Consider the following 47,473-nt stretch of genomic DNA (forward strand, 5'->3'; position numbering starts at 1 on the left):
ATCGAAAGGGGCAGGTCGGGTACCTGCCAGGCGGAGGAGGCCGGGCCGATGACCTGCTCGGCCACAGACAACAGGCTCGAGTCGGAGGGCGTCCCGCCCCCGAGCACGTCCTGGATCATGGCGTCGGCAGTTGGATCGCCAAGCAGCCCACCGTGGAACGCGGGCACCACCGCGGTGGGGATACCAAGGGGCTTGGCGTTGCCGGAAGCGACGGCGTCGGCCAATGGCAGCAGCGCGTACTGGCGTACGCCCGCCACGGGACACGAGAGCACCGAGCGCAGGGCCGGCGCGTCCTGGACGATCGATCTGAGGAACGGTTGGCTGGGAGCCAGGTCGACGGTTGTCTCAGTTCCCACCGTGTCGCTCAAGGCCTGGAGGCCCAGCCCTCCGACGACACCCCATCCAGCGACGCCGGACGGCGGGTAGTAGACGCGCGCCGGTTGCACCAGCGGGCTGACCATGATCAAGGTGCTGACGGGAGCGTGCGGGGAAGCGGTGAGGTAGGTCTTGGCCACTAGCGAGCCCTCGCTCTCGGCCACGATGCTCACCGGCTGGCCCGTCTGGTGGTAGAGAGCGTCGACCTGATCGGACATCAGCCGCTCGAGCTGCGACAGCGGCTGCTGCGTATCGGACGACTGGTAGGGCAACGGCCGTCCAGCGGCGTCGACGCCGCGATAGGAGAAGCGTTGCTCGGTGTAGTGCCCCGTGAATGGGGGAGCGGTCCTGCCGTTCCAGCTGCTCCAGAATCCGCTGGCCACCAGCACGGGCTTGCCGGTTGCACCCGACGGACCGCCGTCGTTGCCTGGGTCAGAGCCGCTGGTGGACGCGTCGGCCCGCGTCGAGCTCGCCGGGTGGCTCACCGTCGCGAAGCCGATGGCCGATCCACCAACCACCACCCCGAGCAACAGGGCCAGCCCTGCGGGAGCCAGCGGCAGGAATCGGTGCGAGCGCGCCGTGCCGGTGACCGCGTGCACCATTCCGAACCATGCCCAGGCGTTGAAGACTCCGGTGAGGGCGGCGATGGGCACCCACAGCCCTCTCGGGGACACCGCCGTCAGCCCCGCGGCGACGGTCAGGACGAGGAAGGTCAGGGCGATCCAGCCCAGCGCCCGCGGCGCCGGCGCCCGCCGCCACCAGCCGCTCGTGATGGCCCCGTGATGAACGAGAAAGGCGAGCAGCAGCACGGTCGGCACGGCGGCGAAGAACAGCCACGACACGGAGACCACCGCCAAACCGAACAGCAGGATCGTCCACGGCATCAACAACAGCGCGGCGAGGAACGTGAAGGCGATGCTGCGGGTCAGCAGCACGCGCGGTGCGGGCCGCGGGATGTCGTCGGGCCACGCTTCGCGAACGGTGAGTGCGGTCAACAATCCCCGAGCGAAGAGGACAGCGCCCGCCTCGGCCAGAAAGCCCGGCCAGCTGTTGTGGTAGACGATCAGCCATCGGAGGTCGTGGAAGACGCCGAATGGCACCGGGGCGTTCACCTGGGGAGCGAGACCCATTCCCGACTGCACGCCGAGCTGGGTCAGCAGGGCGGCCTCGAGGGCGCCGGCGCCCGAACATAGGGCGATAAGCCGCCAACGGGACAGGAAACGGGACCGACTGGGTTGTGGTGGCGCCTCACGTCGCATCGAAAGCTCCCCGTCTCGGGGCCCAAGCGTATCGACCCGGCCTGTCGGCGCACGCACCCTCTAACCTCTCATTGAGGCACTCATCATGGTTCTAGACAACCGATGAACAGGGGTGGGGGATTCCAGGGGCGTTGCCCGGACCGGCGCCAAAGGTTCGCAAGGTGCCAGGGGTTGTGCTCACCGTGAGAGGTGGGGTGCTGAGTCGCGGCGGCTTTCGCACGCTCCTCATCGGCCAGGGAGTGTCGTCGCTCGGCGACTGGATGGCCACGATCGCCTTCATGGCCTTGGCCCTGGCGCTGACGGGCGACTCGGCTGCCGTCGCTGGCATTCTCGTACTGCGCCTGGCGCCAGCGGCGATCGCGGGTCCTCTCACGGCTCGGATCGTGCCCCGATGGAACCGCCGCAACACCATGCTCGCCATGGACGCCCTGCGGGCTGGTGCGATCGCCCTGGTCCCGTTCGTCCACGCTCTCTGGTGGATCTACCTCTGGGCCTTCGTGGTGGAGGCGGCCAGCCTGGTGTTCCTGCCAGCGCGCGATGCGTCGATCCCCGACCTCGTCGAGGATGAGGACCTGCCCCTGGCCAACGGCCTGATCCTCGGGTCGTCCTACGGGACCATCCCGCTCGGCGCGGCGGCGTTCGCCCTCGTATCGCTGTTGGCGGCCGGTAGCGTCAGCACCTCTTCGCCCCGGGGGGTGGGGCCGACATTCTGGGTGGATGCCGCCACCTACGTCGTCTCGTTCGCCCTGCTGAGCCGGATCCGGGGACTGGGCGCGGCACCGTCCCGTGCCGTTCGACCGCTCGAGGACGACCTGCCGAGAGGGTTCCTCTCGGCCTTTCGGATCCCACTCGTGCGGGCGGTGGCGCCAGCTGCGCTGTCCGTCGCCTTGGGCGTGGGCGCCCTCTTCTCCCTCGGGATCGTCTTCGTGCGCGGCGTGCTGCACGCCACCGACATCCAGTTCGGTGTGCTCATCGCCCTGTTCGGGGCGGGCGCGGCCATCGGCCTGGTCGTGCTTCGCCGACTCCGTTTCCACGGCATGACATCGGTGCTCTGGTGTGTCGCCGGCCAGGGAGTCGTCATCGCCGCGATGAGCCTGTCCCCGGGTGTGCCGCTCGCGTACCTCGGCGCCACTGCCTTCGGGGGGTTCACCGCCGCCTGCCTGGCGGGCGCCATGAGCCTGCTCCAGGAGAGCCTCGACGGCGAGCAGCGGGTCCTCGCCTTCGCCGCCTTCCACGTGGTGATACGGGTGGGTTTGACCGTTGCCGCCCTCGGTGCTGGGGTGGCCGCGGATCGGCTCGAGGGTGTGAGGTGGCCGGTCCTCGGCATGCTGCCGCCCGCCCGGGTGGTGCTGATGTGCTCGGGTCTGTTCGTCGTCGCCTCGGCTGTCGTCACCTGGTTCAGGTTGCGACAGCGGCCGGTCGACATCGGTCGGAGCGAAGAGGTCGCGGGCGTCGCGGTGGCTCTGCCCGACTACCCGCTCGCTGGCCCCGGGCCCACCCCAGCGTTCTCCGACAAAGATCCCTCCGAAGCGACCTCCTTCGTGCCACCCCGTCGGCCGCCGGGCGTGTGAGACATGCTCGGCGGTGTGCTGAACACTAAATAGTCGTCGGAGATACTCTGGCGTTGTGTCCGAGCGGGTCGCGTCGCTTCGTAGCCTCGTACTGATCAGGCCGGAGCTGGAGCAGATCCACTTGGACGGCTCGGTCGAGGACACTGTGCTCCTGACCGCCGACGGTGTGCACCTGAGTGCCCGCTGGTGGCGACGTCCGGGCCGGGCGCGGGCGGCAGTCGTCCTGGTTCACGGCTTTGGCGCGTCGAAGGAGGACGGCGGGATACGGGCGCTCGCAGCCGATCTGCACGGGGCCGGCTTCGATGTGCTCACCTACGACGCGCGTGGCCATGGCGCCTCGGAGGGCAACTGCTCTGTGGGGGGTGACGAGCGCCTGGACGTCGCCGCCGCCGTAGCCTTGGCCGCCGACGGTGGCCAGCCCGTGGTGCTGGTGGGTGTCTCCATGGGCGCCATCGCTGTCTTCTGCTATGTCGGTTCGATGGCTGCCGAGGATCGGTCGTCGCGGGTGGCGCCGGCAGGCGGTGGCGAGTCGCCGATCGCCGGTGTGGTCGCGGTCAGCGCCCCGGCGCGGTGGCGAATGTCGCCCAGCCTCGTCGGACTCGCGATCCTCGGCCTAACCAGGACCAAGGTCGGGCGCTGGTTCATGCTCCACCGACTCGGGGTGCGGATCAACATCGGCTGGGCGCTTCCCGACCCCCCGCTCTCGGCCATCGGCCAGGTCGGCGTGCCGGTGGCGGTGGTCCACGGCCGCCGTGACCGTCTGATCCGGGCGGGGGAGGCCCGTCTGCTGTTCGACGGGGCCGCCGAGCCCCGCCGCCTCGATGTGGTCGCCCGCATGGGCCACGGGATCGACGATGCGGCCCGTGAGGCCGTGGTCAGCGCGATCGACTGGGTGATGGGCATCCCGAGCGGCGAGGTTCCCGCCGTCAACGGCTAGGGCCGGCGACGGTCAGCGCCGGCTATCCCCACCACCACGCCAACCCCGTGAGCGGGCCGGTGTGGACGATCATCACGGGCCCGAAGGAGCCGACGAAGGCTGTCGCCGGCTCAACCTCGGAGCGCACCACGTCCATCATGCGCTGCGCGGACTCGGGCTCGGCGGCGTGCAGGGCGGCGACGTGCAGCGGGGCACCTCGGACCTTGGACCGCCGCCAGTGGTTCAACAACTGCTCGAGGGCGGCGTCACGGCTGAGGGAGGGCCGCAGCGGGCGGATGCCGCCGTGCTGGAACTCGAACAGGGGCCGCAGGCCCAGGTAGGTGCCGGCCCGTCCGGCGATGTCGGGGAGGCGCCCGCTGCGAACGAGGTACTTGAGCGTGTCGACAGCGGCGACGAGACGGACCCGGCTGCTCACGAGGCGGGCTCTCGTCACCACCTCGTCGAGGGGCTCCCCGTTCCGGGCGGCCTCCGCCGCGGCCAGCACGACCAGGCCCTCGGCGCCGGCGGCCGTGGCGGTGTCGATGACCTGCACCTGCCCGCCGGACGACTCGGCCGCCAGCAGGGCGGCCTTGTGGGTGCCGCTCATACGCTCGGAGACCGTGAGCACCACCACGCCGTCACCTGACTGGCGCGTTTCGATGGCCTCGCCGAAGGCTCCCGGTGCCGGCCCCGAGGTGTGCACACCTTCGTCGATCCGGCGCACGACCTCCTCGAGGGTGACCTGATTGTCGGGGTAGGTGGTGCCCCCGATGGTCAGCTGCATCGGCACCACGGTGATATCGAGCCGCTCGACCAGGCCCTTGTCCAGGGCAGCGGCACTGTCGGTGATGACGGCTACGGCCATGACCTCTCGGTTCGTGCGACGAGCGCGGACGTGGGGGCTGGCATTTAAGCGGTTAGGAGATCACCTCAGTATGTCCCGGTCAAGAACCAGGCGACAGAGGTAGGTACCAAGTCGCGAACGGCCCTCGGGTGGCCCGTTGCCGAGGAGGCGCTTGGCCAGGAGTGGGATGACGATTGCCACACCCATCCAAGCTCCCCTTCGACCCCGGGTCGCGGCCAACACCGGGGCTAGCCCCAGCATCGCCAGAAAACTCCCCAGCGCCGTGTGCCCGCTCAGCCTACCGCCTGCCAGCCCGGCTCCCAGAACTGCCGCGCCCTCGGGCGCCATCACCAGGAGACCGCCCAGCGCCGGGGAGATTCCGCGGCCGCCGGCACCAGCCAGGAAGGGCGACCAGTTGTGGCCGGCCACGCCGAGCCCGGCTGCCCCGGCCCCGAGCTCGGGGCGGCGGCTCCCGGCGAGGACCGGTCCTACGGCGCCCTTGGCAAGCTCGAGGCAACCGACGACGGCGAGCGGACCGAAGCCCGCCACGCGGTAGAGCGAGGTGCCCGAGACGGTGCCGGAGCCGGTGGTCCGCAGGTCGACTCCCCGGAGTCGGCGGGCGGCGAGATTGGAGAACGGGACGGATCCGGCCAGGAAGGCCGCAGCGACGACGGACCAGGGGGGGAAGTCGTCCCGGCGCACCCCATCAGCATTCCCGGCCACGGCGGCGACAGACAAGCCGCCTGGCTGCAGCCTCAGGAGGGTAGCCCCACCGTCGTCGGCTTGGTCCGCGACGACCAGTGGAGGCTGAATCCCTCGCCGTGCATGGCTCGCCGGAACCACATCGTCGACACCAGGATGGCCGTGACGATGGCGATCAACGACGCTGCCGTCTTCAGCAGGACGAAGGACTTCACCGAGTAGGTGAGCAGCAGCCAGAGCGTCAGAGTGGCGTTGCTCAGGAACACGAACGTCCACAGGAGCGACACCCGCAGGAAGAACTTGCGGACGAAAGGCTGACGCAACAGGGCGGGGTCCAGGGGGCAGAAGTCCTGGGCCAGGCGCTCGGCCAGCGGGCGTCCGGCCGGGACCGAGACGAGGAAGGCGCCGGCGACCAGGAAGGTCCCCAGGGTCGGCTGTAGGAAGTAGACAAAGGCGCTGCCGGTGGCCATGGCCAGCGCTGTTCGCATGGTGAGCAGTGCACAGGCCATCACGAGCAGCCCCGGTATGGGCCGACCTGTCACAACCCGCCGGCCCAGTGCGACGTAGGAAAAGGCCACCGTGGCCAGCAGTGCGCCGCGCAGGCCGAGCAGCGAGAGCATCACGTAGAACAACGCCACCGGGCCCACCGTGCTCTCCACCAAGCCCGGCAACGCGTGACGGGCGAAGGCTCGTGGGGCTGGAAGGTGAATGGTGTTCGTTGCGAGGGGCAAGGAGTGGTCTTCCGACTGCGTTGAGCCAGGTCGCCAAACTGGCCGGGCAGGCGTGTCACCCGAGGGCGTTATCTCTTTGGCCAACGGTACACCCATATGGTCGTGAAGGTTCGACGGCGTAGATACCCACTCCTGCGCCTGTTATTCCCACGGGCGTTAGGTTGGATGGGTGCGTTTCTCCGTCGAGCAGTCGATCGCCGCGCCCCGCGACGCCGTGGAGGCCGCCTTCCTCGACCCTGGCTTCTACGCCGCGCTCGGTGAGCTCTCCGGCATTCGGCCCCCGGAGGTCGTGGAGCGCCGCGTCGAAGGACCAGACAGCAAGCTCGTGCATCTCCGGGTGCAGTACGCCTTTGCGGGCAACCTCTCGGGTCCCGCACGAGCCGTGCTCGACCCCGACCGCCTCACATGGGTCGACCATTCGACGTTCGATCGGGCCGCGCACCGCATCGAGTTCGAGATCGTGCCCGATCACTACGAGGACCGTCTGCAGTGTGCAGGTTGGTACCAGTTCGAGCCGAGTGGCGAGCACGCCACCCGCCAACTGATCGGGGGCGATCTGCGGGTGCGGTACCCGATCGTGGGTGGGCTGGTCGAGCGGGCGATCATCGTCGGGATGCGCCAGCACCTCGATGAAGAGGCCCGGATCCTCGAACGCTGGCTGCGGGACAGCGGCGCCATCGCCAGCGATACCGGATAGTCGCCAAGGGCAGCGGGTTGCCCTGCAGCATCCGCGGCGTGGCGGCGGGTCGCCACTACCGTCGTTGATCGGTGACTTGGCATCTCGACTCGTTCTCGCGTTCGCTCACCGGGGCCGCACCCGGCACCGTCGAGGCCTATGGCAGGGACCTGGCCGCGTTCGTGACCTGGGCCGAGCGAGGAGGCCTTCGCGGCCCCGACGTGATCGATCGCCTGCTGCTTCGGCGGTACCTCGCCTACCTCTCCACCCGCGGGTACGCCCGCAACACGATCGCCCGCAAGGCGGCAGCCCTGCGTCGCTACTTCGGCTGGCTCCGCCGGAGCGGCTCGTTGCCGTCGGATCCCGCCCGGCGACTGTCGGCACCGGCCGGCGAGGACCGGCTCCCCCGGGTGCTGACCCGCACGGAGGTCGAGGCCATGCTGGACACGCCGGTAGCCCGGGCCGACGCCGTCCCCGAGGCCGTGCGGCGTCGCGACGACGCCGTGCTCGAGCTTCTCTACGGCAGCGGGCTTCGGGTCTCGGAGCTGACGGGCCTCGACCTCGGCGACGTCGACCTGCCCTCGGGGATCGTCGTGGTCTGGGGAAAGGGGTCCAAGCAGCGACGGGTGCCCATGCACGCCGCCTGCGTCGAAGCCCTCCGGGCCTGGTTGGAGCAGGGCCGTGAGGCGTTGGTCCGCCCCAGCTCTCCGGCCGATGCCATCTTCCTCAACGCCAGGGGGAACCGCCTGGGACCGCGTGACGTCCGGCGCATCCTGGACCGCCGGTCGAGGGTTCCGACCCATCCCCATGCCCTCCGGCACAGCTTCGCGACCCACCTGCTCGACGGGGGCGCGGATCTTCGGGTCGTCCAGGAGCTGCTCGGCCACGCCACCCTGGAGACGACCCAGGTGTACACCCACGTGAGCAAGGATCACCTGGTCACCGTGTACGAGAAGACCCACCCCCGAGCGTGATCCGGCGGTGGCACCTCGGGGGCCGAGCGGGGCGCCACCCCTCCGTTCGGTAAGCTCCACGGGTCGGGTCGGTTCTCCGCCCGGCGAGACCATCACCCGTGCGCTCCCACGGTCGCCCTTCGGGGCGCTGCGCGCGGGGTCGGACAACCGATGGGAAGGAGCCAGCAGTGGCCGTCGTGACCATGAAGCAGTTGCTAGAGGCCGGGGTGCACTTCGGCCACCAGACCCGGCGCTGGAACCCGAAGATGCGTCGTTTCATCTTCGGCGAGCGCAACGGCATCTACATCATCGACCTCAATCAGACGCTGAAGCGCATCGAGGTCGCCTATTCCTATGTCCGGGACCTCGTGGCCGGCGACGGGACGGTGTTGTTCGTCGGGACGAAGAAGCAGACCCAGGACGCCATCTCGTCGTACGCCAACGAGTGCGGGATGCCGTACATCAACGAGCGGTGGCTCGGCGGCATGCTCACCAACTTCGCCACCATCAGCGGGCGGGTGAAGAAGATGCAGGAGTACGAGCGCATGAAGGCGGCCGGTGATTTCGACGCCATGCCGAAGAAGGAGGCCCTCATCCTCAGCCGGGAGCTCGACAAGCTCCAGCGCAACCTGGGCGGCATCCGCACCATGAGCCGGCTGCCCGACGCCATCTTCGTCATCGACACCAAGAAGGAGCACATCGCCGTCACCGAGGCGAACAAGCTCGGCCTGCCGATCCTCGCGGTCGTCGACACCAACTGCGACCCCGACATCATCCAGTACGTCATCCCGGGCAACGACGACGCCATCAGGGCCGGCACCCTCATGTGCCGGATCGTGGCCGACGCCGTCAAGGAGGGCAGCTTCATCGCCTCTCGGGGCGGCGCGGCGGCCGCGGGCGGATCCCCTCCCGCGCCCGACCCGGCGGCGGAGGATCGGCGAGCCCGCGAGCAGGTGGAGGCGCGCCGCCAGGCCGCGGTGCAGCAACAGGAGCGCGAGGCCCGGCTGGCCGAGCAGGGTCGCAGCCGCTCCCGGAGCCCCGAGCCGGCCCCCAGCCCCGCGCCGGCCCCCGGCCCCGCGCCAGCGCCCAGCCCCGCGCCGGCCCCCAGCCCGGCGCCGGCAGCCAGCCCCGCCGACACCTCCCAGGCCAGCGCACCATCAGCGCCCGATGGAGCGGCGTCCGAGGCGCCGGCCCAGTCTCCAGCCCCCCAGTCCACAGCGACTCAGTCCGCCGGCACCCCGGCCCAGGAGCAGTAGCGATGCCCGAATTCACAGCCAAGGACGTGCAAGCCCTCCGTCGGGCGACCGGCGCCGGCATGCTCGATGCCAGGCGCGCCCTGGAGGAGACCGACGGGGACGCCGAGAGAGCCAGGCGCTGGCTGCGGGAGCAGGGTCTGGCCAGCTCCGGCCGCCGGAGCGACCGTCCCAGCTCCCAGGGCGCCGTATCAGTGGTGGTCGACGGGCCTGGCGCGATCGTCGAGCTGCGGTGCGAGACGGACTTCGTGGCCAAGTCGGCCGAGTTCGTGCGCCTGGTCGAGGAGCTCACCCAGGCAGTGGCGACCAAGGGTGAAGAGGCTGCGGGCGAGCGACAGGGCGACGTCGACGAGCTCAACGTGACGCTCAAGGAGAACATCAGCGTCGGCCGGGTCGTGCGCTTCCTCCCCGCAGAAGGGGCGATCCTGGACAGCTACCTCCACCTCCAGAACGGGAGGGGGGTCAATGCCGTCCTGGTGGAGATGGAGGGTGGCACGAAGGAGCTCGCCCACGAGGTCGCCGTCCACGTCGCCTTCGCCCGACCCACGTACCTGGCCCGCGAGGATGTCCCAGCGAGCGAGGTCGAGACCGAGCGCGCGACCATCGAGAGCATCAGCCGCAAGGAGGGAAAGCCCGAGGCGGCTCTGCCCAAGATCGTGGAGGGTCGGCTCACGGGCTGGTTCAAGGAGCGGTGCCTGCTGGAGCAGCCCTATGTACGGGACGAGAAGCGCACGGTCGCCCAGCTGGTCGGCGAGGCGAGGGTGACCCGCTTCGCCCAGGTGGAGGTCGGGGCCTGAGTGCTCCACTCCCGCCAGCAGCCCGCCTCTCCGCGCTGGCGACGTGTGGTACTGAAGATCTCCGGGGAGGCGCTGGCCAGCTCGGCGTCCGACGAGACGATCGACGGCGTGGTCGTCGAGCGCATCGCGACCGAGATCGCCGCCGCCCGCGCTGACCTCCAGGTCGAGCTGGCGGTGGTGGTCGGGGGCGGCAACATCTGGCGAGGGACAACCGGCGCCGGCACGGGGATGGACCGCGCCACTTCCGACTACATGGGCATGCTGGCCACGGTGATCAACGCCCTGGCCCTCCAGGACGCCATCGAGCGACAGGGCCAACCGACGAGGGTCCTCTCGGCCATCGAGATGGCCGAGGTCGCCGAGCCCTATATCCGCCGGCGGGCCATGCGGCACCTGGAGAAGGGACGGGTCGTCATCTTTGCGGCCGGGATGGGGAACCCGTACTTCACGACCGACACCCCGGCGGCCCTCAGGGCCGCCGAGATCGAGGCTGACGCCATACTCAAGGGCACCCACTCCGGCGTCGACGGCGTCTACAGCGCCGACCCCAAGGTCGACCAGGATGCCGTCCGCTTCGACCGGATCTCGTTCATGGACGTGATCTCTCGTGACCTCAAGATCATGGATCTCACCGCCGTGACCTTCTGCAAGGACAACGGTCTGCCCATCCTCGTCTTCGACCTCATGAGCGAGGGAAACATCGGTCGCGCCCTTTCGGGGGAGCCGATCGGTACGCTTATCACGTGATGGACGATTCACTCGTCGGTGCCGCTCTGGACGAGGCCCGGGAGAAGATGGGCAAGGCGGTGGGCCACACGCAGACCGAGTTCGGCGGCGTTCGCACCGGGCGGGCGACGCCGACGCTGGTGGAGAAGCTCAAGGTCGAGTACTACGGCTCCGAGGTCCCCCTTCAGCAGCTGGCGGGATTCAGCGTGCCCGACGCCCGACTGCTCGTCATCTCGCCCTACGACAAGGGCTCTCTCAAGGCCATCGAGAAGGCCATCCTCCACTCGGATCTCGGGATCACCCCCTCGAGCGACGGGCAGGTGATCCGTCTGGCGTTCCCTCCGCTTACCGAGGAGCGGCGCAGAGATCTGGTCAAGGTCGTGCGCCACAAGGCCGAGGAGGGCAAGGTCGCGACCCGCAACCTGCGACGAGCGGTCCGCCACGAGTTGGAAGCGCTGGAGCATGATGGGGACATCTCCTCTGACGAACTCGACCGGGCCGAGAAGGAGCTCGAGAAGGTCACGCATCACTATGTGGCGGAGATCGACCGCGTTCTGCAGCACAAGGAGCAGGAGCTCCTCGACATCTGACCGTCTCGCGGCGGGACGTCGGAGCACTTCCGGCCCACGGGCCGGCCCGATGACAGGAGAGCCACCATGGACCAGAGCGACGAGACACAGGGCCGAGCGGCGAGACCGGGTCCCGGCGACAGCATCCGTATCATCGGCGCCGAGGAAGCGGGCTCCGCGGCGGGTGTCGACCTCACCCAGCCGCTGTTGTCGACGGTGGACTCGGCCGATCGCGACTCCGGGGGTCAGGGGGAGAGACCGGGCGGGGGAGCCGAGGACGAGCTCAACGACTGGCCGAGCCCGCCGCCGCGAGACGACCGGGCGTTCGATCTCAGCGATCTCGACGACCCCGAGGAAACAGGTCGCTTCAAGAGCCAGCCACCGCCGAAGGCGCCGCCCTCGAGGACGGGCCGGCAGACGCCCTCGACGCCGGCGTCGCCCCGGAAGGATCATCCTCAGCGCGGCGATCTGACGACGCGGGTCCTGACCGGGCTGGGCATCGGGCTGGCCGCCATCATCCTGTTCAGGCTGGGCTCGCTCACGGCGCTGGTCCTTGTGGTGCTCGTCGTCACCGTGGCCGCGGCCGAGCTGTTCGGCGTCCTCCGCCGCGCCGGGTACCGTCCCGCCACCCTGGTGGCGCTGGTGGCGACGGTCGGGATACTGATCGGCGCCTACATGAAGGGCGAGGCTGCCATCCCCCTTGTACTGGGCCTGGTGGTGGTGTTCACCCTCCTCTGGTACCTCGTGGGCGTGGTGAGAGATCGGCCCACGGTCAACGTGGCAGTGACCTTCCTCGGCTTCATGTGGGTCGGGTTCCTCGGGTCGTTCGCCGCCCTCCTCCTGGACCCGAGAATGTTCCCCAACCGCCACGGCGTGGCGCTGCTCCTGGGCGCGGCGGTGACGACCGTCGCCTACGACGTGGGTAGCTTCCTCGTGGGTAAGAGGTTCGGCCGCCACCATCTCGCCCCCGCGATCAGCCCCAACAAGACCTGGGAGGGCTTGATCGGTGGCACCCTCGCCAGCGTGCTCGTGGGCGCCGTGGTCGTGAGCCAGATCAGCCCGTGGACAACGACGAGAGGCATCGCCCTGGGGCTGGTCGTGGCCGTGGCGGCGCCGCTGGGCGACCTGTGCGTGTCGTTGCTCAAGCGCGACATCGGGGTCAAGGACATGGGTTGGATCCTGCCCGGGCACGGCGGGGTGCTGGACCGGGTCGACGCGCTGCTCTTCGTCGTTCCCGCGACCTATTATCTGGTGCGCCTCATCAACTTCGGCGGGTAACGACCGCATGACCACCGTCAGCCTCGTCGGCTCAACGGGTTCTATCGGCACCCAGGCGATCGACGTCGTCCACGCCGATCCGGGTGCCTTTGAGATCATCGCCCTGGGTGCCAACCGATCCGTCGACCAGCTCGCGGCCCAGGCCCGCCAGCTCCGGCCCCGGCAGGTCGCCGTCGCTGACGCGAGCCTGGAGCCCCGTCTGCGCGAGCTGGTTCCCTCGGGCATCGAGGTCCTGGCCGGACCGGAGTCGCTGCCTGCCATCGCCGCCGCCGCCGAGGTGGTGGTCAACGGGGTCGTGGGGTTCGCCGGGCTGCCGGTGACGCTCGCCGCCCTCGAGGCCGGTCGCCGCCTCGCCCTGGCCAACAAGGAGTCGCTCATCGCCGCCGCGCCCGTCGTCGAGCGGGCGCGGGTGACACCCGGGGCGGAGATCCTGCCCGTCGACTCCGAGCACTGCGCCCTCCATCAGTGCCTGCGGGCCGGCTCGGGCGCGGTCAGCGAGCTCGCCCGCATCGTGCTGACCGCCAGTGGGGGACCGTTCCGCGGTCGCAAACGGGCCGATCTGTCGGCCGTGACGCTCGAAGAGGCGCTGGCCCACCCGACGTGGAGCATGGGACCGAAGATCACCGTCGACTCGTCGACCCTCATGAACAAGGGCCTCGAGGTGATCGAGGCCCATGCGCTCTTTGGCGTCGAGTACGAACGCATCGAGGTGATCGTGCACCCGCAGTCGGTGGTGCACTCGATGGTGGAGTTCTGCGACGGGGCCACTGTCGCCCAGCTCTCACGGCCGGACATGCGCCTGCCGATCGGTTACGCCCTCCACTATCCGGCGCGACTCCGGCAGCCCTTCGGCGTGCTCGACTGGACCCGCCTCGACAAGCTCGACTTCGAGCCGCCTGATCTGGAGGCTTTCGCCTGCCTCGGGCTCGCCTACGAGGCCGGCCGGCTGGGAGGGGCGGCGCCGGCCTGGCTGAACGCCTCCAACGAGGTGGCGGTCTCGGCGTTCCTCGAGGGCAGCCTGCCCTGGCTCGGTATCGCCGAGGTGGTGCAGGACGCGCTGCATGCCTATTCGCCTGTGGAGCTGCATAACGTGGACGACGTGCTCGAGGTTGATCGAATGGCGCGCCGGGCCGCGGGTCTCGCCGTGCAGCGCAGGTGTCAGGCGGCGTGAGCGACGACGGCCCCGATTCGCCATCCCCGGGACCGGGACCGCCGCCCACACCGCCTGGAGCGTCGGAAGCGTCGGAAGCGCCCCCGGGGTCGTCGCCCGGGGCGACTCCGACGGGGCGTCGACCTCCAGTGCCGTTGAACGACCCGGCCGAGCAGCGACGGGCGGCAGTGCGGCTGCTGCTCGTGGTGGGGGCGGGCGTGGCGGCGGCGGTCCTGACGGGCACGACGGGCACCCTCGTCGTGGTGCTGGCCATCGTGATCATGATCATGCTCCATGAGCTGGGCCATTTCGCCACCGCCAAGTGGGGCCACATGAAGGTGACCGAGTACTTCCTCGGGTTCGGCCCCCGCCTGTGGTCGATCCACCGGGGCGAGACGGAGTACGGGGTCAAGGCCATCCCCGCTGGTGGCTACGTGAAGATCCTCGGGATGAGCAACCTCGAGGAGGTCGACCCCGCCGACGAGCCCCGCACCTACCGCGAGCAACCCTTCGGGCGCCGGCTGTCGGTGGCCGTGGCGGGCTCGGCCGTCCACTTCATCCTGGCCTTTCTCATCCTGTGGGTGCTCTTCTCGTTCGTGGGCGTGCCCAGCGGCAACCAGGTCGCGGTCGGCGGCTTCTCGACGATCGAGGGAACTGCCAGCCCCGCCAAGCAGGCGGGCCTCCAGCCCGGCGACGTGTTCGTCTCCGTCGACGGCCGGGCTCTCTCCTCCTCCGACCAGCTGGTGTCCTACATCCAGTCTCACGCCGGCCAGCCCGTGACCGTGGTGGTCAAGCGCCGTGGTGACACGCAGACGATCAGGGTGACGCCGCTCGACGAGCGGACGGTCAAGGTGCAGGGCCAGCCGGCGCCGCCACCGTCCTCAACCCCGTATGGGATCATCGGCGTCCAGCTGACGTCGCCGGTCGAGACGACCAACCCGATCGCCGCCGTGGGCCGGTCGACCGTCGACCTCGGCCGCTTCTCCTGGGACACGCTCGCTGCCCTCGGGAGCGTGTTCTCCCCCCACGGCATCAGCAACTACACCCACGAGGTGACCAGTCCGACGGGGAACACGGGGAATCAGAGCCAAGCGACGACGTCCAACAGCAACAGCCCCCGGTTCGAGTCCCCGATCGGGATCGTGCGGCTGGCGTCGGAGGCGTCACACGCCGGCCTGCGTGAAGTCCTCCTCCTGCTGTTCAGCATCAACGTGTTCGTGGGCCTGTTCAACCTGTTCCCTATGCTGCCCCTCGATGGCGGTCACGTCGCCATCGCCGTGTACGAGAAGGCCCGCTCGCGGCGCGGCCGCCGCTACCACGTGGACGTGGCCAAGCTGCTGCCCGCCACCTACCTGGTGTTCCTCGTCCTGGTCGTGCTCGGGGTGACCGCCATCTACATGGACGTCACCCATCCGCTTGCCAACCCCTTCCAGTGAGGATCCGATGACCCGTCCCCCTGTCATCGCCGCCGCCCGCCGGCCCACCCGCAGGATCACCGTGGGTGACGTGGCCGTCGGAGGCGGCGCCCCCGTCAGCGTGCAGTCGATGACGATCACCAAGACCGCCGACGTGGAGGGCACGCTCTCGCAGATCTACGCCCTGGCCGGGGCCGGAGCCGACATCGTGCGCTGCACGTGCAACGAGGCCGAGGCGGCCGAGGGGTTGGCCCGCATCGTCCCCCGCTCGCCGGTGCCGATCGTGGCCGACGTCCACTTCCACTACGAGATGGCCATGGCGGCGCTCGAGGCGGGCGTCCAGTGCCTCCGGCTCAACCCCGGCAACCTCCGCAAGCCGGAGGAGATCAAGCTCGTGGCCAACGAGGCCAAGGACCGGGGCGTGCCGATCCGCATCGGCGTGAACGCGGGGTCGCTGCACCCCCAGCTCTACAAGAAGCACGGCGGGGCCACGCCCGAGGCGTTGGTCGAGTCCGCCCTGATGGAGCTGGCGTACTTCGACGAGGTCGACTTCCACGACGTCAAGATCTCGGTCAAGGCGTCGAACGTCCCGCTCATGATCGAGGCCTACCGTCAGCTAGCCGACACGGTCGACCATCCGCTGCACCTCGGCGTCACGGAGGCCGGACCCCCGCCGGCTGGCCTGCTGAAGGCCACCGCCGGCATCGCCACGCTCCTCGCCGAGGGGATCGGCGACACCATCAGGTACTCGCTCACTGCCGATCCGGTCGAGGAGGCTCGGGCCGGTCGTCAGCTGCTGGAGGCGCTCGGGCTCAGGGAGCGCAAGGGCCTGGACCTGATCGCCTGTCCGTCATGCGGGCGGGCCGAGATCGATGTGATCGGCGTGGCCAAGACCGCCCAGGAGGCACTGATGGGCCGCAACCTGCCCATCCAGGTGGCCGTCATGGGCTGCGTGGTCAACGGACCGGGCGAAGCCAGAGAGGCCGACCTCGGCATCGCCGCCGGCCGCCGCCGGGGACACCTGTTCATCAAGGGCAAGATCATCCGCGTGGTGCCCGAGGACGAGATGGTCGAGGCGCTCGTCGCCGAGGCCGAGCAGCTCGTGGCCCAGGGGATCGAAGCGCGGCTGGCGGCGGCCGACGCCGGAGCCGAGGCGGCGGCCGAGGCCGACCGCCGGGCTCTCGTGGACGACCGGGGCGACGACGTCAACCAGAGCGAGACGAAGGTGGACCTCATCCGTAAACAGCTCTCACACGACGAGGACGCGCACTAGACAGGGGCGGTGGACTTCGACCTGCGTCCCGTGGCCCGGGAGGAGGTCCCCGGGTTCCTGCGGTGCTCGGAGGGGGCCTTCGGTGTCCAGGCGGACGACGAGGCAGTCGAGGTGGAGGCGGCTGCGGTCGAGGACGACCGCAGCCTGGCCGTGTTCGACGGCGACGACATGGTGGCCACTGCCGGCGCCTTCAGCTTCGAGCTGACGTTGCCGGGGCTCACCAGTGCTCGCGCAGCCGGTGTGTCGTACGTCGGCGTCCAACCGACGCATCGCCGGCTCGGGCTCCTGCGGGCGATGATGCGCCGTCAGCTCGACGACGTGCGCGATCGGGGCGAGGCCCTGGCCGTGCTCACCGCCAGCGAGGGCGGCATCTACGGTCGCTTCGGGTACGGACCGGCGACGTTCGTGGCCTCCTACGAGATCGACCGGCCGGCCGGGCTGGCCCGAGGGCCCCAAGGCACCATCCACCTGGTCTCGGGCGAGGTGGCGGCCGGCGCCTATCCGGCCGTGTACGACGACGCCCGCCGCCGACAGCCGGGCGAGGTCGGCCGGTCGCAGCCGTGGTGGGACAGCTTCTTCTTCGACTACGAGGGCCGTCGTAGCGGTGCCGGACCGCTCTTCCACGCCGTTCGTGCCGGTCCGGGAGGCGAGCTCGACGGCTACGTGTCCTACCGGTTCGACCGGAGGGCCGAGGGCGGGGATCTCGATCGGGCCACGGTGCGGGTGGAGGAGCTGTGCGCCACGAGCGGGACGGCCTACGTCGACCTGTGGGCGTTCGTGTGCGACATCGACCTCACCCGTGGCGCCCAGCTCAGCGGCCGCCCCCTCGACGAGCCCGTGCGCTGGTTGCTGCGGAACCCTCGCAGCCTCCGCCTCACCGCGATGCAGGACCACTTGTGGGTGCGCCTGGTCGACCTGGCCGCGTCGCTCGAGGCCCGGCGCTACCTGGTGGACGGCTCGCTCGTCCTCGAGGTCGACGATCCCTTCTGCCCTTGGAACGAGGGGACGTGGCGGCTGGAAGCGGGTCCGTCGGGAGCCGAGGCCCGGTCCGTCAGCGGGCAGGATGCCGACCTCTCGCTCGGCGCCCGCGAGCTGGGCTCCACCCTGCTCGGCGGGCTGGCGTTCTCCGAGCTGGTCCGGTCGGGCCGGGTGGTGGAGCGGGTGGCGGGGGCTGCAGCGAGGGCGGACGCCATGTTCGGTTGCGACCCGCCGCCATTCTGCGCGACCGAGTTCTGAGCACGGACCGCCCGTCGGGCGCTCAGTAGGCCCGGCCGACGATGGCCACGTCGTCGTCCAGCAGGCAGCGGACGGAGACGCCGGCGGCGGCCAGCTCAGCCTCTCCGTCGACCCCCACGTTGCGCCAGGGCACCCGGGCGAAGCCGTCCTGGGCCGCCTCCCTGGCCTCGGCGACGGTCGAGACCTCGGCGGTCCGCTCGTCGCGCCGGGCCTCGGCCTCGGCCAGCAGGGCGCCCTGGGCGGCGCCCAGGGCCTCGCCCACTGACGCCACCGTCTGGCCGAGCGCCACCGCGGTGCGATCGCCGTTGTCCCGGCGGATGAGGGACACCTTCCCCGCCGCCAGCTCCCGCGGTCCGACCTCGATGCGCACGGGGACGCCCTTCAGCTCCCAGTCCGTGACGCGGCGCCCGTAGGAGGTGTCTGTCGCGGCGTCGAGCTCGACCCGATGTCCGGCCGCGGCCAGGTCGGCGGCGAGCGCCTCGGCCGCTGGTCCCGTCCCGTCCTCGTCCCGGACCAGGACGACGACCACCTGGATCGGGGCCAGGCGGGGCGGCAGGCGCAGGCCGTTGTCGTCACCGTGGGCCATGACGAGCCCCCCCACCATGCGCGTCGAGACGCCCCAGGACGTCTGCCAGCCGTAGGTCGACTCTCCGGTCCTTGACTGGAACTCGATACCGAACGCTCGTGAGAAGTTCTGTCCGAGCTCGTGGCTGGTGCCCATCTGCAGCGCCTTGCCGTCGGCCATCATCGCCTCGCAGGTCCAGGTCGTGATGGCCCCTGCGAAGCGCTCCCGTTCGGTCTTGCGACCGGTCAGGATGGGCACGGCCAGGACCCGGACCATGACATCGCGATAGACGTCGTTCAGGATCCTCAGGGCGTAGTGGCGGGCGTCGTCCTCGGTCTCGTGCACCGTGTGGCCCTCCTGCCACAGGAACTCCGTGGTCCGCAGGAACAGCCTGGGCCGCAGCTCCCAGCGCACCACGTTGGCCCACTGGTTCACGAGCAGCGGGAGATCCCGATAGCTCTGGAGCCATTTGGCGAGGTAGCCGGCGATGATCGTCTCGCTGGAGGGGCGGATGACCGCCGGCTCCTCCAGCTTCCTGCCGCCCCCGTGGGTGACCACGGCCAGCTCGGGGCTGAACCCCTCGACATGCTCGGCTTCCTGGTGCACCAGGGACTCGGGGATGAGCAGGGGGAAATAGACGTTGCGGGCACCCGCCGCCTTGATCCGGGCATCGAGCTCCGCCTGCATGCGCTCCCAGATGGCGTAGCCGTAGGGCCGGATGACCATGGTGCCCCGCACGGGGCCGTTGTCGGCGAGCTCGGCCTTGGCGACGACGTCCTGGTACCAGCGGGGAAAGTCGTCCGCTCGAGGGGTGAGAACGGGGGCACGGGGCACCAGGCGATGCTATTGGCACGCCGGTACCTCAGTGGCCAGTGGGGTCTCGAAGAGGGCAAATGGACGCGTTTGGCCAGGGTCCGAAATCGGCCGGCATTGCTATACTAGGCCCCGTAGCCGTTCAGTTCGATAGGTCGAGCAGAGAGGCGTGGGCGGTGCCCACGCCTTTTGCTTCAGCAAGGGCGGTCGTGACGAGACGAGAGGAGGTGCGAGGTGGGTCAGACGAGACGAGCTTACGAGTTGATCGAATCGGTACTGTCCACCTCGGGCCTCGAGCTCGTGGACGTCCAGGTCGGTGGCGGGCTCGTCCGCGTGACGGTCGACCGACCCGGCGGCGTCGATCTTGACGGCCTGAGCGAGATCAACCGGGCCATCTCGGCCGCGCTCGACCGCGAGGATGCCATTCCCGGCGGGCGCTACACCCTCGAGGTCACGAGCCCTGGGGTCGAGCGGCCGCTGCGGACGCCCGAGCAGTTCCAGCGCTTCATCGGGTCCCAGGTGAGCGTGAAGACGCGACCGGGGATCGACGGAGAGCGACGACTCGCCGGCCGTCTGGCCCACGCCGACGGCTCTGGCGTGGTGATCACGGGCGCCGGCCTTCCCGAGGACGGACGGCGGCTGGCCTACACCGATATCGAACGGGCCCGGACCACTTTCGAATGGGGACCGACCGATCCGGGCAATGGCGGCCGGCGCGGTGCCCGTCGGGCTCCCCATCGCCCCTCGCCACCCTCGACCAAGAAGGTCAGGACGTCATGAGCAAGAGCAACAACAACTTCGAGTTCCTGGAGGCACTCCAGCAGATCGCCCGGGACAAGGGCATCGGCGTCGACACGCTGCTCGACGCCCTGGCCAACGCGCTCGTCTCGGCCTACAAGCGCATGCCGGGCGCGGCCGAGGAGGCCGTGGTGACCGTGGACCCGCAGTCGGGCGAGATCCGGGTCTACGGACAGGACCTCGACGAGGACGGGAACGTAGTTCGCGAGTGGGACGACACCCCTGACGACTTCGGCCGCATCGCCGCCCAGACGGCCAAGCAGGTGATCCTGCAACGGATCCGCGAGGCGGAGCGCGACCTCAAGTACGAGGAGTACGCAGGTCGCGAGGGCGACATCGTCACCGGCATCATCCAGCAGAGCGACAACCGCTACACGCTCCTCGACCTCGGGAAGGTCGAGGCGCTGCTGCCCCAGGCCGAGCAGGTGCCATACGAGCGTTACGACCACGGCGCCCGGCTCAAGGCCTACATCGTCGAGGTCCGCAAGACCACCAAGGGTCCGCAGATCGTGGTCAGCCGGACTCACCCCGGCCTGATCAAGCGTCTCTTCGAGCTCGAGGTCCCCGAGATCAGCAGCGGGGTCGTCGAGATCAAGGCCGCGGCCCGTGAGCCGGGACACCGCACCAAGATCGCCGTGTGGTCGAACGACGCCAACGTCGACCCGGTCGGGGCGTGCGTCGGGGCCCGCGGGGCCCGTGTGCGGATGGTCACCAACGAGCTGCGGGGCGAGAAGGTCGACATCGTGCCCTTCTCCGAGGATCCGGCGGAGTTCGTGCTCCGGGCGCTCCAGCCGGCAAAGGTGAAGGAGGTTCGCCTCGACGACGGGGCGGGCACGGCCACGGTGATCGTCCACGACTTCCAGCTCTCGCTAGCCATCGGCAAGGAGGGCCAGAACGCCCGCCTCGCCGCCCGCCTGACCGGTTGGCGGGTCGACATCAAGAGCGAGACCCAGCTGGCGGAGGAGGAGGCCGGCTACGGCGGCGAGGAGTGGGCCGAGGGCGAGTGGGTGCAGAACGAGTCGGGGGACCTCGTCTGGCAGCCCGCCGAGGGCGGCGAAGCGGTCTCGGCCGAGGCGTGGTCCCTCGGGGAGCCGAGTGCCGCCACCGAGGAGAAGGTGGATGCCGCGGGGGACGGGGCCGGTGCCGACGGGCCTGCCGAGGGTCCTGGCGCCGCCGACTCCACCGGGTCGGCCGAGTCGGCTGTCCCGGGCGAGTCGGTCCCAGCCGATCCTGCCCCGACTGAGGGGGTACCAGCAGGAGAGGAGGTCAAGGGGGGCGAGGTGGCCGCCCACAAGGCGGCCGACGAAGAGGAGGCGCCCGCATAACGCCACGCAGGACCTGTGTCGGCTGCCGCCGCACAGCGTCTGCAGAGGCACTGCTGCGGATCGTTCGCACCGGTGCGGGGGACCTGGCCGTCGGCCGGGACCTGCCGGGTCGGGGAGCGTGGCTGTGCGCCGAGTCGGCCCGGTGCCTGGATCTGGCCCTGCGGCGGGACGGGTTCTCACGGGCGCTGCGGGCTCCCGTGGACCGGCTCGCAGCGGAGCGGTTGCGAGAGGCGCTGGGCGCCAGTCCCGGGAGAGACCCGGGATCACCGGGGGGTGTGGGAGGATGAACACCCTCGGGTAGTACGAGCCAAGAGAGGATTGAACCAGCAGTTGGCGAAGAAGATTCGTGTCTACGAGCTCGCTCGTGAGCTCGGCTTGACCAACAAGGAGGCGCTCGACCTCTGCGAGGCGCTGGGGATCGGGGTCAAGAGCCATTCCTCGAGCATCGAGGACGCCCAGGCTGACCGCGTCCGGCGTAAGGCCGATCGCGACGGCCTACGGCGGGCAGTGGCCCCCGAGGAGCCACCCCCTCCGTCGCGGGCCGCCGCCCCGACGGCGGGCCCCGGCACCCGCGTCACCCGGTCCGGCGATGCCCCTGGCCGCCCTGCCCCTGGCCGCCCTGCCCCCCGAGTCACGCCGTCGCGACCTTCCTCCGAGCCCACCGAGCCGGTCCGTCCGCCCGCTGCCGGCGTCCCCGATGTCGGCACCCCGGCCGCTGCCGCGCCGGCCCCGACACCGCCGACCGAGACCCAGCAGCCGGCGGCGAGCCCGCCGGCCGCGGCCGCGCCCGCCCCGACGCGGCCGACCGAGGCACCGAGGTCGCCGGACCGGACCACCCCGAGAGGCCCGACGGAACGGGCCACCCCGAGAGGTCCGACGGACCGGCGTCCCCCCGCCGTACCGTCCCTCGACGCTCCATCTGCCCCCCGACCTCGTCAGAGCGAGCCCGGGCCGACCGCCCGAGGCGGCGCCAGCCGACCCCCCGCGGGCGAGCCCGCGCCGCGCCGGTCGCCTGGCGGCCCTGACGGCGGCGGCCCCGGCGGTCGATCGGCTCCTCCGGCTGGCGGCGGCGGTCGACCGCCTGTCAGCCCCAGCACCGGCCGCCCCATCCCGCCGCCACCCGGCGGCCCTCCTCGATCGTCCACCGGCCGTCCGATCCCGCCGCCCCCGGGTATGGGTGGACGTGGCGCGCCCGCCGGGCCTCGGCCACCAGCCGGCGCCGGCCGTCCCGGAGGGGGCAGCCGCCCCGCTGGCACCGGAACCGGCCGACCGGGTGGCTACGGAGGTTCGCGACCTGGGACTGGCTACGGCGGCGGGCGCCCGGGAGGGGGGCTGGGACGCGGTCCCATGCCGCCGCCTCCGCCTGGACGAGGTGGTCCGGGCGGACGTGGGCGGCCCCCGCAGCGCCGACCTCGTCGTCGCCGACGCAACATGGAGGAGCTGGAGCCGACCCAGCTGACGACCTACACGCCATCCAACGCCCCGGTGCCCGAGGACGAGGTGGTCGTCGAGCGGGGCTCCACCGCCCAGGACATCGGGCCCAAGCTCAACCGCTCGGCCGGCGACGTCGTGCGCTTCCTGCTGCTGCAGGGCGAGATGGTGACGGCGACCCAGTCGCTGAGCGACGACATGATCGATCTGTTCGCGGCCGAGATCGGGGCCAGCGTGCGCCTCGTCGACGCCGGCGAGGAGCAGGAGGCAGCCCTCCAGGCCAAGTACTTCGAGGCCGACGAAGAAGAGGACCCCGAGCTCCAGCGGACGCGGCCGCCGGTGATCACGGTGATGGGCCACGTCGACCATGGCAAGACCAAGCTCCTCGACCGCATCCGCGAGACCAACGTGGTGGCGGCAGAGGCCGGCGGCATCACCCAGCACATCGGCGCCTACCAGGCGAACAAGGACGGGCGCCTCATCACCTTCATCGACACGCCCGGCCACGAAGCCTTCACGGCCATGCGAGCGCGTGGGGCCGAGGTCACCGACATCGTGGTCCTGGTCGTGGCGGCCGACGACGGCGTGATGCCCCAGACGATCGAGGCGCTCAGCCACGCTCGGGCCGCCGAGGTGCCCATCATGGTCGCCATCAACAAGATCGACCGCGAGGATGCCGATCCCAATCGGGTGATGCAGCAGCTGTCGGACCAGGGCCTGGTGCCCGAGCGCTGGGGTGGCGACACGATCATGGTCGAGCTGTCCGCCCTGCAGAACGTGGGCATCGACGAGCTGCTCGAGCAGCTGCTGGTGCTGGCCGAGGTCCAGGAGCTGACGGCCAACCCGGAGGGGCGGGCACGCGGGGTGGTCCTGGAGGCCAATCTCGACGTCGGCCGAGGACCGGTGGCCACCGTCATCGTCCAGAAGGGCACCCTGCGGGTCGGCGATCCCATGGTCGCGGGCGCGGCCTGGGGACGGGTGAAGGCGCTCGTGGACGACCGCGGGGACAACATCAAGGAGGCGACGCCCTCGACGCCGGTCGAGGTCCTGGGCTTCTCCGAGGTGCCCAGCGCTGGTGACGACCTGCGGGTGACGTCCGACCAGGGCACTGCTCGCACCATCGGCGAGGCCCGCGAGCAGCGCATCCGGTTCGCCGGGTACACACCTACGCCGTCGGCTTCGCCGGGAGCCAAGCTCGAGGACGTCTTCGAGCAGATCCAGCGGGGCGAGACGGCCACCCTCAACCTGATCCTCAAGGCCGACGTCCAAGGTTCGTTGGAGGCACTCACGGAGAGCCTGCGGAAGCTGGAGCGCGACGAGGTCAAGCTGAGCTTCGTGCACCGCGCCGTCGGCGGCATCACCGAGAACGACGTCCAGCTGGCGGCGGCGTCGACCGCCACCATCATCGGGTTCAACGTGCGGCCGGACCGTCGGGCCCGGGAGATGGCCGAGACCCAGAACGTCGAGATCCGCACCTACGAGATCATCTACAAGGTGCTGGAGGAGATCGAGGCCGCCATCGTCGGGATGCTCGCCCCCGAGTTCCAGGAGATCGTCACCGGAGACGCCGAGGTACGGGCGGTCTTCCGGGTGCCGCGTGTGGGGGCTGTGGCCGGCTGCTACGTCCGCAACGGCGTCATCACGCGCGGTTCCAAGGTCCGCTTCCTGCGCGAGGGCGTCGTCATCTGGAAGGGCGCGATCTCTTCCCTGCGTCGTTTCAAGGACGATGTACGAGAGGTCCAATCGGGCTTCGAGTGCGGCATCGGTCTGTCCGACTTCCAGGACCTGAAGGAGGGCGACATCATCGAGACGTTCGAAGAGCGGGAGATTCCACGCACGTAGGTGTGCTGGAGGTCGACCTCCACCTGCCCTACAGCCGCTCGCTCAAGACCAAGCGGGCCGTCGTCAAGCCGATCCTCGAAGGTGCCCGCCACCGGTACTCGGTTGCCGCGGCCGAGGTGGCACACCACGACCGCTGGCAGCGGGCCGGGTTAGGCCTGGCGGCGGTGGCAGCGAGTGTCGGCCACGTGGAGGAGGTGCTGGACCAGGTGGAGCGCTTCATCTGGTCAAACCCCGACGTCGAGGTGCTGGGTGCCGAGCGCCACTGGTTGGACCGGGCATGACGGCCGGCGGCGGGGTTGGGCTTCCCGCCCGGGGCTGCGCAGCCGCGGGAGAAAGACGGACAAGGGGGTGGTGACGGTGGTCGATCGTCGGCGCAGCAAGCGGAACCGTCCACGATTTCCCCGGACGGCGAGGGTCAACGAGGTCCTGCGCGAGGTGGTGGCTAGCGAGATCGAGCGGCTCTCCGACCACGACGAGCGGTTGTTGCTCGTCACGGTCACCGCAGTGGAGAGCGAGCCCGACCTCCGTCATGCCACGGTCTTCCTGAGCTCGCTCGGCGAGCCGGCCCGCGAGGGTCTGGAGCAGCAGCGGGTCCGGCTCCAGGCTGCTATCGGCCGCCAGGTCCGCCTCAAGCGCACGCCCCAGCTGACCTTCAGCCCCGACCCCGGGGTGGTCGACGGAGAGCGGGTGGAGGAGATCCTCCGCCGCCTCTACGGGCCGGGCGCGGGAGCCGATGCGGGAGACTGATCGACGCGCTTCGGGGCCGGCTCATACCCCGAGCCGGCCTCCCGGGCCGGCTGATACCCCGAGCCGGCCTCCCGGGCCGGCTGACGGCCTGCTCGTGGTCGACAAGGACGAGGGTTGGACCTCCCACGACGTCGTCGCCCGCTGCCGGCGGCTCCTCGGCCAGCGTCGGGTCGGCCACGCCGGGACCCTCGATCCCGCGGCCACCGGCGTCCTGTTGGTGGGACTGGGAAGGGTCACCCGCCTGATGCGCTTCCTGGGGGCCCTGTCGAAGTCCTACGCGGGCGAAGTCGTGCTCGGCGCGACCACCAGCACCCTCGACGATCAGGGAGACGTCGTCGAGCGGTTCGACATGCGGGGGGCGACCGTCGATCAGGCCCGCGAAGCGGCGCGCACCCTGACAGGCGAGATCATGCAAACGCCTCCCATGGTGTCGGCCCGCAAGGTGGGCGGGAGGCGCCTGTACCAGCTGGCCCGGGAGGGCGTGGAGGTCGAACGGAGCGCCCGACCGGTCACGGTCTCCCGCTTCGATGTCGAGCCCACCGACGAGCCAGGCGTGTTCGCCATCGAGGTTGACTGCTCCTCGGGCACGTATGTGCGGAAGCTGGCCGCCGACCTCGGGTCACTCCTCGGTGGCGGCGCCCACCTCCGACGATTGCGGCGGCTCGCCATCGGCTCCTTCACCCTGGGCGAGGCCCGACGTCTGGACGAGCTCTCACCCGATTCGGTGGTCGCCTCGGTCCTCAGCCCCCTCGAGGCCATGAGGGACTATGCCCGACTGCGGGTCGATGACGGGGTGGCCAAGGCCGTCGGACACGGGGCAAAGATGGAGAGGACCGACGTGGGCGCCGTGGGGGAGGGGCCTTGGGCGGTGGTCGACGACCGGCGGCTGCTGGCCGTCTACGAGGAGGGCGACGACGCCCGCTTGAAGCCCGCCGTCGTGCTGGTTACGAGCCAGTAGCCTCGGGGTCGATGGAGGTCATCGACGACCTACGGCAGTGTCCGCGCCCCGAGCAGGGCAGCGCCACCACGATCGGCGCCTACGACGGTGTTCATCTGGGACACCGTCGGGTGATCGCCGAGGTGCGGGAGCGGGCGCAGCGTCTGGGCCTGTGCACCGCGGTGGTGACGTTCGACCGCCACCCAGCGACGGTCGTGCGTCCCGAGTCAGCTCCGCTCCTGCTCACCGACCTGGACCAGAAGATCGAGCTGCTGGCCGACACCGGTGTCGATCACGTGGTCGTCATCACCTTCGACGAGGACCGCTCACGCGAGTCGGCCGAGGACTTCGTCGAGGAGGTGCTGGTCGGTTGCCTGCGGGCGCGGGTCGTCGTCGTCGGCCAGGATTTCCACTTCGGCTACGGACGGCGGGGCAACGTGGCCCTCCTCTCCCGCATGGGACAGGAGCGGGGCTTCGAGGTGGTCGGTCTCGGCCTGGTCGACGAGACCGGCGATCGTTCATCGGCCACGGACGAGGCGGTGTCGTCGACCCGTATCCGCACCCTGCTGAGCGAGGGTCGGGTGACCGAGGCGGCCCGGCTTCTGGGCCGGCCTCACGAGGTTCGGGGCGTTGTGCAACCTGGTGACGGCCGGGGCGGCGCCGAGCTGGGGTTCCCCACCGCCAACATCGCCGTCCCCCCCGAGATCCTGCTACCGGCCGAGGGGATCTATGCCGGCTACTACGAGCGTCCGGACGGCTCCACCCACGCCGCAGCCATCTCCCTCGGCCGCCGCCCCACGTTCTACGACCACGCCGACTCGTCGCTCCTCGAGGCGTACCTGCTGGAGTTCTCGGGGGACCTGTACGGCGAGCGGGTCAAGGTGCGCTTCGTGACCCGCCTGCGGGGCGAGGAGCGTTTCGACTCGCCCGAGGCGCTGGCCGCCCAGATGGCCAGGGACGTGGAGGCCACCCGCGCCGCGCTCGACGGCTGGACCCTCAGCTCTCTGGGGGCGGAGGGCGGCGCTGGCGCTTGAGCTCGCCCCGGCGGCGCTTGTGATCGAGCCGTCGTCGCTTGGATGCCGAGCTCGGGGCCGTGGCGACGCGGCGACGCTCGACCCGAAGGGCGACCGCCAGCCGGGCGGCCAGGCGCTCCAGGGCCAGCTGGCGGTTGCGGGCCTGCGAGCGCTCGTCAGAGGCCACCACACGCACGACGGGGCCGAGCCGATCGATCAGCCGGGCCCGCTGTCGCGGGCCCAACGATGGCGAGGAGGCGACGTCGAATCGGACCTCCACCCTGGTGTTGGCGGTGTTGGCGTGTTGGCCGCCGGGGCCGCCGGCACCGCTGAAGCGCCACTCGAGCTCGCCGATCGGGATCGAGCACGAGCGCGTGACCCGGAGGTAGCCCTCCTCCACCGGTGCTGGCACCGGTCTCGAGGCTAACCCGCCTGAGGGGCGGAGCCCTGCTACAGTCGGTCCTGCCGGGGCATTCGCGCCCTGGCGACTCTTTGCGATATCCGAGGAACTTCGAAGCATGCCCGACAAGTCGGCCACGATCACCGAGCACCGACTCCACGACACCGACACCGGGTCACCCGAGGTGCAGATCGCGCTCCTCACCGAGCGCATCAACCACCTCACCGAGCACCTGAAGGTGCACAAAGGTGACCACCACACCAGGCGAGGGCTGATGAAGCTCATCGGCCGCCGCCGTCGGCTGCTCGATTACGTGATGGCCAATGACGTCGAACGGTACCGGGGCATCATCGCCCGGCTCGGGCTACGTCGCTGAGCGTCGCAGACGACAACACCGGGCGCCCCTAGGGCCGTCCGACGCACATACCAATAAAGCTGAGGCGGGAAGGACCCGCTCGATAGTACGCAGCAGGCGGCGCCGGCTGTCAGCTGCCAGTGGCCGGCCACCCGGCAGGGAGAGAAGGTCAGGTGCCCGACCACTGGGAACTGGCCCGGCGGCCGCCTGACAGACAAGGAGTGTCATGGCGGACGCCATCTCAGTGTCGGCTCCCATCAGCGGGACCGACCGACGTCTTTCCCTCGAGACCGGCAAGCTGGCCGGTCAGGCCGACGGAGCCGTCGTCGCACGGCTCGGCGACACGGTCGTGCTGGTCACGGCCACTGCGGCCAAGACGGTGCGCGAGGGAATCGATTTCTTTCCGCTGACCGTCGACATCGAAGAACGCATGTACGCGGCCGGCAAGATCCCCGGGTCGTTCTTCCGGCGCGAGGGTCGGGCAACCGACCAGGCCATCCTCACCGGCCGGCTCATCGACCGCCCCCTGCGGCCGTCGTTCCCAGCCGGCTTCCGGAACGAGGTCCACGTGGTCGGCACGATCCTCGGCGCCGACCTGGAGAATCCCCACGACGTGCTGGCCATCAACGCCGCCTCGGCGGCGTTGATGGTGTCGGGCATCCCGTTCGACGGGCCCATCGGGGCCGTCCGCATCGCCTGGTCCCAGGACGGGGACTGGGTACCCCACGCCACCTACCAGGAGGGCGACCGCTCGACCTTCGAGCTGGTCGTGGCCGGTCGGGCCCTCGGGGACGAGCCCGACAGCGACGTCGCCATCATGATGGTCGAGGCCGGGGGGACCGAGAAGGCCTGGACCTACTACGCGGACGGCGCTCCGAAGGTCACAGAGGAGGTCATCGCCGCCGGCCTGGAGTCGGCCAAGACCTGGATCCGGGAGTCGATCGAGCTCCAGCGCCGGCTGGTGGCGGAGGCGGGGACGAAGCCGACGATCGCCTACGAGTCCCAGCTCGACTACGGCGACGACGTCTGGACGCGGGTCCTCGACGTGGGAACCGAGAGCCTCACCCGGGCGACCTCCATCGTCGCCAAGGCCGAGCGCAATGCCGCCCTCGACGAGGCGGGAGCCTCGATCGCCGCCTCGCTCGACGAGGAGCTCAGCGGGCGTGAGCGGGAGGTGAAGGCGGCGGTCCGGGCGCTGACCAAGCAGCTGGTCCGCCGGCGCATCGTGGAGGAAGGCGTGCGCATCGACGGGCGGGGGCCCGGCGACATCCGGCCTCTCAGCGCCGAGGTCGGCGTGCTACCGACCGCCCACGGCTCGGGGCTGTTCCAGCGGGGTGAGACCCAGGTCCTCAACGTGACGACCCTGGGCATGCCCCGGATGAACCAGCTGCTCGACACCATCGGGATCGACGAGTCGAAGCGCTACATGCACCACTACAACTTCCCGCCCTTCTCGACGGGCGAGACGGGCTTCATGCGGGGTCCCAAGCGCCGGGAGATCGGCCACGGGCTCCTGGCGGAGCGGGCCCTTCTGCCGGTGGTTCCCTCCGCCGAGGAGTTCCCCTACACGCTGCGGTTGGTGTCCGAGGTGCTGAGCTCGAACGGGTCGACCTCGATGGCCTCGGTCTGCGGCTCGACGCTCTCGCTCATGGACGCCGGCGTGCCCATCAAGGCACCCGTGGCCGGGATCGCCATGGGCCTGGTGCACGCCGAGGGCCGCTACACGACCCTGACCGACATCCTGGGAGCCGAGGACGCGTTCGGCGACATGGACTTCAAGGTGGCGGGCTCGGCCGATGCCGTGACCGCCCTCCAGCTGGACACGAAGATCGATGGGTTGCCGGCCGACGTGCTGGCCGAGGCCCTGCAGCAGGCCCACGAGGCCCGGCTCACGATCCTCGAGGTGATGGCGGACGCCATCTCCCGGCCCCGGGCGAGCGTGAACGAGCACGCTCCCAAGATCGTGAGCATCGAGATCCCCCTCGACAAGATCGGCGAGGTCATCGGGCCCAAGGGCAAGGTCATCAACGCCATCCAGCAGGAGACCGGCGCCGACATCAACGTGGACGACGACGGCATGGTCGGGACGGTCACCATCGGGGCAAAGGACGGCGGGGCGGTGGAGGACGCCCGCAAGCGCCTGGGGCTCATCCTCGAGCCACCGAAGGCCGAGCTCGGTGCCGTCTACCCCGGGAAGGTCGTCAACATCACCAAGTTCGGCGCCTTCGTCAACATCCTCCCTGGGCGCGACGGATTGGTCCACATCTCCAAGCTGGGCCAGGGTCGACGCGTCGAGCGGGTCGAGGACGTCGTCGAGCTCGGACAGTCCCTCGACGTACGGGTCGACGACATCGACCCACAGGGGAAGATCTCGCTGTCGCTGGCGGGCAATGGTGCCGGAGGCGGTGACTCCCCGCGTTCGGGGGGGAACGTCGACGCCCGTGACCATGCGGGCTCCGGCGACGCCCCCGAAGGGCGTCGGCGGCGGGACGACACCTCGGGTGGCCGGGGGCGCCCCGGCGACCGGGGCCCGACGACCGACAGCCCGGCGAGCGGGGTGGCGACGGCCGAGAGCCGCGGCAGCTTCGCCTCCTTCGATGAGGACGCCTTCGAGCGCGAGCTCGAGTCCGAGATGGGCCAGCTCGGGCCGGAGGCCACTGCTTCAGGTGGCGGCTCCCGCCGCTCCGAGGGCGGTCGCGGTGGTGGCAGCGCCGGTGGTGGTGGCGGGGGCGGGGGCGGCCCTCGGCGGCGCCGCGGCGGTCGGCGCTGACCGGTTGATCCGCACCAGCCAGCTCGCCTGCGGGCTGCGCCTCGTCACCGAGGCCATGCCCGACGTCCGCTCGGTGACCACCGGCTTCTGGGTGGGCACGGGGTCGCGCGACGAGCGCGCCGGCGAGATCGGCGCCTCCCATTTCCTGGAGCATCTGCTCTTCAAGGGCACGCCGACACGGACGGCGCGCGCCATCGCCGAGGCGGTGGACGCCGTCGGAGGCGACATGAACGCCTTCACCACCAAGGAGTACACGGCGTTCTACGTGCGCCTGTTGGCCGAGCACCTCGATCTCGGCCTCGACGTGCTGTGCGACATCATGTGGTCGCCGGCCCTGCGACCGGACGAGCTCGAGGCTGAGCGCCAGGTGATCCTCGAGGAGATCCTGATGCACGGCGACGAGCCGGCTGACCTCGTCTACGACCGCTTCGCCGCCGCCCTCTTCCCGGACCACCCGCTGGGCCGGGAGGTGCTGGGGACCCAGGACAGCATCGAGGCCATGGCGACCGGTCAGGTGCGGCAGTTCTTCGAGGAGCACTACCGGCCGGCCAACATGGTTGTCGCCGCCGCCGGGGCGGTCGATCACGACCGGGCGGCTGCCGGCATCGAGGCCCGCTTCGCCGGCCTGGCCGGCGGTGCACCGCCGCGACGGACGCCGCCGGACGGGCGGTACGAGCCGTCGGTCGTCGTTCCCCGGTCGACCGAGCAGGCGCACCTGGTTGTCGGGGTACGGGCTCCCGACCGCCACGACCCGGATCGCTGGCCGCTGGCCATCCTCGATCATGCCCTCGGCGGCGGCGCGTCGAGCCGGTTGTTCCAGGAGATCCGGGAGCGGCGCGGCCTCGCCTACTCCGTGTACTCCGATCGCGTCGCCTACGAGGACACGGGGTCGCTCGCCGTGTACGTGGGAACCACGCCGAGCCGGGTCCGCGACGTGCTCGAGCTGGTCACGATGGAGCTGGATCGGCTGACGAAGGACGGGATCACCGCCCACGAGCTGGACGTGGCCCGCGGCCATCTTCGGGCCGAGACCCTCCTGGCCCTCGAGGACTCCGCCGCCCGCATGAGCCGGATCGGACGCAGCCTCCTCCTCCATCACGAGGTCCTGACGGTGGACGAGCTGTTGGCCCGGATCGACGCCGTCACCGTCGAGCACGTCGGCGCCGCTGCTCGCCGGGTGCTCGGTGGGCCACGCACGGTGGTGGTGCTCGGCCCCTACCAGGAGGCGGACCTGGCGGCCGCCGTTCGTTAGGGTGCAGGTATGCGAGTCGGCGTTCTCGGAGCTGGGGGGCGCATGGGCTCTACGGTGTGCCAGGCGGTCGCCGACGATCCCGACCTCGAGCTGGTCGCGGCCGTCGACCCCCGTCTGGCCGGCATCGACATCTACCAGGTGACGGGGGTCAAGGGCTCAGACGTCCAGGTGGAGGGCGACGCCGAGGCGCTCCTCAGGGCCGAGACGCAGGTGGCGGTTGACTTCACCGAGGTGGGTGTGGCCCGCGAGAACCTCCGGTGGTGCGCCGCCAACGGGGTGCACGCGGTCGTCGGGACGACGGGGTTCACCGGAGACGACATGGCCGAGCTGGAACGTCTGTTCTCGGGCTCTTCCAACTGCGTCCTGTCGGCCAACTTCGCCATCGGCGCTGCCCTGATGACGCGCTTCGCCGAGCTGGCCTCTCCGTACGTCGACACTGCCGAGATCGTCGAGCTCCACCACGACGCCAAGCTGGACGCGCCGTCCGGCACGTCGCTGCGCATCGCCGAGGGGATGTCCAGGTCGCGCCGGGCGTCGGGCGCTGGCGGCTGGGGCGAGGACCCGACCAGGACCGAGGTGGTGAAGGGTGCCCGGGGCGCGGTCGGTCCCGGCGGGGTGCGCGTGCACTCGGTCCGGCTGCGCGGGCTCGTCGCCCACCACGAGGTCATCCTGGGGGCCGCGGGCCAGACGCTCACGATCCGTCATGACTCCTACGACCGCACGTCGTTCATGCCGGGCGTGATGCTGGCCGTCAAGTCGGTGGCTGACCGGCCCGGCCTGACCCTCGGGCTCGATTCACTGCTCGGCCTCGGAGAGTCCTGAACCCCGGACCCCTCGTGCACCGCGGGAGGACTATCGGGGCCGGTCGCCATCGCCGCCAGACGCCCCCCGGTAGGGTGGGTCGTGGCCGGCGATGCCCGTCTGCGGATCCTGGAGGCGACCTACACCTGCGTCGCCCGGTACGGGCTGGCCAAGACGACCGTTGAGGACGCGGCCCGGGCCTCGGGCATGGCGCGGGCCACGATCTACCGCTACTTCCCCGGCGGGCGGGACCAGCTGGTGGCCGAGGTGATCGCGTGGGAGGCGGCCCGGTTCTTCGACCGGTTGGCGACCGCCGTCGGCGAGACCGAGGGCCTTGACGAGCTGCTCGAGGAGGCGCTGTTCTTCGCCCACCGGGCCGTCGAGGAGCACGAGGTCCTGCAGAAGATCCTTCAGACCGAGCCCGACCGCCTCCTGCCCCAGCTGACGGTGGAGAGCACCCGGATCCTCGCCTACATCCGGGCCTTCCTGATGCCGCACATGGCGGAGCAGTCCCGGGCGGCCGGGCTCGACCCGGAGGAGGCGGCCGACTTCGTGGCCCGCATGCTGCTGTCGTTCACCGGGTCACCCGGGCAGTGGGACCTTTCGGATCGGGCCCAGGTCAGGGAGCTGGTCCGCACCGAGGTGCTCGCTGCCCTCCACCCCCTGCCGGCACCGGGGGTGGGCGTGACGGATGACACAATGAGACCATCTTGACGATGAGACGAAGTATGCGAGAATGTCTCATTAGTGACGGTGACCGGCATGCTCCCGGAAGCGACGGCAGAGGCGGTGACTGACGGCACGCCCGAACCGAGCACCCAGGAGCTGCGGGTGGTCGACGCCACCCTGCGCTGCATCGCCCGCTGGGGTGTGGCCAAGACGACGCTCGACGACGTGGCCCGCGAGGCGGGATGGAGCCGGGCAACCGTCTATCGGCTCTTCCCGGGGGGCAAGGACGCCGTGCTCGAGACCGTGGTCGCGGTCGAGCTCGGGCGGCTCTTCGGTGCCTTGGACGACCGTCTGACAGCGGCGCGCGACCTCGAGGACCTACTTGTCGCCGGTATGAGCGAGGCCGGCGCCCAAGTCACCCGCCATCCGGCGCTGCGGTTCCTCGTCACCCACGAGCCCGAGGTGATCCTGCCCCAGATCTCCTTCGCCCGGGCTGAGCGGGTCCTGGCCAGGGCGGCGTCGTTCGCCTCGCCCTATCTGGCCCGGTGGCTCAGTCTCGAGGAGGCCAACCGGGTGGTCGAGTGGATGACCCGGATCGTGATCTCCTACGCCGCCTCCCCGAGCGCAGGGGTCGACATCGCCGACCCCGCCTCGGTACGGCGGCTCGTCCGTAGTTTCGTGCTACCCGGCATCCGGGCGTCGGTCGACGCCCAGGTGCGGGCCCGACCCGTCAGCTGACCCAGGAGGAACCTACATGGCCACGAACGAGGAGCTCATCGGCCGCAGCGACGTCGACGACATCGAGGCGATCCTGTCGGTCACCAACACCGACGTCGACGAAGCGGTCCACGCCGTGACCGACAACGCCGAGGCCATCTTCACCTGGGACTACGAGAAGGGTGCCCGTCCCAAGCTGTCCCGTCTCTACGAGAAGGCCAAGGGCTCGATGTGGAACGGCGAGACCGACCTGCCGTGGGACACCGAGGTGGACCAGGAGTCCGTGGTCGTCGCCAACGCCGCCGCGACAGGCGGCTTCGGCCAGGGCATGGACGTCTCCGGCACACCGTTCGCCAGCTGGACGGACGCGGAGTGGGTGCAGCTCGGCATCGAGAGCCAGAACTGGACGCTGTCGCAGTTCCTGCACGGCGAGCAGGGGGCCCTCGTGTGCACGGCCAAGATCGTGGAGTCGGTGCCCTGGATCGACGCCAAGTACTACGCGTCCACCCAGGTCATGGACGAGGCTCGCCACGTCGAGGTCTTCTCCAAGTACCTCGACACGAAGCTGTCGGGCCACTACCCGATCAACGCCCACCTGCGGATGCTGCTCGACGACATCATCGCCGACAGCCGCTGGGACATGACCTACCTCGGCATGCAGATCATGGTCGAGGGGTTGGCGCTGGCGGCGTTCGGCTTCATCCACAGCTTCACCACCGAGCCCCTCCTCAAGCAGCTGCTCAAGTACGTGATGGCCGACGAGGCCCGTCACGTGGCGTTCGGTGTCCTGAGCCTGCAGGAGTACTACGAGCAGCTGAGCACGGCGGAGATCCGCGAGCGGCAGGAGTTCGCCTTCGAAGCTGCGGTGCGCATGCGCGACCGCTTCCTGCAGCAGGAGGTGTGGGACCGCATGGGTGTGCCGGTCAAGGAGATCGTCCCCCTCGTCATGCAGGCGCCCGACCGGACGGCCTTCCAGTCCATGCTGTTCGCCAAGATCGTCCCCAACTGCAAGAAGCTTGGTCTGCTCGACGCGGCCGACGGGTGGCTGCGCGAGCGTTTCACCGACCTCGGCGTCATCGCCTTCGAGAGCTGGGCGGACACTGGTGAGGAGTACGAGGCGTTCGCCTTGGCCCAGGGGGACAAGCGCTCCGCCTAACTCCGTGGCGTGGCTCCACCGGTGGGGTAGGGTGCGGAGGGGAGGCTCGCGGGAGGAGGTGTGCAGATGGCCCGTTCAGGCCGTTTCGGCGCCATGATGACGGCCATGGTGACACCGTTCGACGACCGCTTCGCGCTGGACCTGGACGCAGCCGCGGCGCTTGCCCGCTGGTTGGTCGACCATGGCAGCGACGCACTCGTGGTGGCCGGCACGACCGGCGAGGGCTCGGTGCTCTCCGACGACGAGAAGGCGGAGCTGTGGCGCGTCGTCGCCGAGGCGGTGACGGTACCGGTCGTCGCCGGCGCGGGCACCAACGACACCCGGCACTCCGTCGAGCTGACGAAGCTGGCCGAGGTGGCGGGGGCGGCCGGCATCCTGGCGGTGACGCCTTACTACAACCGGCCCTCACAGGCCGGGCTGGCGGCCCACTTCCGGGCCGTCGCCAGTGCCACCTCGCTCCCGGTGCTCGTGTACGACATCCCGGTCCGCACCGGTCGCAAGGTGGCCCACGACACGCTGCTCGGGTTAGCTCGCGAGGTGTCGAACGTGGTGGGGGTGAAGGACTCGGTGGGCGATGTCGCCGGGTCAGCCAGGCTCCTGGCCGAGGCGCCTCCCGACTTCGACTTCTACAGCGGGGAGGATCCGCTCAACCTCGCCCTGCTCGCCCTGGGCGCGTCGGGCGTGGTCAGCGTGTGCAGCCACTGGGCGGGCCCGGAGATCGCCGAGATGATCTCCGCCGTTGGTGCGGGCGACCTCGAACGGGCTCGAGCCCTCAACACCGACCTGCTGACGTCCTACGCGTTCTGCAGCACGGAGGATGCCCCGAACCCTCTGCCGGCAAAGGCCATCATGCGCCGCCTGGGGTTGCCCGTGGGTCAGTGTCGCCTTCCCATGGGACCGGCGTCCGCGTCGCTCGACGAGCGGGCAGCCGACGTGCTCGCTGGCCTGCGCGCCCAGCCGCGGGCCGGCCGTGCGGCTCGTGAGCCCGTTGGCTGATCCCGTCCGGATCGTCTTCCTGGGCGGGCTGGGGGAGATCGGTCGCAACTGCGCCTGCATCGAGCTGGAAGGCCGCATCCTGCTGCTCGACTGCGGGCTGATGTTCCCCAATCTCGAGATGCCCGGCGTCGACCTGGTGCTGCCCGACTTCACCTACCTGCGCGAGAACGCCGATCGCGTCGAGGCGTGCATCCTCACCCACGGCCACGAGGACCACACGGGCGGGCTGGCCTATCTGCTGCAGGACCTCTCGTCGCTGCCGGTCTACGGCTCGTCCCTCACCCTCGGCCTGGCCCGCAATCGCATCGAGGAGGCAGGGATGCTCGCCCGGGTCGAGCTGATCCCGGTCGCCGACGGCGAACGGCGCCGCATCGGCCCCTTCGATGTCGAGTTCATCCCCGTGACCCATTCGGTCCCTCACGGCTTCGCCACTGCCTTCCACACCCCGCAGGGAGTCCTGCTGCACTCGGGGGACTTCAAGCTCGACCTGACTCCGGTCGACGGCCGCCGCACCGACCTGTCGCGGATCGGCGCCATCGCGTCGGAGCACGGCATCCGCCTGCTGCTGTCCGATTCCACCAACGCCGAGGAGCCCGGTTACACGGCGAGCGAGTCGTCCGTCGGCGTGGCCCTGCGGGGCCTGTTCGAGGAGCACAGGGACAAGCGAATCATCACGGCCTGCTTCGCCAGCCACGTGCACCGCGTCCAGCAGGTGTGCGACGCAGCCATTCGAAGCGGGCGGTACGTGGCCACGCTGGGGCGGTCGATGGCCAAGAACGTCGCCCTGGCGCGCGAGCTCGGCGTGCTCCGCCTGCCCGACCAGGCCCTGATCGACATCGAGCGCCTGGACGAGTTCGACCCCGCCGAGGTCTGCGTCGTCTCCACCGGCTCGCAGGGAGAGCCGATGTCGGCGCTGTCGCTCATGGCGGCGAGCGAGAACAAGTGGTTGCGGGTAGGCGAGGGCGACCTGGTCATCATCAGCGCCAACGCCATACCGGGCAACGAGTGGGCGGTGGCCAAGGTGATCGACGGCCTGTACCGGCTCGGGGCCGAGGTGGTGCATTCCGATCAGGCCCAGATCCACGCCAGCGGGCACGGCAAGCAGGGCGAGCTGCAGACCATGCTCGCGGTCGCCAAGCCGGAGGCGTTCATCCCTGTCCATGGGGAGTTCCGCCACCTCACCCACCACGCCCGGCTGGCCGAGGGCATGGGTGTGAACCAGTCGAAGGTGCTGTTGTGCGAGGACGGAGACGTCGTGACCCTGGACGACGGCGTCATCGCCAGGACGGGCCAGGTGCCGGCCGGCTATCTGTACGTCGACGGGATCGTGGGCGACGTCGGCCACGGTGTCCTGCGCGACCGCCGGGCACTGTCCGCCGAGGGGCTGATCGTGGTCGTGGTCATGATGGACGGGCAGGCAGGCAAGCTCCTCACCGGTCCCGAGATCATCACCCGGGGATGGGTGCACGCCCCCGAGGCCGAGGGCCTGCTGGACGATGCCCGGGCCGCCGTCCAGGCCAGCCTGGAGGAGGCTATCGAGGAAGGGGCTACCGATCACGACACGCTGCGGCGGCACGCGCGCGCGGCCATGGGCAGGATCGTCGGCGAGCGCACTCGGAGGCGGCCAATGATCGTCCCCGTGGTGATGGAGGCGTAGCGACGGGGTCCTGACTTCTGCTGGGGCTGCTGGGGCTTCTGGGGCCACGGTGGCTGGTGGGGCTGGTGTTACCGTTGTGGTCATTGTGAACACCACGAAACGCCGCCCCAGCGGGCCGACCAGGCGCCGAACCACCCGATCCCGGCGCACCCGCCGGGGGTTGGGGGCGTCGATGGGCCGCCTCTTCAGCGGCGGGTCGAGATCTCGCCCGCGGCCGCGCACGCGCCAGGGACCGTCACTCGGTGCGCGAACGGTCGCCGGCGCCGCTGACCTGGTCGGCCGTCTGGTACGCCAGCCCGCCGACGTGTGGGGCCTGGTCCTGCTGGTCGCGGGCGTGCTCGCCGGTCTCGCCGTGTACGCCGACCTCCTCGGACCGGGCGGGCGGCTCTTCGACCACGCCGGGCGCTCCATCCTCGGGTGGGCGGTCGCTCTGGTGCCACCGGGGCTGGCGCTGGTCGGCTGGGTGCTCGTGCGCGGACGCGAGGACGTCGAGCCGGAGCCGGTTCGCAGCATCGTGGGAGCGACCCTGGTGCTGGTGTCCGTCAGCGGGTTGGCCGACCTCGCCGCCGGTGCTCCCCGGCTGGCGGACAGGCTCGCCACTCTCCGGGACGCGGGTGGCTACTTGGGGGCCGCGGTCGGCTATCCCCTTCATCTCGCCCTGGCCACCTGGGGTGCATCCATCGTGCTGTTCACCACCCTCGCGCTCGGGCTGTTGACGGTGACCGGTACCACCGTGCGCGAGGCAGCGACCGCCCTCGCCGGCGGTGTGGCCGCCCTGGGCCAACTCGGGCGCCGGGCGGTGGAGGCGGCGACCGCCGCTGCGGCCGACGGTCGGGGTGCTAGTCGGGGCGCCCACTCGCGCGGTGCGAGCGCCGGTCCGCGGCCTCGCGGTGCGGCGGAGTCGAACGGTGCCGAGAGCGACGAGGTCGACGAGGTCGACGAGGCCGACGAGGCCGCGGAGCCGCCGGTCGACGGCGGCGCGCCCAGCACCACATCGTCGCCCGAGGATGGCGAGTCGTCCGAGGACCGCCGCTTGGCAGCGGCGTCGGTGGCTGCGGCCGCCGGCGTGACGCCGTTCACTGCGGGCCGCGATCGGGGCGGGCCGGTCGAGCAGCTCAAGATGGAGCTCGGTCCCACGGTTGGATCGTGGTCGCTGCCGCCAGGGCGGCTGCTGAGCGCCAGCCAGGCCCAGAAGGTCGACCGCCGCCAGGTCGAGACCGCGGGCAGGATGCTCGAGGACGCCCTCGCCGCCCACGGGGTGGCCACCAGGCTGGTGGGAATGACCGTGGGTCCGACGGTGACCCGCTACGAGCTCGAGCTGGGCGCCGGAGTCAAGGTGGCCAGAGTGACGAGCCTGTCGAAGGACATCGCCTACGCCATGGCCTCTCCGGACGTTCGGATCCTGGCGCCCATTCCCGGGCGCTCGGCGATCGGGGTGGAAGTGCCCAACCGCCAGCGCCAGCTGGTGGCGCTGGCCGATATCCTGAGCTCCGACGAGGCCCGCCGGGCCGTCCACCCCCTCGAGGTGGCCCTGGGCCGCGACATCGCCGGGCGGCCGGTGATGGTCAACCTGGCCGAGATGCCGCACGTGCTCATCGCCGGCGCCACGGGCGCCGGCAAGTCCTCGTGCATCAACTCGGTCGTCACCTCGATCCTGATGCGTTCCACCCCCGACCAGGTGCGGCTCATCCTGGTGGACCCGAAGCGGGTCGAGCTCGGCCACTACAACGGCCTGCCGCACCTCCTCACCCAGGTCGTGGTGAACCCAAAGCGGGCCGCCAACGCCCTCACCTGGGCGGTGCACGAGATGGAGCGCCGTTACGACCTCTTGGCCGAGGCGGGAATGCGCGACATCGCCGGCTACAACCGGGCTATCGACGCCGGCGAGCTCGTGGCCGAGCCGAACCCCGACGACGGGGAGGAGCGGCCCGTGAATCCCCTGCCCTACGTGCTCGTCGTCGTCGACGAGCTCAACGACCTCATGATGGTGGCGGCACGCGACGTCGAGGAGTCGATCTGCCGGATCGCCCAGATGGCCCGCGCCGTGGGCATCCATCTCGTCATCGCCACCCAGCGACCGTCGGTCGACGTGATCACCGGTGTGATCAAGGCCAACATCCCGTCCCGGCTGGCCTTCTCGGTCTCGTCGCTCGCGGACAGCCGCGTCATCCTCGATCAGGCGGGGGCGGAGCGGCTGATCGGCAAGGGCGATCTCCTCCTGCTCACGGCGTCCTCGAGCAACCCCCGTCGTCTCCAGGGTCCCTGGGTCGGCGAGACCGAGGTCCGCGCCGTCGTCGCCCACTGGCGCCGCCAGAGCCAGCCCCGGTACGTCGAGGGCGTCGAGGGCGACGCCCCGTCGGGGGACGACCGCAGCTTCGGCGACGAGGGTGACGACGAGGAGCTGGTCGCCCAGGCCATGGAGCTGGTGGTCCGGTCGCAGCTGGGCTCGACCTCGATGCTCCAGCGGAAGTTGCGAGTGGGCTTCGCCCGGGCTGGTAGGTTGATGGACCTGCTGGAGCGGCGCGGCATCGTAGGCCCGTCGGAGGGTTCCAAGGCCCGTGCCGTGCTGATGACCCCCGAGGAGCTTGATCAGCGGGCATGAATCGTGCACCGAGCCGGCCGGCGTTGCTCAAGCCGCTGGGCCCGGTACGGCAACGGAAGCGGTGGCACCGGGTACTGGTGTGGTCGCTCGTGGTGGTCGTGCTGGCGGCCGGAGCATTCGTCGGGTTCCAGCTGACGCGAGGTGTGCCGTCGCCCGGCGTCCGCTCGGCCCTGCCCGTGAGCATCCGGGTGCCGGGAGCTCCACCGGCGCTTCCCTGGCCGGCCAGGGGCGAGGCCGTCGTGGGTCTGGCGGGACAGGGCGCGCTCGGCTCGTCCGGGGGGAACGCTCCCGTGCCGATCGCCAGCGTCACCAAGATGATGAGCGCCCTCGTCATCCTGCGCGACCACCCCATGGGCCCGGCGGACCCGGGACCACCGGTGGCCATCACGCCGGTCGACGTCGACCAGTACAACGCCGCCGTGGCCGGGAAGGAGTCGGCGGTGAAGGTGACTCCCGGCGAGATGATCACCGAGCGCCAGATGCTGGACGCCCTGCTGGTCGGCTCGGCGGACAACATCAGCTCGGTCCTGGCCAACTGGGATGCAGGGAGCGAGGCCGCCCTCCTGGCCAAGATGAACGCCGCCGCCGCCGCCTTCGGGATGCAGGCGACCCACTACGTCGACCTCAACGGGCTGAACGCGGCCACGGTCAGCACCGCCAGCGACCAGCTGACGCTGGTCCAGGCGGCCATGGCCGTCCCGACGTTCGCGGCGATCGTGCGCCAACCCGAGGTGACGCTCCCCGTCGCCGGCAGGGTGTTCAACTTCAACCGGCTGGTGGGCAAAGACGGGGTCATGGGGGTCAAGACCGGCAACACGATGGCCGCCGGCTCGTGCTGGGTGTTCGCCGCCGACCGGGTCGTGGCCGGCCAGCACGTGACCGTCCTCGGCGTCGTGCTCGGCCAACCCGGTCCGGCCGCCCCGCAGCCGGCGCTGGACTCGGGCAGGGCCCTGCTCGACGCGGCGGGCGCGTCGCTGGCCTCGGTCACCGCGGTGCCGGCGGGACAGCCGGCGGCCACGGTGTCCGCTGCCTGGGTGGGCGGCTCCGTCCCGGCCTCGACCGGCGCTCCCGTCAGCTTCCTCGGGTGGCCCGGGATGCAGGTGCAGACGCAGTTCCAGCCCCGGCAGGTGGGTTCCTCCTTCCCGGCCGGCACCATCGTCGGCACCCTGACCGTGCGGGCCGCGGGTCAGGCCCACCAGGTGCCGGTGAAGGCGACCTCGTCGCTGCCGGGGCCCTCGCTGCAGTGGCGCCTCCGCCACGTCTGACGGCCAGCGGATCAGCGTCGCGCCGCTACGAGCTGCACAAAGGTCCCCGTTGGCCCGGTAACGCCGTGCCCGCTATTATGAAACGGACTCGACTCGTTTCGATATAGCTGGAGGTACCGTGCGAGTGCGGAGACCGTGGTGGATTCTCGGGGTGTTGTGCGTGAGCCTGCTGATGATCGGGCTCGACAACACCATCCTCAGCGTGGCCCTGCCCACCCTGGTGCGCGACCTGCACGCCTCGTCGAGCCAGCTGCAGTGGATCGTCGACTCGTACACGATCGTCTTCGCCGGCCTCCTGCTGGTCGCCGGCAGCCTGGGGGACCGCTTCGGGCGGAAGTGGGCCCTGCTCGTCGGTTTGGCCGTGTTCAACGTGGGGTCGGTCCTCTCGGCCTTCGCCGGCTCGCCCGAGGTCCTGATCGGCACCAGGGCGCTGATGGGCGTGGGCGGAGCGTTGGTCATGCCGGCCACGTTGTCCATCCTGACCAACGTCTTCGTCGAGGCCCGGCAGCGGGAGAAGGCGATCGGCATCTGGGCCGGGGTGGTCGGCGTCGGGGTGGCGATCGGGCCGATCGCCGGCGGGCTCCTGCTCCAGCACTTCTGGTGGGGCTCGGTGTTCCTGGTCAACGTTCCGATCGTGACGGCGGGCATGCTGGCGTGCGCGTTCCTGGTGCCCAACTCCGCCGATCCCGGTGTCCCCCGCCTCGACCCGGTGGGCTTCGCACTCTCCATCGCCGGGCTCTGCGTGCTGCTGTGGGGAATCATCGAGGCGCCCACCACCGGGTGGGGATCGACACGGGTCCTGGCCGGCATGGCCGGCGGGATCGCCATCCTCGCTGCCTTCCTGGTCTGGGAGCTCCACACCGATCACCCCATGGTGAACCTGGGGTTCTTTCGCAACCGCAGGTTCAGCGCCTCGTGTGCGGCCGTGGCGCTCGTGGTCTTCGCCCTGTTCGGCATGCTGTTCGTGGAGACTCAGCACCTGCAGTTCGTGCTGGGCTACTCGGCGCTGGATGCGGGTATCAGGTTCATCCCCGTGGCGGGCACGCTGCTCCTCGGGGGGCCGCTGTCCACTGTTCTGGTGCGCCGGCTCGGGACCAAGGCGGTGGCGGGTGCCGGCCTCGTGATGGTGTCCGCAGGACTGGCCTGGCTGGCCACCGTCTCGGACGGGTCGACGTACCTGTCCGCCGTACTGGGCCCGTTCATCATCATGGGCCTGGGCATGGGTCTCACCATGGCCCCGGCCACCGAGGCGATCATGGGCTCTCTTCCGAGGGCCCAGGCCGGAGTGGGCTCGGCCATGAACAGCGCCGTCATGCAGGTCGGTGGGGCCATGGGCGTCGCCGTCATCGGCAGCGTCTTGGCGTCCGGCTACCGGTCGGTCGTCGGCGGCACGCTGGCCGGTCACGCCGTCCCCCCCGTGGCGGCCTCGGCGATCAAGAGCTCCGTGGGTGGCGCCCTCGAGGTGGCGCACCGAGCTCCGGGCGCCCTGGGCGCGGCGCTGGCTGCGGTCGCCCGCCACGGCTTCGTCCACGGGATGGAGCTGGCGATGCCGCTGGCTGCGGGTGTGGCCCTGGCCGGGGCCCTGGTGGTGCTGGTCTTCCTGCCCGCTCGGGCCGAGGGTGACCCCGACGCCGCCGAGCCGGCCGACCACGAGGCGCAGCCGGTAGCGTCGGCCGCGGCGGGGGACGAGCGGGAGCCCGTGCCCGCCCCCGTCGGGGCCCGCCGATGAGCCCGCTGGTGGGGGCGTCAGTGCTCAAGCGCGGCCCTGGTCGGCCCCGCAGCGCCGAGGCCCACCGGGCCATCCTCGACGCCGTGCTGACGCTGCTGGCCGAGGAGGGTTTCAGCCGCATGAGTGTCGAGGGTGTCGCGGCCCGGGCGGGCGTCGGCAAGGCCACGGTCTATCGGCGCTGGCCGTCCAAGGTGCCCCTGGTGATCGAGGCGATCGACACGGTGGCGTCAGAGCGGATCTCGGTCCCGGACACCGGAACCGTTCGAGGTGACCTCACCGAGTTCCTCACGCAGCTCGTTCGGGCCATGGGTGGACCCGATGGCCGTCTGGTCGCCCCGCTGCTCGAGGCCATGAGCCGCAGTCCAGCGCTGGCTGCCGCCGTTCGGAGGGACCTCATCGCGCCCCGTCGTGACGTCGCCAACGAGATCATCCGGCGGGGTATCGACAGGGGCGAGCTGCGCCCCGACCTCCACATCGACGTGGCGTTGGACGCTCCCGTGGCGATCGTCTTCCACCGGCTCCTCCTCACCGGAGAGACCGTCGACGAGGGGCTGGTCCACCGGATCGTCGATCAGCTCCTCGACGGCATAGCCGCCCAGGATCGGCCGACTCGGGATTCGAATAGGGTGCAGTAATGGACGTGGGGCTCGACACCGCGGTGGCCCCGACCAGGGGGACGCAGGGGGAGCGGGCCCTCGTCTGGTGGCGCAGCCCGCTCGTGACCCGGGTCGTGCGCTACGCCCTGGGCTCGGTGGTGGCCAGCCTGGTGAGCCTGGTTACCTTCGTCGTCGTCTACGGCGTCCTCGGCGGCCTCAGCCCCCGTCAGTCGAGCGTCGCCGCCAGCCTGGTGGGCATGATTCCGGCGTACTTCCTCAACCGGAACTGGGCATGGGGCCGCCGGGGCCGCTCGCATCTGGTGAAGGAGATCATCCCCTATCTGGCCGCGTCCCTGCTGGGCCTGGTGGCGGCCATGTGGTCGGTGGACGTCGCCTCCAGCCACGTGAAGTCGTTCACGACCGACAAGACCCTCCAGGTGACGCTGGTGGCCATGGCCTATGCGGGGACGTACGCCGCCCTCTGGATCGTGAAGTTTCTGTTCTTCAACGTCCTGTTCACCCGGCCCCATGGGGGCGGCGACGCCGTGCCCGCGCCCGGCGAACGGGACCTCTGAGGTACCAGGCCAGCCCCAGGGTGCCGAGGGCGGCCAGCCCGGCCAACGAGGTGAACACGCCGACGGTCACGCTCGCCGGTCGGTAGCTCCAGGTGACGGTCGAGCTCCCGGCAGGCACGGGAACGGCCTGCAACAGGGCCCCGTTCGTCGGCACCGCGACCTCGTGGGACACGCCGTTGGGTCCCGTTCGGACCGTGGCCGACCACCCGGGCGCGGCGGCGACGCTGCGGACGACGAGGGACGGTCGGGAGGTACCGACCACGACGGTCTGATTGCCGGTCAGCGGGTCATCGGTGACCCGCAGGGTCGCCGCCGGCGCCGGTCCGCCGTCGGCCGGGGCCACCCAGAAGCGCCCTCTGGCCGCCGTGTTGCGGAACACGACGAAGCTGCCCAGGGTCTCCACGAACTGCCACTTGGGCGGCGTGATGGCCCCCTGCAGGGGACCGGCCAGCAGGAGAGGACCCGCCTGTTGGGTGCCGACCGTGGCCGAGTCGACGGTAAGGGGGCAGGCGCCGCCGTTGGCGACGACGATTCCCACCGCGGTGGTCGTCCCGTCGAGGGCGACCCTGGCGGAGCCGGGCCGACTCGGATCGACGCTCAGGGGGCTGGACGCCGGCGTGGTGGCGCCGGTGGGTGTCAGCAACCCGAGCCCCAGCCCGCCGGGCGGTGGGGGACAGCTCGGATCGGGGCGCAGCTGCACGCTCACGCTGGTCAGGCGGAGGGGCGAACCGACGTACCAGGCCTGCTGGCCTCGGGGGGGCAGCGTCTCGGGCACGGCGCCCGCGGGCGCAGCCGCCGGCCCGGGCGGGGCCGGCTGGGCCAGGTAGCTCGGCCTGGTGACCAGCGTGGTCAGGTTGAGGTCGTCGAACGTGGACCCGGACAACGCCGTCACCGACAGGTCGGACTGCTGGTGGGTGCCGGTGGCCTGGTCGTAGTCGCCCCTGACCACGGACCCGTAGCCCTGCGCGCTGCTGAGACTTCGCAAGATGTTGAGATCGGGCTGGCCGAGGTCGTCGAGGGCGCCAGGGTCGCTCCTGTCGGGGTCGTAGATGGCGAAGCGCCCGGAGGACCCGGTCTGGGCGGCGACGGCCGAGGCCATGGTGGTCGTGTCGGTGAGGGCGCTTGGGGAAGTGGGCGCGAGCCAGTACTGGTTGGCCTGGTAGATGGTCAGGTCGACCACCACGACGGCCATCAGGGCCCGCAGCAGGTGCCGACGTGGAATCCGGTCCCACCCGGCGGCCACGAGCCCTCCGACCACCGCCAGCACCAGGCCAGCGGCCAGATAGGCCTCCAATCGGTGGAACGACCCCAGCGGGACCGGTGAGCCGAGCTCCTGGGAGAGGACCACGGGGCTGGCGACGAGGGCGCCGACGAGGGCGGCGAGACAGGCCACCGGCAGCAGCGTCCAGGCCCGCTCGGTCCGACTCGGTCGCGCCGGGCCAGGGCCGATGGTGATCCGCTGGCGCACCCCGTCGATCCAGTAGGCGAACAGGACCGCCAGGCCGACGTCCACCGTCACCATGTTGCGGTTCTGCAGCCGCTGCTGGCCGTAGATGGGGATGTGGACGAGGAGGTGGCCGAGGGGCGTGTAGCCACCGAAGGACAGGACCAGGCCGACGGCGATGAGCAGGTACCAGACGCCCAGCCCCTCGGAGGCCCGGCGCGACCGCCACGGCCGTGTGAGCATGGCGAAGGCGGCGCAGACGGGGAGGATCCCGATGTAGGAGCTGACCTCGGCCAAGTTGTACGGGCCGCGGTAGAGCGGCACCCCGAAGCGTCCGTAGCCGCCCAGTAGGTACGGCATGGCGGTCAGGGCGGTGAGCTTGGGCGGGAACGACCCGCTGATGAAGAAGGCGTACGAGGTGCCCGCTCGCTGCGAGTTGGACGCGAACACCAGGCCGGGGAGCCACTGGATGGTGGTGAGGACGAGGGCCGCGGCGGCGGCGATCGCCATCTGGACGAGGATCCGGCCCGCTCGGTGACGCCAGACCAGCCAACCTCCGTAGATGGCTACGAGGATGGAGTCGTCTATGAGGGCCTCGGGCGACCCCGTGAGGACCAGCAGACTGATGCACCCCCCCAGCAGCACCATCGGCCATATTGCTGGCGGCTTCGCCGCCCCGGGCGGGGCCCCATCCCCGCCCTCCGCCGAAGCGGCGGGGCCCCCAACCCCGCCGCCGGCCGTGGCCATTGCTGGCGACTTCGCCGCCCCGGGCGGATGGGCCATCCGGTGGACGGCCACCAGCATCCAGGGCACCAGGCTGGCTCCCTGCACCAGGTCTATGTGGCTCAGCTGGGCGCTCATGAAGCCCCCGACCGAGAACGACAGGCTGCCGAGGAAGGAGGCCCCGACCGAGAGGCGGGATCGGCGCAGGAACACGTACAGGCCGACGGCGCCGACGACGTACACGAGGATCTCGTTGACGACCCATGCCGCCTCCGCGGGCAGCACCGTGAACAGGAGCGTCCCCGGATACAGGGCGCCGGCGTTCAGACCGCCCAGGAGCGCGGTGCCGCTCCAAATGTAGGGGTTCCACAGAGGGAGGTGCCCGTGGTCGAGGTTGCGGGCGACGAGCACCCGCAGGGGAAAGTTCTGGATGAGGTTGTCGGCGCTGACCAGCGGATGCCCGGCGAGGGACGGCACCGAGAAGGTCAGCACCGGCACGAGGACCAGCACGGCGACGGCCAGTGGCGCCGGCCGGGCGGCGCTGGCGAGCGCGTGCCGGACTGCGTATGGG

The 47,473-nt window shown here is 70.7% G+C and carries 42 protein-coding genes and 1 pseudogene; 36 read left to right on the top strand and 7 right to left on the bottom strand.

Annotation, left to right across the window (positions count from 1 at the left end):
* A partial coding sequence (locus tag VGF64_12305; GenBank protein HEY1635534.1) for a hypothetical protein occupies positions 1-1,634 on the bottom strand: 1,634 nt, incomplete at its 3' end.
* A gap of 173 nt (positions 1,635-1,807) precedes the next feature.
* On the opposite strand from VGF64_12305, the gene VGF64_12310 reads away from it, so the two are divergent.
* Positions 1,808-3,205 (top strand): MFS transporter, encoded by a 1,398-nt coding sequence (locus VGF64_12310; GenBank protein HEY1635535.1) that lies wholly within the window; start codon positions 1,808-1,810, stop codon positions 3,203-3,205.
* 55 nt (positions 3,206-3,260) lie between these two features.
* Positions 3,261-4,142 (top strand): alpha/beta fold hydrolase, encoded by an 882-nt coding sequence (locus tag VGF64_12315; protein HEY1635536.1) that lies wholly within the window; start codon positions 3,261-3,263, stop codon positions 4,140-4,142.
* Positions 4,143-4,164: 22 nt separating this feature from the next.
* Here VGF64_12315 and VGF64_12320 read toward each other — a convergent pair whose 3' ends face one another.
* From VGF64_12320 to VGF64_12330, 3 genes are read right to left on the bottom strand one after another with little or no spacing between them, the layout of a single operon-like run.
* Positions 4,165-4,986: a DegV family protein gene (locus VGF64_12320; protein HEY1635537.1), complete on the bottom strand. Its 822-nt coding sequence runs from the start codon at positions 4,984-4,986 to the stop codon at positions 4,165-4,167.
* Between the two features lie 60 nt (positions 4,987-5,046).
* The gene (locus VGF64_12325) at positions 5,047-5,703 is read right to left on the bottom strand and encodes a glycerol-3-phosphate acyltransferase (protein ID HEY1635538.1); all 657 of its coding nucleotides are present in this window, start codon (positions 5,701-5,703) and stop codon (positions 5,047-5,049) included.
* Between the two features lie 17 nt (positions 5,704-5,720).
* Positions 5,721-6,338 carry a VC0807 family protein gene (locus tag VGF64_12330; protein ID HEY1635539.1) on the bottom strand — a complete coding sequence of 206 codons (618 nt, stop codon included), beginning with the start codon at positions 6,336-6,338 and terminating at the stop codon, positions 5,721-5,723.
* 229 nt (positions 6,339-6,567) lie between these two features.
* Between VGF64_12330 and VGF64_12335 the strand changes: the two genes are divergently transcribed.
* The 11 genes from VGF64_12335 (at position 6,568) to VGF64_12385 (ending at position 17,724) form a co-directional block, all read left to right on the top strand.
* The gene (locus tag VGF64_12335; GenBank protein ID HEY1635540.1) at positions 6,568-7,095 is read left to right on the top strand and encodes a DUF2505 family protein; all 528 of its coding nucleotides are present in this window, start codon (positions 6,568-6,570) and stop codon (positions 7,093-7,095) included.
* Positions 7,096-7,166: 71 nt separating this feature from the next.
* Positions 7,167-8,048: a tyrosine-type recombinase/integrase gene (locus VGF64_12340; GenBank protein ID HEY1635541.1), complete on the top strand. Its 882-nt coding sequence runs from the start codon at positions 7,167-7,169 to the stop codon at positions 8,046-8,048.
* Positions 8,049-8,215: 167 nt separating this feature from the next.
* Positions 8,216-9,283: a 30S ribosomal protein S2 gene (gene rpsB, locus VGF64_12345; protein ID HEY1635542.1), complete on the top strand. Its 1,068-nt coding sequence runs from the start codon at positions 8,216-8,218 to the stop codon at positions 9,281-9,283.
* Between the two features lie 2 nt (positions 9,284-9,285).
* A complete protein-coding gene (gene tsf / locus VGF64_12350; protein ID HEY1635543.1) occupies positions 9,286-10,077 on the top strand; it encodes a translation elongation factor Ts in 792 nt (263 codons plus the stop codon).
* The gene (gene pyrH / locus VGF64_12355) at positions 10,078-10,824 is read left to right on the top strand and encodes a UMP kinase (protein HEY1635544.1); all 747 of its coding nucleotides are present in this window, start codon (positions 10,078-10,080) and stop codon (positions 10,822-10,824) included.
* Entirely contained in the window at positions 10,824-11,393 is a 570-nt protein-coding gene (frr, locus tag VGF64_12360; GenBank protein HEY1635545.1) for a ribosome recycling factor, read from the top strand. Before pyrH ends, frr begins: the two co-directional genes overlap by 1 nt.
* A 66-nt stretch (positions 11,394-11,459) precedes the next feature.
* Positions 11,460-12,650 carry a phosphatidate cytidylyltransferase gene (locus VGF64_12365; GenBank protein HEY1635546.1) on the top strand — a complete coding sequence of 397 codons (1,191 nt, stop codon included), beginning with the start codon at positions 11,460-11,462 and terminating at the stop codon, positions 12,648-12,650.
* A 7-nt stretch (positions 12,651-12,657) separates the two neighbouring features.
* The gene (dxr, locus tag VGF64_12370) at positions 12,658-13,821 is read left to right on the top strand and encodes a 1-deoxy-D-xylulose-5-phosphate reductoisomerase (GenBank protein HEY1635547.1); all 1,164 of its coding nucleotides are present in this window, start codon (positions 12,658-12,660) and stop codon (positions 13,819-13,821) included.
* Positions 13,822-13,949: 128 nt separating this feature from the next.
* The gene (locus tag VGF64_12375) at positions 13,950-15,236 is read left to right on the top strand and encodes a M50 family metallopeptidase (GenBank protein HEY1635548.1); all 1,287 of its coding nucleotides are present in this window, start codon (positions 13,950-13,952) and stop codon (positions 15,234-15,236) included.
* 7 nt (positions 15,237-15,243) lie between these two features.
* Positions 15,244-16,488: a flavodoxin-dependent (E)-4-hydroxy-3-methylbut-2-enyl-diphosphate synthase gene (gene ispG / locus VGF64_12380; GenBank protein ID HEY1635549.1), complete on the top strand. Its 1,245-nt coding sequence runs from the start codon at positions 15,244-15,246 to the stop codon at positions 16,486-16,488.
* A gap of 9 nt (positions 16,489-16,497) precedes the next feature.
* A complete protein-coding gene (locus VGF64_12385; protein HEY1635550.1) occupies positions 16,498-17,724 on the top strand; it encodes a GNAT family N-acetyltransferase in 1,227 nt (408 codons plus the stop codon).
* Positions 17,725-17,746: 22 nt separating this feature from the next.
* Here the strand turns inward: VGF64_12385 and proS are convergent, their stop codons facing one another.
* Entirely contained in the window at positions 17,747-19,123 is a 1,377-nt protein-coding gene (gene proS / locus VGF64_12390; protein HEY1635551.1) for a proline--tRNA ligase, read from the bottom strand.
* 240 nt (positions 19,124-19,363) lie between these two features.
* Here proS and rimP point away from each other — a divergent pair, with 240 nt between their 5' ends.
* The 9 genes and pseudogenes from rimP (at position 19,364) to VGF64_12435 (ending at position 27,216) form a co-directional block, all read left to right on the top strand.
* Positions 19,364-19,882, top strand: coding sequence for a ribosome maturation factor RimP (rimP, locus tag VGF64_12395; protein HEY1635552.1), 519 nt, complete (start codon positions 19,364-19,366; stop codon positions 19,880-19,882).
* A complete protein-coding gene (gene nusA, locus VGF64_12400) occupies positions 19,879-21,225 on the top strand; it encodes a transcription termination factor NusA (GenBank protein ID HEY1635553.1) in 1,347 nt (448 codons plus the stop codon). Before rimP ends, nusA begins: the two co-directional genes overlap by 4 nt.
* A 273-nt stretch (positions 21,226-21,498) precedes the next feature.
* Positions 21,499-21,693 (top strand): annotated as a pseudogene (locus tag VGF64_12405) (translation initiation factor IF-2 N-terminal domain-containing protein).
* A 715-nt stretch (positions 21,694-22,408) separates the two neighbouring features.
* Positions 22,409-22,684, top strand: a complete 276-nt coding sequence (locus tag VGF64_12410) for a hypothetical protein (GenBank protein ID HEY1635554.1) — start codon at positions 22,409-22,411, stop codon at positions 22,682-22,684.
* A complete protein-coding gene (gene infB / locus VGF64_12415) occupies positions 22,657-24,498 on the top strand; it encodes a translation initiation factor IF-2 (GenBank protein ID HEY1635555.1) in 1,842 nt (613 codons plus the stop codon). The genes VGF64_12410 and infB overlap by 28 nt, the downstream gene beginning before the upstream one ends.
* Positions 24,499-24,500: 2 nt before the next feature.
* Positions 24,501-24,779 (top strand): DUF503 domain-containing protein, encoded by a 279-nt coding sequence (locus VGF64_12420; GenBank protein ID HEY1635556.1) that lies wholly within the window; start codon positions 24,501-24,503, stop codon positions 24,777-24,779.
* A 70-nt stretch (positions 24,780-24,849) separates the two neighbouring features.
* Complete coding sequence (locus VGF64_12425) at positions 24,850-25,245, top strand: ribosome-binding factor A (protein HEY1635557.1); 396 nt, start codon at positions 24,850-24,852, stop codon at positions 25,243-25,245.
* Between the two features lie 94 nt (positions 25,246-25,339).
* Positions 25,340-26,203: a tRNA pseudouridine(55) synthase TruB gene (gene truB, locus VGF64_12430; protein ID HEY1635558.1), complete on the top strand. Its 864-nt coding sequence runs from the start codon at positions 25,340-25,342 to the stop codon at positions 26,201-26,203.
* Between the two features lie 11 nt (positions 26,204-26,214).
* On the top strand, positions 26,215-27,216 hold the full coding sequence (locus VGF64_12435; protein HEY1635559.1) for a bifunctional riboflavin kinase/FAD synthetase: 1,002 nt from the start codon (positions 26,215-26,217) through the stop codon (positions 27,214-27,216).
* On the opposite strand, the gene arfB is transcribed toward VGF64_12435, so the two are convergent.
* Entirely contained in the window at positions 27,179-27,607 is a 429-nt protein-coding gene (arfB, locus tag VGF64_12440) for an alternative ribosome rescue aminoacyl-tRNA hydrolase ArfB (protein HEY1635560.1), read from the bottom strand. The genes VGF64_12435 and arfB overlap by 38 nt on opposite strands.
* 106 nt (positions 27,608-27,713) lie before the next feature.
* Between arfB and rpsO the strand changes: the two genes are divergently transcribed.
* The 14 genes from rpsO (at position 27,714) to VGF64_12510 (ending at position 44,735) form a co-directional block, all read left to right on the top strand.
* Entirely contained in the window at positions 27,714-27,971 is a 258-nt protein-coding gene (rpsO, locus tag VGF64_12445; protein HEY1635561.1) for a 30S ribosomal protein S15, read from the top strand.
* A 205-nt stretch (positions 27,972-28,176) separates the two neighbouring features.
* Entirely contained in the window at positions 28,177-30,720 is a 2,544-nt protein-coding gene (locus VGF64_12450) for a polyribonucleotide nucleotidyltransferase (protein ID HEY1635562.1), read from the top strand.
* On the top strand, positions 30,653-31,972 hold the full coding sequence (locus tag VGF64_12455; GenBank protein HEY1635563.1) for a pitrilysin family protein: 1,320 nt from the start codon (positions 30,653-30,655) through the stop codon (positions 31,970-31,972). Before VGF64_12450 ends, VGF64_12455 begins: the two co-directional genes overlap by 68 nt.
* A 9-nt stretch (positions 31,973-31,981) precedes the next feature.
* Positions 31,982-32,794: a 4-hydroxy-tetrahydrodipicolinate reductase gene (gene dapB, locus VGF64_12460; protein HEY1635564.1), complete on the top strand. Its 813-nt coding sequence runs from the start codon at positions 31,982-31,984 to the stop codon at positions 32,792-32,794.
* Between the two features lie 81 nt (positions 32,795-32,875).
* Positions 32,876-33,487 (top strand): TetR/AcrR family transcriptional regulator, encoded by a 612-nt coding sequence (locus tag VGF64_12465; protein ID HEY1635565.1) that lies wholly within the window; start codon positions 32,876-32,878, stop codon positions 33,485-33,487.
* 48 nt (positions 33,488-33,535) lie between these two features.
* Positions 33,536-34,180, top strand: a complete 645-nt coding sequence (locus VGF64_12470; GenBank protein ID HEY1635566.1) for a TetR/AcrR family transcriptional regulator — start codon at positions 33,536-33,538, stop codon at positions 34,178-34,180.
* A gap of 16 nt (positions 34,181-34,196) precedes the next feature.
* Complete coding sequence (locus VGF64_12475) at positions 34,197-35,315, top strand: ferritin-like domain-containing protein (GenBank protein ID HEY1635567.1); 1,119 nt, start codon at positions 34,197-34,199, stop codon at positions 35,313-35,315.
* A 66-nt stretch (positions 35,316-35,381) separates the two neighbouring features.
* On the top strand, positions 35,382-36,311 hold the full coding sequence (gene dapA / locus VGF64_12480) for a 4-hydroxy-tetrahydrodipicolinate synthase (protein ID HEY1635568.1): 930 nt from the start codon (positions 35,382-35,384) through the stop codon (positions 36,309-36,311).
* Positions 36,295-37,968 carry a ribonuclease J gene (locus VGF64_12485; GenBank protein ID HEY1635569.1) on the top strand — a complete coding sequence of 558 codons (1,674 nt, stop codon included), beginning with the start codon at positions 36,295-36,297 and terminating at the stop codon, positions 37,966-37,968. The genes dapA and VGF64_12485 overlap by 17 nt, the downstream gene beginning before the upstream one ends.
* 85 nt (positions 37,969-38,053) lie before the next feature.
* Positions 38,054-40,570 (top strand): DNA translocase FtsK 4TM domain-containing protein, encoded by a 2,517-nt coding sequence (locus tag VGF64_12490; protein ID HEY1635570.1) that lies wholly within the window; start codon positions 38,054-38,056, stop codon positions 40,568-40,570.
* Positions 40,567-41,835 (top strand): hypothetical protein, encoded by a 1,269-nt coding sequence (locus VGF64_12495; GenBank protein ID HEY1635571.1) that lies wholly within the window; start codon positions 40,567-40,569, stop codon positions 41,833-41,835. Before VGF64_12490 ends, VGF64_12495 begins: the two co-directional genes overlap by 4 nt.
* A gap of 118 nt (positions 41,836-41,953) precedes the next feature.
* Positions 41,954-43,564, top strand: a complete 1,611-nt coding sequence (locus VGF64_12500) for an MFS transporter (GenBank protein HEY1635572.1) — start codon at positions 41,954-41,956, stop codon at positions 43,562-43,564.
* On the top strand, positions 43,561-44,199 hold the full coding sequence (locus VGF64_12505; GenBank protein HEY1635573.1) for a TetR/AcrR family transcriptional regulator: 639 nt from the start codon (positions 43,561-43,563) through the stop codon (positions 44,197-44,199). The genes VGF64_12500 and VGF64_12505 overlap by 4 nt, the downstream gene beginning before the upstream one ends.
* On the top strand, positions 44,199-44,735 hold the full coding sequence (locus VGF64_12510; protein ID HEY1635574.1) for a GtrA family protein: 537 nt from the start codon (positions 44,199-44,201) through the stop codon (positions 44,733-44,735). The genes VGF64_12505 and VGF64_12510 overlap by 1 nt, the downstream gene beginning before the upstream one ends.
* On the opposite strand, the gene VGF64_12515 is transcribed toward VGF64_12510, so the two are convergent.
* Positions 44,677-47,473, bottom strand: a 2,797-nt coding sequence (locus VGF64_12515; GenBank protein ID HEY1635575.1) for a hypothetical protein, incomplete at its 5' end; no start/stop codon positions are given. The two genes, VGF64_12510 and VGF64_12515, sit on opposite strands and share 59 nt — an antisense overlap.

Source organism: Acidimicrobiales bacterium (genome assembly GCA_036491125.1).
Classification (GTDB): domain Bacteria; phylum Actinomycetota; class Acidimicrobiia; order Acidimicrobiales; family AC-9; genus AC-9.

What these genes read in the sequence shown, in the direction of transcription:
- VGF64_12505 (HEY1635573.1), top strand. Translation starts at nt 43,561, where the DNA reads ATGAGCCCGCTGGTGGGGGCGTCAGTGCTCAAGCGCGGCCCTGGTCGG.
- VGF64_12495 (HEY1635571.1), top strand. Translation starts at nt 40,567, where the DNA reads ATGAATCGTGCACCGAGCCGGCCGGCGTTGCTCAAGCCGCTGGGCCCG.
- VGF64_12475 (HEY1635567.1), top strand. Translation starts at nt 34,197, where the DNA reads ATGGCCACGAACGAGGAGCTCATCGGCCGCAGCGACGTCGACGACATC.
- VGF64_12470 (HEY1635566.1), top strand. Translation starts at nt 33,536, where the DNA reads ATGCTCCCGGAAGCGACGGCAGAGGCGGTGACTGACGGCACGCCCGAA.
- rpsO (HEY1635561.1), top strand. Translation starts at nt 27,714, where the DNA reads ATGCCCGACAAGTCGGCCACGATCACCGAGCACCGACTCCACGACACC.
- nusA (HEY1635553.1), top strand. Translation starts at nt 19,879, where the DNA reads ATGAGCAAGAGCAACAACAACTTCGAGTTCCTGGAGGCACTCCAGCAG.
- dapA (HEY1635568.1), top strand. Translation starts at nt 35,382, where the DNA reads ATGGCCCGTTCAGGCCGTTTCGGCGCCATGATGACGGCCATGGTGACA.
- tsf (HEY1635543.1), top strand. Translation starts at nt 9,286, where the DNA reads ATGCCCGAATTCACAGCCAAGGACGTGCAAGCCCTCCGTCGGGCGACC.
- VGF64_12435 (HEY1635559.1), top strand. Translation starts at nt 26,215, where the DNA reads ATGGAGGTCATCGACGACCTACGGCAGTGTCCGCGCCCCGAGCAGGGC.
- VGF64_12365 (HEY1635546.1), top strand. Translation starts at nt 11,460, where the DNA reads ATGGACCAGAGCGACGAGACACAGGGCCGAGCGGCGAGACCGGGTCCC.
- infB (HEY1635555.1), top strand. Translation starts at nt 22,657, where the DNA reads ATGGAGGAGCTGGAGCCGACCCAGCTGACGACCTACACGCCATCCAAC.
- dxr (HEY1635547.1), top strand. Translation starts at nt 12,658, where the DNA reads ATGACCACCGTCAGCCTCGTCGGCTCAACGGGTTCTATCGGCACCCAG.
- VGF64_12450 (HEY1635562.1), top strand. Translation starts at nt 28,177, where the DNA reads ATGGCGGACGCCATCTCAGTGTCGGCTCCCATCAGCGGGACCGACCGA.
- ispG (HEY1635549.1), top strand. Translation starts at nt 15,244, where the DNA reads ATGACCCGTCCCCCTGTCATCGCCGCCGCCCGCCGGCCCACCCGCAGG.
- dapB (HEY1635564.1), top strand. Translation starts at nt 31,982, where the DNA reads ATGCGAGTCGGCGTTCTCGGAGCTGGGGGGCGCATGGGCTCTACGGTG.
- frr (HEY1635545.1), top strand. Translation starts at nt 10,824, where the DNA reads ATGGACGATTCACTCGTCGGTGCCGCTCTGGACGAGGCCCGGGAGAAG.
- VGF64_12510 (HEY1635574.1), top strand. Translation starts at nt 44,199, where the DNA reads ATGGACGTGGGGCTCGACACCGCGGTGGCCCCGACCAGGGGGACGCAG.
- VGF64_12320 (HEY1635537.1), bottom strand. Translation starts at nt 4,986, where the DNA reads ATGGCCGTAGCCGTCATCACCGACAGTGCCGCTGCCCTGGACAAGGGC.